The following is a 57671-nucleotide window of genomic DNA, read 5'->3' on the forward strand; positions in this document are numbered from 1 at the left end:
GTGCAGGTGCCGACGTCTTTGCTGGCTCATGTCGACAGTTCCGTAGGTGGCAAAGTGGGCGTCAATCATTCGCAGGCCAAAAACCTGATTGGTGCCTTCTACCAGCCTGTGGGAGTCTTTATCGATACGTCTACGCTCGAAACGCTGCCGGAACGTGATTATCGCAGCGGTCTGGCTGAGGTGGTCAAGTATGGTGTCATCCTGGATGCCAATTTCTTTCACTACCTGGAAGAGAATGTCGCCGGTCTGAATGAGCGCGATCCGGAAGTACTGAGAAATATTATTGCCCGCAGCTGCGAGCTCAAGGCCGAGGTCGTAGAGCAGGATGAGCATGAACGTACAGGTTTGAGAGCCATTTTGAACTACGGGCACACGTTTGCCCACGCCTTCGAAGCATTATGCGGGTATGGTGAGCTCATGCATGGCGAGGCAGTGGCAATCGGCATGATCTACGCCAGCACCCTTGCGGAAAAACTGGATCTGATTTCGAAGCATGATACGGAACGTCAGATTCACCTGCTCTCTGCTCTGGGATTGCCCGTGCAACTCCCTGAGGGAGTTTCCCTGAGTGCCGATGACATCATTGATCGAATGAAACTCGATAAAAAAACGGTCGGTGGCAAACTGCGATTTGTATTGCCCACCTGTCTGGGCCGCGTGGAAGTCTTCAAAGAGATCCAGGAAGCACTTGTGCGCGAAGTCCTCGCCGAACTGGAGCACTCTGCTACAGCGACCGATGATTTTCAGATTTAATCGAGAGAAGATTCTGTTAGAGAGAATCCACCTGCAGTGATTTACCTCACAGTGTAAAACACGGCTCTTCTCTATCCGTTTGTGAACTGATATTTTTTGATATATCTATCCGATTTATCAGTCAGCAACCTGCATAGCCGACAAAATCATCACAGAAACGCTCGGTGTTTCTACGCATTTCGAATAATCCACGCTGATCCTGAAAATCAAGAACTAGGTTTGAAATTAGACCAGTTTATTTTTCATTTCAACCGGTTCTCGGGCTTTTTACCTCTTCAGAAATCTTCTGCAGGGGCAATTAGGTCCTCTATCCCGGTAAGGATCTCTCCAAAATGACGAATTCAAGTTCAGCTGAATCTACAGGCACCTGGCGTTTGATCCAACCAGAACAGGTTCTGGATATGGCAATCAACGATGTTGAATTCCTGACCGAACTGATTGATCTGTTTGTGGCCCTGGCTCCGGAACAGATGCAGGACATCCGTCGGGCGATTGACAGTAATGATGCAGGTCTGCTCGCGGAAGTCGCCCACGCCTACAAGGGAACCGTCGGAAACTACACTCAGACCGGTCCTTATCCACTGCTGCAGTCGCTGGAAAATGACGGCAAATCGGCAGACCTCCAGGCGAGCCAGAGCAAGTTTCAAACACTAGAACAAGAGATCAATGCCCTGCTGACCGAATTAGAGACCTTAAAAACTGAGGTCAATCAGTCCCTGTAATAGAATTTCAGTTGAGACCAAACCCACCTAGAAGGGTGTACCGCCATGAAAGTTTTAGTCGTTGACGACGTTGGATACACGTGTCACTTCCATACCCGTTTGATTGAACAGTTCGGATACTCAGTCTGTTCAGCCACATCGGGCTTCGAAGCATTAAAAATGCTGAAAACGGATAACGATATTAATATCGTGATTACAGATCTAATGATGCGCGGCATGGACGGTGTCGATCTTTATATGGAGGCTCAGCATCTGGAACGGTTCACCGATGAAGGCCCCCTCGATCCCCCACAATTCATCCTGATGACCGCACTGCGTATGGAAAAAAATTCGCAGGATAAAGATGTCATGCGTCTTAAACTGGCTGACGAACTGGGGATTTCCAAAATCATGTTCAAACCACTTGATCAGGAAGAACTCAAACAGTCTTTACACGAAATGGCAATGGGCGTGCCACAGATTTCGTCCTCAGATAAAGCGATCGACCTCTATTCTCCCACCCAGAGCGTCAAAAACGTGGTACAGGGGATTATCAACTCCCGTAATTCCGGCGCTGCTGAGCAGTTCATGGAATGCCTGAGCGAAGAAGTCTCTTCATTAAAAGACTTTCTGTCCAAACTGCAAACCGTTGAATCATAAAGACTTACTAATCGTCACCTCACACAACACATCAAAAGTTATCGATTTGTATCAGGAGGGATTTGACTGTATTCGCATTGGACCTATAGTTTCAAGAGAGTGAAGGCGTATACAAACATTTTTCATCAAGCTGACTGAAATTCAGAACTTAATGAATGTCCCCTCAGTCGTAAGATTTTCTCAAGTGAGTCTAAGTGATGAGTCTGATAAGCCTGGAACAATATAGTGAAAAACAGAATCGCGCCATCAATCGCGTTCTGGACACCCTGGATCGCCTTGATGCGCGAACCAGCGCTCATTATTCAGAAAAGCGGGCACACGAACGCAAGGCTTTCCGTGGCCTGGTCTGGTTGTCGATTCCAGATGGCACCCAGGAATTCGACCAGGCAATGACCAAAGTCTGGTCCCGTTCGATCTCCCAGTCGGGACTCTCGTTTATCTACCCGATGCGCATCTATGAGACTCAGGTTCGCGTTGGTGTTCCCGTGGGCACTGATCAGGTCACCTGGTTCCGAGCTGAAATCGTTCGCCAGAAGGAAGTCGAAGAAGAGCACTTTTGGGAATACGGCGTCCGCTTCCTGGGCAAAGTCATTGCCTGAATGAATTCCCGGCAGATCTGGCACAGTTGAATTCGCATTCTCTACCGGTATGATAATCGTCTGAGCCCGAGAGCTTTCAGACACCGCTCTCGCCTACTGAGAACAGCATGAGGACAGGCCGGTAATGGACGACCTGAATGTGATCATTCACGATAATTACACCCGCATTCGAAACCGCATCGATGCGGCCTGCCAACGCGTACAGCGTGATCCGCAGTCTGTCAGACTGGTAGCTGTCACCAAATACGCCCGATTAGAGTGGGTTCAGGCACTGGTGGAACTGGGATGCCTGGATCTGGGTGAAAGCCGGACTCCCCAACTGGAAGAGCGGGCTACCCTGCTCTCTCCTGAACTACGCTGGCACTTCATTGGCCCGTTACAGCGGAATAAGGTCAGACGCACAATTGCGCACTGTAACCTGATTCATTCGGTTGATTCACTGAAGTTGCTGCAGGCCATTGATCGTATTGCTGGTGAGTCGGAGTTAAAGCCGGAAGTTCTGATCGAAGTCAATCTCGCAGGAGAAACCAGCAAAAAAGGGTTTTCCCGGGAATCTCTGACGGCAGAGTGGGATTCTCTCTGTCAGGTCTCGCATGTAAAGATTGCAGGGCTGATGACGATGGCTCCGCATGTCGAAGATCGGGTACTGGCTCGTCCGGTCTTTCGTGAGTTACGCGAACTCCGCGACGAGTTGCAGCAATGTTCACCGGAGCATGTTTCGCTCCAGGAACTTTCGATGGGTATGAGCGGCGATTTTGAAACGGGCATCGAAGAAGGTGCAACCCTGGTACGAGTTGGCAGCGCCCTGTATGAAGGGCTGGAGTCCTCTGATTAAAGAATGAGTGTTCATCGTGACAGCATCCCTGAACCTGGAATCTGACGGCTCTGCAGTACTGCTGCCGGTACGGGCGCAACCGAAAGCCAGCCGGAATCAAATCGAAGGCGTACACGACGGTCGACTTAAAGTCAGCGTCACCCAGGCCCCGGAAAAAGGAAAAGCGAATAAAGCTCTGCTTAAAGTGCTACAGAATGGACTCCAACTGAAACGATCTCAGATTGAGCTCATCAAAGGAGACACTGCCGGGTTGAAGGTCTTTCGTGTCTCTGACCTGACTCCCGCAGAGCTCCAGCACAGAATTAATACCGCTTTGGGAATCTCCGACTGAGATTGGAACTCTTTATTGTTCACCCTGCCCCCTCGTGAGAATTCTTCTCGCTCAGTCGGATTTGGAAACCATTGATTGCAGCCAAAGGAACCGGCACATATAATCAGCAGAAGCTTACGTGTCTTACCTGAATACCTGCGTCCCGCTTGCCCGAACCACCCACACCCGGAAAGCCGGGAGTGGCCCAGACTAATTTCCCCCCTTTGTCTCTAAGATCACACAAAAGGACTAATTGACTATGAGCTTCTCGATGCCCATTCGTCTGTTCCTGGGAGCTTTACTCGTTGGCGGACTGACCCTGTCTGCCCATGCTCTGGAACCGACCAAACTCTCTGACTCCTGGGAGCAATGGCGCGGTCCGAACCGCCAGAACCATTCTTCGGACACCGGTCTGCTGCAGGACTGGAATGCCACGCCCCCCAAACTCATCTGGACAGCGACAGGTCTGGGAAAAGGGTATGCCGGCGTTTCCATCAAAGACAACCGCCTGTTTACTACAGGAAATCTGCCCGAAGGTCAGGCCGTCATCGCCGTTAATATTGATGATGGTAAAATCCTCTGGAAAACCAATCTGCTTGAGTTGAATCCAGAACACGGTTATCCGGGAGCCCGTTGTACTCCTGCCATCGATGGCGACCGGCTGTATGCCATCACCTCCAATGGAGCCATTTCCTGCCTGAGCGTCGCTGACGGCGAAATCATCTGGACGAAAAACTTCGAGGACGAATGGGATGGCAAGATGATGTCTAAATGGGGGTTCTCTGAATCCCCCCTGGTCGACGGAGACTGGGTCCTCTGCACACCGGGCGGAAAAGACGCCATGATGGTCGCCCTGGACAAAACCACGGGACGGGAAATCTGGCGAACTTCTGTTTCTGATCTGGGCCAAAAAGGAAAAGATGGAGCCGGCTACTCTTCCATCGTGATCTCCAACGCCGGTGGCGTCAAACAGTATGTGCAGCTCACCGGTCGCGGTGTGATTGGCGTACGTGCCAGCGACGGCAAACTGCTCTGGAACTATAATCCGGTAGCCAATGGTGTCGCTAACATTCCGACCCCCATCGTTTCCGGCGATTATGTATTCTGCTCCACCGGTTATGGTACAGGCAGTGCTCTGCTCAAGCTCTCCAAAGAGGGAGATGGTATCAAAGCGGAAGAAGTTTACTTTCTGGATCCCAAGACTATGCAGAATCACCATGGTGGTATGGTCCTCTACAAGGACCATATTTATTGTGGCCACGGTCACAACAATGGCTTCCCTCTCTGCCTCGACCTGAAAACCGGCAAAGTTGCCTGGGGTGGCAAAATCCGGGGTGAAGGTTCCGGATCCGCTGCAGTGGTCTTCGCTGATGGCAATTTGATCTATCGCTACCAGAGTGGTGAAGTCGCCCTAATTGAAGCCAATCCCAAAGAATATATTCTCAAAGGGAGCTTCAAGGCGGATCAGGTGCTGGGCAAAGCCTGGGCACACCCGGTCGTCTGTGGCGGCAAACTCTATCTGCGGGATCAGGATGTGCTGATGTGCTACGACCTGAGAAAACAGAACTGAGTTTGTCAGTCAACTAAATAAGAAAAGCTCTGCCAGATCAGACTGGCAGAGCTTTTTTCATATCAAGACAGGTCATCCAGATCATCGCCCGAAAACCAGTTTCGAAGTAACAGCGGTCAACCTGAACTGTTTTTGAACTTACTCAGATCGATTTTACCGTTCCCTTCGACTGGCAGTTTCCCATTGGGACAATAGCGTGAACGAGCCACGCTGGAAGCAATATTGTAAGTGTAGACCGCATCCTGACGAATCAGGAAGATCACGGTCCCTTTCGGTTGGGCACCGATTTTATCGAGCATCTCCACGAACGGCAGGCTTTTGCGGAGGTCGTCACGACGGACATGTAGATCCTTGGAGGGACCGTCCAGGACAACAATTCCGTTTTTCGTACATTCGATAAAGGTCGGGTTCAGATCAACGCCACTTCCGCCCGGCTGAATCCGGACTTCGGCAGCGACCGGATTTTCCCGTTTATCCAGTTCCTTCTTGAGCTTATCAATTTCTTCCTGGAGTTTCTGGGGATCATCCTTAATTTCTTCGATCCGCTTTTCCAGACGATTGGCTTCGGCCAGCAGCTTTACTTTCTCTTCCGGCTTGATGTCAGAAGGCAGTTTCTGTTTTTCCTGTTTGAGCTTCTTCAACTCTTCCAGTGCCAGCATCAACTGACGGTTCAGTTTCGATAAATCTGCGACCTCAGTCTCGACCTCCTCCAGCTCCTGCTCTTTCTCTTTGATCTCCTTAATGTTCTCTTCGTATTCTTCTACGCGTTTCCAGGAGTCATCCTGCTGATCCATCTGGCTGAGCGCCATGGCGGTAATCATCAGCGTCAGCACACCAATCACGCAGGCAAGAATACTCAGAAACGGGAAGAGAGAGACCGTTTCTTCATCACTTTTCTTTCGTCTCGCCACGTTATCTTACTTTCCTTGAATTCCCAAACAGTCCCCAGCGCTTGCGGGGGGCTTCTACCTGCTGAATCAGAACCTGTTTCTCTCCCAGGTTGGTCAACACGGTATTCAGTCCATTCAGTCCCTGCTGAACACCATTGAAAGACTGGGTCAGCACACCGGCGGCTTCGGCCATTTCAGTTGCTTCACCATTCATCTGCTCCAGATGTGAGGTGTGTGCTGCCTGCAGCTCGGTCAGCTTCCCTTCAACCGTTTCCAGTTGCTTGACGACTTCCTGCACCTGCGAAAGCTGCTCTTCCTGCTGTGCACGGATTTTTTCGTCGATCTTGCCCCAGGATTTCATCACCGCTTGAGACAGGGTTTCGCCGATGCCCTCCAGCTTTTCGATCCACGTCTGTAACTCGGCATGGTGGTTGGCCATCGCTTTATCGATGGTTCGCTGTATGAGGCGACGATGATCTTTCTCGTCTCCTCCGCCGCCACCGTGCTCGCTTTCCTTGAGTCGCTTCAGCAGGTTTTCATTACAGTATTCATCTACCCAGTTCAGCAGGTCTTCTTCCGATTTCTGCATGGAACTGCTGGGGAACATCACCAGCATACTCATCACGAGTGCGACCAGCGTCGTATCGAACGCAGTCGACAAACCACCGGTCACACTTCCCAGTGACTCTTTCAGAGCGGAAATGTCCTGGGCTTTATCCATACCGCCTGAGAAGCCCCCCACCGCGGCACTAATCCCGATCACGGTTCCGATGAACCCGAGAATCGGAATAGCCCAGATGAAGACTTTAAGAATTGTATAACTGGAATCAACGGCGGTTGCATCGATTTCCGATTGTGACTGCAGTCGGTTGGAAACTTCAGAACTGCTTTTCAGAACCCGGAAATGCTCGAGACCTCGCAAAACCCGGTTCACCAGAAAGCTTTCACGGGGATCGACGGGGAGATTTCTCACGTGATCGATAAACTTAGGAACGGTTTTCTCAGAGATATCCTCCGAAATGTCCGTCGGCAGTGTGTCAAACAGCATCGATTCCTTCTGTTTAACCAGCTTGAAGTATTTCAGAACGAGGATGGTGCCGGACCAGCTCATCAGAAAGACCAGAGCATAAGGCACCATGCCGCGGTCCAGGAAGAGTTCCCCAAAGTAGTAATTCCGAATGGGAAACATCAGTGCGAGATAGGCGATGGAGATACCAACGGCAATCAGACCACTTTTGGAAAGACTGACTTCAGTCCCATCGGCCCAACCGCTGGATACGTGTTTTTTGGTTTCCCGATTACTGGCTGTCGATTTGCTCGCTGAAGAACTGCTGACATCAACCGACGTATCGATGATGGGGGTTTCCGGCTTTTTGACTGTCATCGTGTGATGACAGTAAGGACAACGGACTTTCTTACCAACGTTCTCATCGCGGACTTTGAGTTTTTTGGAACACTTTTCACAAGGAAACTGGAAATACATTACTCGGGAACCCCAGGGACATATAGACTTACGTACACAGCGTCTTTTCAGAGAAATTCGCTTCACTACATTTCGATTAGTTTATCCAAGTTGACGCAGACACTAAAGTCAACAGCGGACTGGTTTCATATCCGAGGCTGAATCTACGATAAATGGGGACTGTTCTCGCTCAAATCCCGCATCATCGACTCCATTTGCTAAAGAATCGTATAAATTTCTTGCTCCATCTTGCTTCTCGAGTTCTAAAACCGTCAGAATTCACGAGATAAGAACTTTTCGCTATAATAAAATGAGTTCAGTCTAGAAGTGGCGAGCCGCTTCAAACGCTGACACACCAGCAGAGCGAAATCCTAGAGATAGAAAACTGGAAGATGTCTACTGATTCAGTTCAACCAAAGAGCGGCTACTGGGCAGGTTTCGATCTGGGGGGCACGAAGATGCTCGCCAAGATCTTTGATTCACAATATAAAACCCTGGGAAAGAAACGCAGAAAAACCAAGGGGCACGCGGGGGTGGAACTCGGTCTGGAGCGGATGGCTCAGACAATTCATCAGGCACTGGAAGAAGCAGGTCTCACACCTGCCGAACTGGCGGGGATCGGCGTGGGTTGTCCGGGACCGCTGGATCTTGAGCAGGGCATCATTTTCGAGGCCCCTAATCTCGGCTGGTACAATGCCCCGGTTAAGCAGGTACTTGAGAAAGAGTTCGGTTGCCCGGTAGTCCTCTGTAATGATGTCGATGCGGGTGTCTATGGCGAGTATCGATTCGGCGCTGCCCGAGGGGCGAGTTCGACGCTGGGTATCTTCCCGGGAACGGGGATCGGCGGAGGCGCCGTCTATCGAGGTCAGTTGATTCAGGGCAGTAAAAGTTCCTGTATGGAAATCGGACACATCAAAGTCCTTCCGGAAGGTCCCGAGTGCGGATGTGGACAGTATGGCTGTCTGGAAGCGCTGGCCAGTCGACTGGCGATCTCCGCAGCGGCAGCTCAGGCTGCTTACCGGGGTGATGCTCCCAAGCTCCGCTCGCTGGCAGGCACAGACCTGTCCGATATTCGCAGCGGTATTCTCGCTTCCTCGATTAAAGGGGGCGATGAAAGTGTACGAAAAATTATTCTGCGGGCTGCTGAGTACATCGGAATTGCAGCAGGTAACATGGTCCACACCCTTTCCCCCGAAGTCATCGTACTTGGAGGGGGACTTGTGGAAGCGATGCCCGACCTGTTCGTCGAAGCGGTCTCGGAAGCCACGCGGCACAATGTCATGCCGACATTCAAAGATTCATTTAAAGTCGTCGCCGCCCAGCTGGGAGATGATTCCAGCGTCATGGGTGTAGCCGCCTGGGCTCAGAAAGTCGTTCAGGAACAGTCATCCTCGAGAATTAAAACACAGGTATGAACACAAAAGATTCCCCTCCAGCTGAGGCGAGTGGTGGATCCAGCAGACTGGAATCCATGCCCAATCGTTTAATTGCTGTGATCGATATCGGCACCGGCGCCATCCGGATGGCGATTGCCGAGATCAAGGAAGACGGTACGGTCTATGCTCTGGAGCGTCTCTCTCAGGCGGTCACGCTGGGGAAGGATACTTTTCAGACGAGGAACATTCAGAAGTCGACGATGGAAGAATGCGTTCGTATCCTTAAAAGCTATCGCCGCCGTCTGGATGAATATCAGATCACCCGTGACGACCAGATTCGCGTGGTCGCTACCAGCGCGGTCCGTGAAGCAGACAACCGCCTGGCATTCACCGACCGGATTTTTATCGCCACCGGGTTTGAAGTCTCACCACTGGATGAAGCGGAGGTCAACCGCATCACCTACCAGGGGATCCGTCCCTACCTGACAGCGAAGCCCAATCTGGATGAAGCACAGACGATCGTCACCGAAATCGGTGGGGGAACAACGGAACTGCTGCTGGTCCAGGAAGGGAACGTGCTGTTCTCCAGTAACTACCGGCTGGGAGCACTCCGTCTGCGGGAGATGCTCAAAGGATACCGGGTGCCTCTTTCCAAAGAGCGAACGATCATGGAGAACCAGATCGAACGCGTGATTCAGCAGATCACCCACGAAGTCCCCGGGGATAAATCGATCAAACTGGTGGTGCTGGGAGGCGACGTCCGATTTGCACTGGCACAACTGCGTCCCGACGATCAGATTCCCGATCCTGGTAATTCGCCTGATGAGTTGGATCGCCTCAAAGTCTCGGAGTTAAGCAAGTTCACCGACCGGATTCTTCAGCAGAGCGAGGATGAGCTGGCACAGACGTATCACCTCTCCTTTACCGATGCAGAGACTCTGGGGCCTGCGTTGCTGGCCTATACCAAGCTGGCCGAGGCTTACCAGCAGAAACACATCTACGTCACTAAAGCGAACTTTCGCGATGGTCTGCTGAAAGAAATGGCTGACCAGAACAACTGGACTGACGAGTTCAATCAGCAGGTGATCCGCTCCTCAATTGACTTTGGGAAACGGTTCGACTTCGACGAAGCCCATGCTCGGCATGTCGCGTTTCTGGCTGACACGCTGTTTCAGTCATTACACAACGAGCATAAGCTGGACGCAAAAAACCGACTGCTGCTTTATACTGCATCGCTGCTGCACGAGATCGGCATTTACGTCAACCAGCGCGGCTACCACAAACATTCCATGTACCTGATCAGCAACGGGAACCTGTTTGGTCTCGGTCAGGTCGATCTGCTGCTGGTGGCGCTGATTGCCCGTTACCACCGGAGAGCTTCTCCCAAAGCGACTCACCAGGGGTATTCCACTTTAGACCGTTTCAGTCGCATCGCGATCGCCAAGATGGCGGCCATTCTTCGCGTTGCCGACGCACTGGATTATTCCTACTCGCAACGCGTACAGGAAATTGAATGTGAAATTACTCAGGGACAGTTAATTATTTCCATTCCCCATGTGGAAGACGTTTCCCTGGAACAGATCGCGCTCGTGGAAAAAGGACCTTTGTTCGAAGAAGTCTTCGGAATGAAAGTCCATTTGAGAAAAAAACAATAAGGAACATCCGGCAGCGGACTCGATATCACTGCCGATTGAGTCATCATCCATATCCAACAGGACATCAGTTTGCCCATGGCTTCGAATACTGCGAATTACCTGAACCGTGAATTAAGCTGGCTGGAATTCAATCAACGCGTTCTGGATGAAGCCCACGACACGAGTATTCCATTGCTGGAACGTTTGAAATTTCTGGCCATCACCAGTTCCAACCTGGATGAGTTCTTTATGGTCCGCGTGGGTGGTTTGCACCTGCTGCAGGCCAGTGGTAATACGAGTACAGACCCCTCCGGAATGACCGCCAGAGAAACACTGGAAGCCATCAGTCTGCGCGCTCATCAGATGATGGTGGATCAGTATCAGTGTCTGTTGAAAGAGATTGAACCACCGCTGGCGGAGGCCGGCTTTCAACGCGTCAATCCCCTCGATCTTTCAGACTCACAACGGAGAATCGTAGAACACGTCTTTCGGGATGAGATCTATCCGGTCCTGACACCAATGGCCGTGACGCCGGATATGGATTTTCCTTACCTGGTCAACCACACCCTCAACATTGTGGTACGACTGAGCCCCGATGAAAAAAGTAAAAAGCCCCGGGACCGGTTTGCCATCATCCCCTTCGGTCGCACTGATTTTCGTTTCATCACGCTCCCTTCGGAAGGCGGATACCAGTATCTGCCGATGGAGGATGCCGTCTGTCTGTTTATCGAACATTTTTTCCGGGGCGAAGAAGTTCTGGAATGCATCCCTTTTCGTGTAACAAAAAACGCCGATGTCAGTCTGCAGGATGAGTTCGCTTCAGACCTGCTGCACCAGATGGAAGACATGCTCGATCAGCGAAAGCAGGGTGACTGTATTCGCCTGGAGATTGCCGAATCGGTATCCGTTGAAACCCTGGAATTTCTGGAACGGGGCCTGGGGGTACTGGATGAAAACGTCTATCGCATTCCCGGTCCCCTGGATCTGACTGCGTTCATGCGTCTGACTGATATTTCCGGCTTTGACAGCCAGAAGGATGCCAACTGGCCTCCTCAACCTTCTCCGGAAGTGAATCCGCGAATCAGTATGTTTGAAAACATTACCCGTCAGGACATTCTGCTCTGCCATCCTTACGAGAGCTTTGAGCCTGTGGTCCGGCTGGTAGAAGAAGCAGCCGTCGATCCCGATGTGCTCGCCATCAAACAGATTCTGTATCGTACGAGTAAACACAGCCCGATTGTGGCAGCCCTGATTCGCGCTGCCGAGCAGGGCAAGCATGTCACCGCGATCGTGGAACTGAAGGCCCGCTTTGACGAAGCCCGGAATATCGAATGGGCTAAAAACCTTGAGCATGCAGGGGTGCAGGTGATCTATGGAGTGAAAGGACTCAAGACACACGCCAAAATCTGCTGCATCATTCGTCGCGAGCCTCACGGGATTCAACGCTACATGCATTTTGGAACCGGTAACTATAACGATGCTACCGCCAAGATCTACAGCGACATCAGTTACTTCACGTCTGACGAAGTGCTCGCCTCCGATGCGATCAACTTCTTTAATTCGATCACCGGATATTCGATTCCCCAGAAATATCAGAAGCTGGAAGCGGCTCCGATCAGTCTACGCGACAAACTGCTGGATATGATCCACCACGAAACGGAGCGAAAGAAACAGGGACAGAAAGCGCGGATCGTGGCCAAAATTAATTCTCTGGTCGATCCGGATATTATTGATGCCCTGTACGAGGCTTCTGAAGCCGGCGTGAAAGTCAAATTGAATATTCGCGGTATCTGCTGCCTGCGCCCGGGAGTTGCCAAGCTCAGTAAAAATATCGAAGTCGTGAGTATCATTGATCGTTTCCTGGAACATGCCCGCATTCTGTATTTTTATCATGGAGGCGATGAGCGGGTATTCATCTCCAGTGCAGACTGGATGCCGCGCAATCTCGACCGCCGGGTGGAACTGCTGGTTCCCGTTGAAGAAGAAAACTGCCGGAACAAACTGATCAAAATTCTGAACTGTTATTTTGAAGACAACGCCAAGGCACGGGTTCTGAATGGTGATGGTGTCTATGAGCGGATCACCCCCAATAAGGAAAAGAATCTGGTGCGTTGTCAGGAAGTGCTGTACGACGAAGCCGTCACAGCCATCCGCCAGGCAGAGGTGGCCAGTCGGACCGTGTTCGAACCTCATATGGCGCCGGAAGAACAAAAATAAAACTCCGAACCCCTCCTGCTGGAGGAGTGTCAGTACACAGGAAAACAGTATTTTCAACGAGGGTCTGCAAATAAGATTCTACCCCCGTTTGAATTACTGTCGAGATACAAAATCCTTATCTCATTCAAGCTGAATAAGTTAGGTTTTGAGGTAATTCCTGTTCTTGAGAAATTCCGCGTGAGGACAAGAAATCGGTATTGCCAGATCTCGGGTATTTGCAAAAATACCATTGTAGACTGTGTCGCACCCACGCAGTGCGACAGGACTGAAGCCTGTATTCTAATTGGAGCTACAGACCGATGATGAAACAGGGAGTTTTACAAAGAAAAGGAGGTGATTGAGTGGACAGTTATTGTTGTAGCCAGAAAGGTGGTTGTTCTTAGCGACTACTGGCGGGTTGTCATCGGCAACCACCACTCGTGAGGATCACCTCGATCCAAACGAAATTTAACCGGAGGCTGATCTGCGGCAACGTGGATCAGCCTCTATTTTTTTGTCTGGTCAATGCGTTGCACGCCGCGCATAAAAAACAGCACTGAAGCCGGGCTCCAGTGCTGTTGATCGATTCAACAAAATTTGATTGTCATAGATTAGACTTCGTTGGGTACGACAAACGGTTTGCGGTACTGACGAGTCAGATACTTATCTGCTTCCGGGTCGTTTACAAACTGTTCGGTCTTCGGATCGAAGTTTAACTGCCGTCCCAGACGGTAAGCGATGTTACCGAGGTGAGCAATTCCGGAGCTCGTATGAGCGGTTTCAACCGGGCCGTTCAGCGTTTCTGCTTTCCGGGAACGGACGGCGTCCAGGAAGTTGGTAAAGTGCGCTACGACAGGATCGTCGCCGCTGTTCTTCGGACCGGGTTCCCGTTTCTGGCCGAGATAGGTCTCATAGGATTTATAACCTTTGATGACCATGTAGCCTTCTGAACCGTAGAAGATATTACCAACGGTGGCACCATCTTCCGTGTTTGTGCACCAGGGACGAACTTCGAACTGAATCATTTTATTCTCTTCCGGATAGAAGTAGTTCGTCGTCAGCAGTTCCGGGGTGACTTTATCATCGTCCCAGAGGAACTTGCCGCCCATGGCAGTGATCTGCGAAGGCAGTTTCACGTCCAGCCCCCAGAGACACATGTCGGTTTCGTGAACGCCCTGGTTTCCGACATCGCCGTTACCGTAATCCCAGGTCCAGTGCCAGTTGTAGTGCACGTAACGACGTGAGAAATCGGTTTCCTGAGCAGGTCCCTGCCAGAGATTCCAGTCGAGATAGGAAGGTGCTTTTTCATTCGGTTTTTTACCGATCGAAGGACGCCAGCGGAAGACCAGCCCACGCGCCATGTAGACATCTCCGATCGTACCTTTGCGGAGATGTTCGACCGCTTCCTGGATCGCAGGCTGGCTGCGTAACTGAACGCCGTGCTGGACGATGCGTTTATATTTGTCAGCCGCTTCAATCATCTTGCGACCTTCGAACAGGTTATGCGAACCCGGTTTTTCGACATAAACGTCTTTACCAGCCTGACAGGCCCAGATGGTGGCCAGGGAGTGCCAGTGGTTGGGGGTTGCTACTGTCACGACATCGATGTCATCACGATCAAACACCTTTCGCATATCGGTCTCTGTTTCCACCTTGCGACCGTATTTCTTTTCGAATTCGGCAGCCCGTTTTGCAAGAACCTGTTCATCGGGGTCGCAGAGCAGAACGACATCGGCTCCTTCGACATCGCCGACGGCTTTGATGTGTGTACGTCCGCGACCGTTAACTCCCAGTACGGCGACTCGGATTTTTCCATTCACATCGGCACGGGCGGTATTGCTCAGCAGCGAAGTTGCTGCCACTGCACCGGCGCTGGTTTGCAGAAAACTGCGACGTGTGACTTCACTCATTTGTATTCCCTTATCTGTTTGATGAAACGCATTTGAGACAGATTCAGATCCGCTTCAGAAGTAAAATTGTTCAACCTATAATCGTAAGCCCCCCCTCTGGCAAAGTCCAGACTGAGTACCGCTTTGGCGGGCAATCACCTCCCAGAATTTTCGGAAAAAAGTGGGGATTATTCTGCGGTCTGATGTTGTCCCAAAGCAACATTTCCGCAGCAGTAGAAAATCGCTGATTTCAGGCACATTTTGCCAGGTCTGGTAGACAGGCAGTGTGAATGTTGCATTAGGTCTTCAAACAGGAATGAAAATGAACAGGTAATGTAACATTTCCAGGCGATTCGGAAGCTGTAACGAGAACCGAAAACAGGCTTACGCAGAGAAATATGTGATATAGTTTTTACGGACACATCATGCAAAACACTTTTATTCACAACCTGTTCGAGTTCAAAAAACACCGCAAGCGGCCTGCTGGCTGGCTGCGAAGTTGTGATTTGCGAGTAAACACTCCCTCCCACCAGAGTCGAGTGTTTTTTCATGGAGTTTCCCACCCGGTTTTCGCAGAGTGCGAGCGAGTAGAAAGAATTCACTGCGAAAGGAAAGACAGTTTCAGTTTTTTAAAAGTGGATGAACCGAAAAAAAACGAATTCACCCCTGATCGAGAATTGCGCCTATGAAAGTATTAGTTGTTGATGATGTTGGATATACCTGCTACGTGCATACCAGGTTACTGGAAGAGCTGGGCTATGAAGTCATCTGTGCCTCTTCCGGTTTTGAAGCCCTTTCCATCCTGGAACAGGACAGCGAGATTAAAATCGTGTTCTCGGAACTGGTAATGCGTGAGCTGGACGGCCTGGATCTGTTCCTGAAGGTACAGAAACAGGAGCGTTATAACGACGATGGCCAACTTGAAGCCCCCATGTATTTCCTGATGACATCGATCCAGCCCGGTAACCAGACTCAGAATCGACAACAGGAACGACTGGAACTGGCAAAGAAACTCGGCATCACCGGGGTCATTTATAAAACCCGTGACCGGGAGGAGCTCAAACAGGCATTCGCTCATAATCTGAAAAGTGCCCTGGGTGAGTTGTCGGAAGCAACGCCGGTCGACATTTACACTCCCGCGCAAAACCTGTGTGAAGCAGTCAAAGATATTATTGAAACCAAAAACCTTGAGGCAGCTGAGGAACTATTTGACCTGATCATTGCCCAGTCCGAATACCTTGAGTTTTTCATTAACAGTTCCAGCAAACGCGCGGAACTGGCATAACCTCCCGCCCGCTTAAATAACGTCCTGCCTAAACTACTCGATCAGGCGCACTCTGATCAACCAGGCCCGGCCAGAACACTGTTTCTGGTCGGGCTCCTTCTTTTTCTATACCGCCCCTTATTCATAGCGACCACAGCCCTGCTCAGGTATGATCAGATACGACATTCAAACGGATGCTGTTCTGGTATTCAAACGATTCCTTCGAAGGGAGTATCTCGGACATGGCTGATCAGAAAACACTACTCGCCATCGGAGCCCACTTTGATGACTGCGCTTACGGCGTCCCCGGGATCATGCTGCAGGCGGTTGCCAAGAACTACCGGGTCGTACAACTGATTCTGATCGGCGACTACAGTAACTGGCCCCCGACCAAGGGACGGGAAGCGGAATTTAAAGAGGGGGTCGTCCGCATTGCCCGGGACTACGGCATTGAAACCCGTTATCTGGATTTTGCCTCACATCGATATGACACCAATCAGGAAACCAAAGAAAAAGTGGCTGCCGCGATACACGACATCAAACCGGACATCGCATTGCAGCTCTGGGAATTCGATCATCATCACGACCACACAGTGGCTTCCCAGCTGAGTAAAATCGCCTTGAATCATGGAGGACGGGTTCTGAACGAAGATCGGTTCAGAGGACCACGCAAGATTTATCATTATGATAACGGTCCGGGCCATACCATCGGGTTTGAACCCGATACGTTCGTGGATGTGACGGATTACTGGGAGAAATCCCAGGAATGGCTGGGACGTTATATGGCATTACAACGCAACGTCGAGTACGATCCCGCACAATCCAACGGAGCCCTGCAGGGAAAAGAGAACCTGGCCCGCTACCGCGGTCAGACCTGTCGTGTCAAGTTTGCCGAGGCACTCTGGGCGCCACGCAAACAACCCGTGGAAATTCTCTAACCTTCGCTTTTCAATAGTCGCATCTACTCGAATCTAAATACCCCCTGTTTGAGAGTGAGAACCATATTATGAGTCTGGCAGAACACATTACCGCAGCCCTGCAACTTCCGACCACTGTCGTCAACATGTACCTGGATGATCTGACCGACGCAGAACTGCTGGTGAGACCCGCAGAGAACATGAACCACATCGCCTGGCAGCTGGGGCACCTGATCCAGAGTGAGCACATGCATGTATCTGAAGTCGCCCCCGATGCGATGCCTGCGCTGCCCGCAGGATTTGCGGAACGACACACCAGAGAAACCGCTGCCAGTGATGAGCCGGCAGACTTCCTGAGTAAAGCCGAGTACATCCAGCTGATGCACGAACAGCGTGAAGCCAGTTCAAAGTTGCTCGCAACACTGAGTGATGAGCAGCTGTCGCAACCAGCGCCGGAAAAAGTGAACTATCTGGGACCAACAGTTGGTTGCATTTTTGCAGGAGAAGCGACGCACTGGATGATGCACGCCGGCCAGTGGGCGGTTATACGTCGCCAGTTGGGGAAAGCGCCACTGTTTTAATTGGCCTTCTCCACCACCGGCTCCTTGAAGGGTTCCGGTTGGATCCAGCGGACATACTGACGGGGTCCCTGCGGTAATTTGATCTGCTGGCCGGGTGGAGTATTTACCGTCATACCGTAAAGGTATCCGTTCATGTCGCCTACCAGTGCGGTATGCAGAATTCGATTCTGCGGATTAAGGTGCGTGATCAGAGTCAACCGGCCGTTGAGGGCAGACGCGATCTGTAAATCTCCCGAGTGAGTTTCCTGGAACTTCAACTCGCGGGCAAACCGATCGCGCATGCGGCCCGTCGCGCGGTAAGTCCCTCCCGTCGGGCCGATGACCTTCTTGCCCTGGAAGAGTACGTTGCGGTCATCATAACAAATCACAATCAGGCAGCGTTTCTCATCCCCCTGGAGCCAGTTCAGAAACTTCTGACCATGCCGATCCGCGACACTGAAAGAGTAGTTCGCATCCAGAAAGAGAAACCGATCGACCTGTTCTGAAATCTGGTCTGTCCCATTGAGAAATCCCCACATAAAACTGCCACCCCCACTGTGACAGGCCAGTGTGAGACGTGGTGTTTTCAGCGGAATCTCAGACAGGATGCTGCGAATGATGTTCTGAATCAATACAGGATTGTCCGGGTGACGCGCCCGCCAGCGTGGCCAGCTGAGACCTTCAGCCTCCAGGCAGACCAGGATCAGATTCTCCCCGGGATTCCAGGCCTGCCACTGGCGGTGCTGAGCGGCAATCTGCTGGATCTCAAAATGCCAGTCGCGTCCTTCCTGTTTTTGACAACCCAGTGTCTGTTCGATCGTATTTCCATTGGGAGTCGCGAAGAACACAACGCGAGTCGGCTTCTCGACTGCAATGCGACGGGGCAGCGGAGCGACGATGATGGCACGCACCTCAGGCTCAAGATGCTGATACGAGATCTGCTCTGCAAACCAGGGGCTGGCAGTGAAGTTCTTCCAGACTGGTTCTCCCGCTCCCAGTTCAGAGTGACACGTAAAAATAAAGAGAGTCAACAGACAACAGATTCGGGAGTACATCACTTCTCCACTGAAATGACTTTAAGAGTGCATCCAGCTCAGAACTACGGGAGGGTAGGAATCTGAACCCGTAAATCCTAAGATACACAAATTCGACGGCAGGCCCTACTACGTTCTGCCAAATTTTAAGTACAGAGAGAAATATACGGCACCATAGAGGAAACGCGAAACTCGATGAATCAGATCGCACTGGAAGAAATCTTTGATCACCTGGGAGAAGCCCATCTGGAGCAGTTGATCGCTGCCTTTTATCGTCGAGTGAAAACGGACGACATTCTGAACCCCATGTACCCGCAGGATGATCTGGATGGCGCAGAATATCGACTGAAAGAATTTCTGGTATATCGTCTCGGTGGCCCCCAGCGTTATCTAAAGGAGCGGGGACATCCTGCTCTCCGTATGCGTCACGCGCCGTTTGCGATCAACCAGAGTGCCCGAGATCGCTGGATGGAGCTGATGACTGCCGCCATGACTGAGACAGAAGTTCCCGCGGAAATTCGCCAGACTCTGGAAATGTTTTTCGACCAGATGGCAACCTTTCTGATCAACCGGGCCGGCTAAACGAGTAAAATATGGTTCATGAAAAAGGAATTCCCATGGAACTGGACGCACGCCTGCAGGCAGACTGCCACCCCATCTGTGAGCTGACGGAATCACGACTGCTGTTGATGAACAATGCGCTGGTCGACTGGTTCATTCTGGTTCCCCACTGCGAGGAAATTGAGCTGACGCGACTCCCTTTCGCACAGCAGACCGCAATTCTGAGCGAGGTGAATCTGGTTGCCCGTTACCTGCAACAACACTGTAAACCGGATAAATTAAATATCGCCACGCTGGGCAATGTTGTCAGCCAATTGCATATTCATGTGATTGGGCGGAAACATACCGACCCTTACTGGCCGGCTCCCGTCTGGGGACAGGCAGAACGACTCGACTATACGGAAACGCAAATCGAGCAGATTAGACAGAGTTTCACCGAATTCGTTCAGCAGGAAAATCAATAACTCAACCTTCTCTTTTAAATATTGAGCTACAGCATGTCACAATCACCAGTACGCATCGGAGTTCTCGGCTTAATTCATGACCACGTCTGGGATCATCTGCCCCAGCTGGTGCATTCTGAAAATGCGGAGCTCGTGGGAGCCTTCGATACCAATCTGGCCTTGCGGGAACGCATTCAGAGCGAATATGGATGCCCCGTTTATGAAACACCTGAAGAACTATTGAGCGAACAGGAACTGGATGGCGTCTTCATTTTCAGCAGTAACAAAGCCGGGGCGGAACTCACACTACTGGCCTTGGAACGGGGGCTGCACGTGATGATCGAAAAGCCGATGGCTGCGAGTCTCGCGCAGGCGGAGGCGATGCTGGCTGCCGCTCAAGCAAAAGATCTATGCCTGATGGTCAACTGGCCTTTCGCCTGGTGGCCCCAGATGCAACATGCGATTACCTTAGCCAAAGCGGGTGGCATCGGAGACCTCTGGCAGGTGAAATACCGGGCCGCCCATGCCGGCCCTAAAGAACTGGGCTGCAGTGATTATTTCTGTGATTGGCTGTTTAATCCAGAGCTGAATGGTGCCGGCGCCATGATGGATTACTGTTGTTACGGCTGTGTCCTGGCCAGTAATCTGCTGGGAGAACCGGATTCAGTCACCGGCCTGGGAGGACAGTACCGCCCTGCCCCGCTTGGTGTAGAAGACAATGCGCTGATCGTCATGCAGTACCCGCACGGGATTGCAACCGCGGAAGGATCGTGGTCACAAGTCGGTAAACTGACAGCTTACGCAACTGCGATCTATGGCACCGAGGGAACCTTGATTGTCGAACCGCATAAAAAAGGAAGACTGATGCTGGCAACCGAGGACGAACCTCTGGGAACAGAAGTCAAAGTCGAGTGTCCAGTGCTTACCCTGCAGACAGCGACCGAACATTTTGCACATTGTATCCGGACCGATCAAACTCCCTGGGAATTGTGTGATCCCAAAATCAGCCTGTCAGCGCAGCAGATTCTGGAGAGGGGCGTGCAGCAGATGCAGCAAAGTTAGGCGGCTTCTCGGCCCCTTTTGGGAATCGCCCCTTTTCTGTACGCGTCTGGAGCCTTACAATAAATACAGGCACCCGCCAGCTTTACAGTTCGCGTGCCTGATTTGGTAATCACTACTGGATTACTGAAGAAGCCATAGACTCTAACAGAAGGATAGCAGTCATGACACTTTCACATGCCAAAGCGGGTGAAGTGGTTGACATAAGCCCGCTGGGGGCAGATCTGGAGTCAGCTAAAACAACCACGCTGGTCAAAACGGAAGAGTTCCAGGTCATTCGCCTGGTTTTAAAGGCTGGTAAGACTTTGCCTGAGCACACAGCGCCCGGCATTATCACCATTCAATGCCTCGAAGGCCGTGTAAAATTCAACTGCCTGGGTGAATCACATGAGCTGACCGCAGGCAGGTTGTTGCATCTTCCTCACGCTGAACCACACGCGGTTGAATGTCTGGAATCCGCATCGCTGCTGTTGACGATCATTACCGACATGTCAGGCAAGCGTCCCCTGAATGCCATTGATGAGGCGGCAGACGAATCCTTTCCAGCGAGTGATCCTCCCGCCTGGAACGCAGGTAAAAGAATCTGACCCTCTGGTCTCGCTGCTTACATTGGTGCCTTAAGAAGTGGATTGTGAAAATTCACTGATTCACCTTTCCAGAATCTGAATGAATCTTTTAGAATTCAGTCAGGGCCTGTGATCTGGTTTGAAACACCGCAGGTACCTTTCTTTCCTGAGGCACCATTGGAGGAGCAGCTATGCGCAATATCCTGTTTATTCTCGTCTGTGGAGTTCTGGTCACCAGCAGTGGAGATCGCCACTCAACTCTTTCTCCCGCCAGCGCCACTGAGTTGGCTCCTGTAACAGCAAAGAACCAGAAGAAAAATCCTGCGCAGGAAAAAGTGTCTCAATTCATGCAGGCCAAACTGGATAGTTCCAAACAGGTTCTGGAAGGCATGATGACAGAGGACTTCCAACAGATCCAGAAAGGCGCGCAAAAGCTGATTGATATGAGTAACGCGACCCAGTGGCAAGTCGTGGAAGGTCCGGTTTTCGCTCAACAGAGTGCCGAGTTTCGCAATGCGGCTAAAGAGCTGCAGGATTATGCGAAAAAGAAAAATATTGATGGAGTGTCACTCAGCTATCTGCATCTGACGATGACCTGCATCGCCTGCCATAAACAGATTAAAAAGACGGCAGTTGTGATGCGCTAACTCGCGGCATCGACTCTTTTCACTCTACTATCACTTCAGACAACAGAGAGACGCAGATGCAGCGCGATCTACTGGAAAAACAGCTGCGGGAATACAACGTGGAACTGGTGCGGGCGATTTATGTCGGCCCCGATGGCATCGCGCGAGGCAAAGCGTTTCTGCCCGGTAGTATCGATGATGTACTCGCACACGGCCTGGGCCTGACGCAGGCCCAGGCTTCGGTGACGGTCTTCGATCACCTGCCTCCGGAAAGCCAGTTTCAACCCGTGGGTGAAGTGCGGATCTGCCCGGACATCAATACCTTTCAGGTGCTCCCTTACCTGCCAGGCCATGCGCGGATGATCTCTAACCTGAATACGATCCAGGGAGATCCCTGGGAACTCTGTCCGCGACATTTACTGCAGACGTTTCTCGACAGACTTTCTGAACGCGGACTGGTCCTCAGAGCGGCCTTTGAAAACGAGTTTACCATCTATCGCAATGTGAATGGCAACTGGGAGCCCCTCGATCAGACGAACTGCTTCAGTTCCGCAGCCATGGATATGGCCAGCCCCTACATACTGCCAATGCTCTCTGCACTGGAACAGCAGGGCGTGCAGGTTGAGAAGTATTACCCGGAAGCGGGCCATGGTCAGCATGAAATCCCCATTCGCCATCAGGCCGGAATGCTTTCCGCAGACCAGCAGGTCATTTTCAAAGAAACGGTGCGCGGCGTCGCCCTGGCGAATGATTTCCGGATTTCCTTCATGCCTAAAGCCTCACCTGATTCAGCCGGAAATGGCTGTCATATCCATTTCAGCCTCTGGGATAAAGAGAGCGAACAGAATCTGTTCTACGATCCCAATGCCGCTTTTGGACTTTCAGAACTGGCGCTGCAGTTCACAGCAGGAGTTCTGAATCACCTGCCGGCAGTCATGGCGTTTACCGCACCGACAACCAATTCCTACAGTCGATTTGTCGAACGTTGCTGGAGTTCCTGTTATGCCTCCTGGGGACCTGACAATCGCGAAGCAACGCTCCGTGCAGCCTCCGGATTTCTGGGACAGGAATCCGCCACTGTCAATGTAGAATTCAAACCCTCTGATCCGACATGCAATCCTTACCTGGCGCTCTCAGCACTGCTCTGTGCCGGCCTGGACGGAATCGATCAGGGTGCTTCTCCCGGCGAACCAGTCATGACCGATCCGGCATTATTGAGCGAAGCCGAACGAGAATCGCGCGGCATGAGGCGTTATCCCTCTGATCTGTCGGTATCATTGTCTGCCCTGGAAGCAGACTCCCTGTTTCAACGCCAATTCGGTGAATCACGGATTCAAGACTACCTCACAATGAAGCGCGCGGAGATTGAAATGATCAATTCTCTGGAACACGCCGCGGAACAGACAGCCTACCTATTCCGCTTTTAACCACTCACATGCCTGTATCGATAACCACTACCTCCGCAGACTTTTTTCGCGGTTGTGTTGATTTTCTATTAATTTCTCATCAGCATATGGTTACTCGATGACGCTCACTCAATTGTGCCCCACCAGAGCCTTTCACTCCCCGTTGAACCTTGAGAAGTGAAACATGCCAGATCCGACTGACCTATTGAACTCTGATAGCTGGGCAACCTCTTTTCCCAAAAGCTCAGAAATCGCAGAACAAATCTGCCTCCGCATCCAGAGAGAGAAGCTGGTCCCCGGCAGTTATCTGGGAACTGTCGAAAAGCTGACTGAAGAATTCGGCGTGTCTCGCTCAGTGATTCGTGAAGCTGTCGGAAACTTACGCGGACTGGGAGTCATCACCGGTCGCCCCAAGGTGGGCCTTTCCGTGGCAGAGGGAGATATTCAATCAGTCTTGCGCAAAGTTCTGGTTCCTCAGACAACGTGTGAAAAAGGCTGGCGGGAAGTGGCCCAGTTGCGCGTGGTGATCGAGCTCGGTTCCATTCCGATGGTAATTCAGAATATCACAGAATTGCAACTGGATCGACTGCAGGAGATTGTTGACGAGCAACATCTGCTGCTGGAGAACGATCAGCTGTCAGACGGACTGCTCCTGAAAAAGTTTGTCGAAAAAGATCTGCTGTTCCACGAAGCCCTCCTGCAGGCTGCTAACCAGGAACTGATCACACAGTTCCACCAGGTATTGATGAAGTATTTTCAACAGGGAATCGACTTCTTCCCGTTACCGACATTCCAGATGGTAGACGAACACCAGGCCGTCGTTGATGCGCTCCGAGATCGCGACTGCAATTTAACCATCCAGAGTCTGACAGCGCATCTGAAACCGATTCATTCGATGCTGAATACACTCGAAGTTTCAGATGCATCCCCGTCTGACGATTCCTTCGAATAAATTCATTCTGCCCAACCAGAGACGAGGTCCGCCACCATGAAGATCCTCTGCCTGTGTGCTGTTTTGCTGCTTCCTGCCTGGTCTGCTGTTTTCGCTCAAGAGCCGGTTCGCGAGATTGGTTCCCGCCGGGAACTGTTTGTCGATCGCTTTCTGGTCGGTGAGTTGATCGACACAGAACTCAAGCTGCATACACCACAGCTCAAGCCGGCAGTTGATCCGCCACGTCCGCACGGTCATTATGCAACGGTTCTCAAAGCAGATGATCAATTTCAGTTTTATTATCGGGGCGATACCCAACCGGGCAATCACTGGAAAAAAGGCTGGGAACAATATCATGACGGCGAAGTCACGCTGTATGCGGAAAGTAAGGATGGGATTCACTGGACCCTGCCAGACCTGGACATCTACCCGGATCATCCCACCTTCCCTGCAGGTAACGTGGTCCTGATGAATGAATTTCTGGTGAATCACAACTTCACTCCCTTCATCGATACCCGACCCGGCGTACCTGAGACCGAAAAATATAAGGCGCTGGGTGGGCTCGCTTATCAGCCGAATCAGCATCTCGAAGTCCGCAAACGCCGGGGACCGGGAGGCCTGAAAGCGTTTGTCTCTCCGGATGGAATTCACTGGAAACCGCTGCAGGCGGAACCGGTGATTCCCGAAGCGTGGGGCAAGTACTTCGATTCACAGAACTACGCTTTCTGGTCTGAGAGCGAGCAGGCGTACGTCTGTTATTTCAGACGGTTCATCAAAGGTTATCGTGGTATTGCCCGCACGACATCGCAGGATTTCATTCACTGGACTCCCTTCCAGGAAATGTACGCCAATCTTCCCAACGAACATCTCTATACCCCCTGCACGCAGCCCTACTTTCGTGCGCCGCACATTTACTTCGCGCTCCCCACCCGCTTCATGGCCAAACGGGGTTCTGCAACCGACATTCTCTTTATGAGTGCCCGTGGTTCCGCTCCCTTCGATCGGGAATTCACCCAGTCATTCATTCGTCCCGGGATTGGTCAGGATGGCTGGGCGAACCGTGCGAACTACGCCGCTATCGGCATTCATCAGACCGGCCCTGCAGAGATGTCACTGTTCCTGACAGGGGGCCGACGTTATACACTTAGACTGGACGGTGTCGCCTCCGTGAATGCCCCGCTGGAAGGTGGGACGCTGATCACCAAACCGCTGACCTTCACAGGTAACGAACTGGAGATCAATTATTCAACCAGTGCTGCCGGACAGATTCAGGTGGAAATCCAGGATGCTCAAGGAAATCCCCAGCCCGGCTTCACGCTGGCCGACTGCGAACCAATTTATGGCGACCATATTGCCCGTACCGTGCGTTGGAAGGAGGGGACTGATGTTTCCTCCCTCTCGGGAAAGCCGGTCCGTCTGCGCTTTGTGATGCACGATGCCGACCTCTATGCTTTGAAATTCAATCCCGCCCGGTAGTGTGAAGCCTCACCAGAGTCTTGTACCTGCTCCAGATTTGCACAAAAAACGGAAATGCTGTCTTGCCATCGGTTTTGAGTCTTCCTGAGAGTCGGTATGCTTAGGGTCAGAAGACTTTTTTTGCTACTTATGCTTGAAGGATCAAACCATGAAACCAATTCGAGAAGCGATGATTCTCGTTTGCTGCCTTACCCTGATTAACGGTTGTGCGAAACAGGGAGAAGTCGAGAAGCCGGCCTCCCAAGAAACAGCACAAACCGAACAGGCGACTCAAGAGACACCAGAAGCCAGCGTTCCCGAGAGTGAGCTCAAAGCGGCTGAATCCCTCAAAGCCGCTGGTGCGAAACTGAAACTGGATAAAGACGGCTATGTCATCGAGGTCAATCTGCGCGGCACTGTGATCGATGATGCCAAAACGCTTGAGGCGATCACCCAGTTGACGCGACTGCGATCGCTGCTGTTCAATGAAACACCGTTGAATGATGCGGTCCTCGAACTCGTGGGACAGGTCAAATCACTGGAAAATCTGGATGCACGTGACTGCTCATTAACCAATAAGTCGATCACTTACCTGACGGGGCTCTCCAAGCTCAAGGCACTGCGTCTGTCGGGTAATGAAGATATCGATGATGAAGCCATGCCGAACATTAACAAACTGACCAACCTCAAAGCGCTGATGCTCGACTTCCTCTGGGTCAGCGATGATGGGCTGACCCAGTTGAAAGATCTCCAGAAACTGGAAGAAATCTACCTCGCGAAAACACTGATTGATGATAAAGCGCTGCAGACACTCACCACGTTTCCCAAGCTGAAAAAAATCCGCCTGGCACAAAATCAGATCTCCAACGAAGGACTGGCGGCCCTCGCGAAAATTCCACAGCTGGTTGAACTGGACCTGAGCGAGAACAGCCTGCTCTCCGACCCCGGTATGCAGCACCTCTCGGGTCTGAAAGAAATGCAGAAACTGAATCTCTGGCGCGTCGCGCTGACCGACGAGGGCATCAAGCCGTTACAGGGGCTGACCAAAATGAAGTGGCTCAACCTGGACAACACACAGGTCACCGATGCCGGGCTGAAATACCTCAAAGACATGCATCAGCTCGAATTTCTGCACCTGGGTTCCACCCCCGTGTCTGATGCAGGATTACCGGCACTGGAAGGACTTACCAGCCTCAAAGAGCTGACGGTCACCCGGACGGCGGTCTCTGAAGCAGGCGTCCAAGAGCTGAAAAAGAAACTGCCGAATACCAAAATTCAGCTGAAATACATTCCCGGCGAGTAATTCAATCTGTAAAAAAAGCCCGGCTTCCCAATTGGGAAGCCGGGCCTGTCTTTGCGCTGACCGAGGGATTAAACGACTTCCCAGCCGTCGCGGTATTCTTTCGAGATGAACTTGTCGGCTGCAGGACAGTTCGTTGCTTTGAGGTTCGCTGCATCCCAATCCAGGGCACACTGAGAACGATAAGCCACATTGCCCAGCAGAACCGCTTCAGTCAGGGCACCAGAATAATCAAAGTTGCACGTGGTGGGAGAACCATCCTTGCAGGCCTTGATCCATTCGGCGTGATGACCGATTGAATTCGGAATAGACTCTTTCGGTGGTTTGAAGTCGCCGAACTTTTCTTTCGGGAACAGTTTATAGCTGCCATAGTTGGCAAACATGGATCCCTCAGTTCCAACAAACATCACACCGCTTCCCGGTACACGCTGACCGGCGACTTTCTTGGGAATCATGTTTCCGTCGTACCAGGTCAGGTTGACGGGTACCAGGCTACCCCGTTTGGGGAACTGGTAACGAACGGTCAAACCGTGTGGACAGGCTTCGGGATGGACTTCGGGGCCTTCGGCTTCACAGTGCGTCGGATGACGCAGGTCAAGTGCCCAGAAGGGGAGGTCCATGTAATGGCAGGCCATGTCACCCAGAGTCCCCTGGCCGAACTGCCACCAGCGACGCCACTGTGCGGGATGATAACGACCGGCGGCATAGGGACGCTCAGGTGCAGGACCGAGCCAGAGATCCCAGTTCAGATTCTTTGGTGGATCCTGAGTTTCAGTCGGTAGATCGCCGCCGCCCCAGCCTTTTCCAACCCAGACGTGAACTTCACCGATATCGCCCAGAACTCCGGATCGTACAATCTCAACAACGCGACGGTAATTATCGCCGGCGTGAATCTGAGTTCCCAGCTGTGTGGCAACGCCGTGCTTCTTCGCCTCTTCAGCGATGATACGTGCTTCCTGTACGGTGTGCGTCAGCGGTTTTTCACAGTAAACGTGAAGTCCTTTGCGAATAGCACGAATCGTGGCGGGGGCGTGATGATGGTCGGTGGTGCCGATGACGACGGCGTCAATCTTTCCATCTTCGCTTTCCAGCATCTCGCGGTAGTCTGCATAGCGACGGGCATCCGGTAAGCTGGATCCTGCTCGATCGAGGTAATTCTGGTCAACGTCTACCAGGGCGACGATGTTCTCACTTTTGACACCCGCGACATCGGCTGCAGCGCGGTTTGCAGTCCCGATACAGGCGATATTCAGTTTTTCATTCGCGGACTTCGAAGCAGCGGGAGCCAGCCCCGTCCAGAGTCCTGTAGAAATTGCAGCGGCGCCGGCAGTCGTGCTTTTCAGAAACTCACGACGGCTGAAGTTTGAATTCTTTTGCATTAATCAGTCCCATAAACAGAGGAAGGCCGCGGTTCGTCTCGGCCTGTGGAGTGATGATTAATTGACGTTCAAAAGTCAATTCTCCCGGTTCGCACCAGGTCTGCCCCAGACTTCATACGCTTCTGGCCTGAATCCGCTGGAGATTTCAGCCGTTTATTGTAATTCGATTCACTCTGGAGCAGTGCATCTATAATTTAAGATTCCTTATTTATAGTAAATGGTATCCTGACTCAAGACCATTCCAGTTGAGCAATCTTTTACAGTTTCCGCGAGAATCCAGGTGCCTGTACTGACGCTTCTGAAAGAGTATTCTGAGGCAGTTACTGTGCGGGATTTCCTGTCGATTTCTGGATGAGATAGACCATCATAGGACCGCGTTCGACATCGCCCTCGACGATTTTGACATCGACCGTCTGATCCCCTTTGTGCAGGGTGACATTTTTGAAAACATGTTCGGACTGGTCTGCGGGGACGACCGAATGAAAGAGGTCATTTCCGACCTTCATCGTTAACTCGGCCTGCATGGGTGGCTGCGACTTTGAGAACTGTACCTTGAGGTCATAGGTGCCATCTTCTTCCACTGTAATCAGCCAGACCCCGCGGGCGTCGCGCGTCCAGCCTTTTCCCTTGGGGCCGTTGTAGCGCCAGTCCTGACGTGTCAGAACCGTTGTCGTTTCTTTGGGATTCCCGACATGAATGCGCGGCGGAGCGTAATTATCGGGCCGGGTATGACTCACATCGGCAAACCACTGGTCATACTGTTTTGTCAGCCGTTTGGCGACCGCGGGTTTCGTCTGTGCCAGATCTTGACGCTCACCCGGATCGTCGCTCAGCTGAAACAGTTTGCCGGGCACATCCGGTTTGGAAAAAGTCATCTTGTAATTCTGTGTCACGACTGCGGCATTCGTCCGCGGCGTCGGTTCATCACCTCGATGCCACTGCAGGAACAACGCCCGCTCAGGCCAGTTTTCCGCTTCATTTTTGAGCAGCGGCAGAATGTTTTTTCCGTCCAGTTTCAATGCTTCCGGTTTGGAAACGCCAGTTGCTGCCAGGATCGTGGGGAAGATATCGTAGTGGGCTGCAATCCGACCATTGACGGTTCCCGGCGTGAGTTGAGCGGGCCAGTGTGCCAGCAGCGGAGAACGTATGCCCCCTTCATTGACACTTCCTTTCGCCCCCTGGTGCGGACCGACATACCGTGGACCATTGGGACCGTTATCGTTGAGGAACAACACCAGTGTATTGTCATAGGCGCCGATCTCCTTCAAACGGGCAAACAGGCGTCCGATATTCTGATCGATATTTTCGATCATCGAGAATACGCGTGACGTTTTATCGAACAGCTTTTCATTTTTCCGTTTGGGATTCAGGGTATAACCGTACGCGTCTTTGAGATCCATCGCTTTGTACTTCTCTCGCAGCCCTTCGGGAACGTCATCGAAAGGGCCGTGGGGCGCGTTCGTAGCCAGATAGATAAAAGTGGGCCTGTTATCCGCCTCGTTCTGCTCGATGAATTTCATGGCATGGTCGAAATAGATATCGGTGCAATAACCTTTCATCTGTTTTTTTTCGCCGTTATGAAACAAAACCGGATCGGTGTATTTGCCTGCTCCTTCAGGTGGATCGCTGGGCTGACCAATGCCGCCGCCACGATGGACGAGCACTTCCTGGAAGCCCTGGTCCTGGGGCCGCATGGGATAGCTGTCTCCCAGATGCCATTTACCGAAAATTCCGGTTCGGTAGCCTGCGGGTTTCAACACCTCGGCGATGGTGACCTCTTCCGGCTCCAGCATGGCTCGTCCAATGTAAGTATCGATAGCACGGGTGCGATAGTTATAGCGGCCCGTCATCAGGTTGGCCCGAGTCGGCGTACAGACGGGACTCACATAAAAACGGCTCATCCGCGCGCCGCCGGCTGCCATCTTATCGAGGTTAGGGGTATTGAGAATTTTATTTCCCAGAAATCCATAGTCCCAGCCCCCCTGATCATCGGTCATGATCAGAATCACATTGGTATGCTGAGCGGCAGACAGAGCAGCAGGGGAACCGAGGCAGAGTACCAGCAGCAGTCCTGCCAGACTGCGGTTGTAGAAAGTTCTCATGTTGTCAAATCCAGGGGCGAGGATAAAAAAAGGGGTGCAGAATCCGGACGCAGACCCCCTGAATTCGAGATACGGAATATCCCCGGGCAGAGGCGCCTGATATAATCTCAAGTCTATGCTTTTGGTCTACCCACTGCAAACAGTTTATGGGAATCCGCCTTAGATCAGGAGAGATCCGAAACCCCTTAACACCGCGAGAATGAACATGCACCAGCCGCGCTCTTACTGTCTGATGTTCTGCTGCGTCCTCAGTTGTCTGACGGTCCTGCCCCAGTTGCAGGGTGCCGAAGAACAACCCAACATCCTGTATATCATGTCCGACGATCATGCCGCCCATGCGATTGGCGCTTATGGCAGTCGACTGGCTGAGTTGAATCCCACGCCGACTCTGGACCGGATTGCGCAGGAAGGAATCCTGCTCAAAAATGTTTTCTGTACTAATTCAATCTGTACGCCCAGTCGGGCTACGATCATGACCGGTCAATATTCGCATGTGAATGGCGTCACGACGCTGAACGGTGCAATCCCACCAGAAAAGCAGCATCTGGCACGGCTCATGAAGCAGGCAGGATACGAAACGGCGATGGTCGGCAAATGGCATTTAAAGAAAGAGCCCGCGGCCTTTGATTTTTATACGGTACTGCCCGGACAGGGAAATTATTTCAATCCCCTGTTTCGTGTCCGCGGTCCTCAGCCCTGGCCGAAAAACGAATTTCGAGTGGCCGGATATGACTCGAAACATTCGTCGGATGCAATCACGGATATCTCGCTGAAATGGCTCAAAAACCGCGAACAGAAACAGAAGCCATTCTTTCTGATGCATCACTTCAAAGCCCCTCACGATAATTTTGAGAATGCAGAGCGTTATGACTGGCTGTACCAGGATGCCACGATCCCTGAACCGGCTTCCCTCTGGCAACGCGGCCAGCATGGCCCGTTAAACAAACCCCTTTATGGGACTTCCGTCGGCCCTCGCAATGAACGGCGGAATATGGGACATCACATGTTTGTGGATCCAAGCCTCTCAGAGGAAAAATACACACGTGAAGCCTACCAGCGTTATCTGAAAAAGTTTCTCCGTTGTGTCCGGGGAGTCGATGACAATATCAAGCGACTGCTCGATCACCTGGAACAGACGGGGGAGTTGGATAATACGATCATTGTTTACACGGCTGATCAGGGTTTCATGCTGGGCGAGCACGACTATATTGACAAGCGGTGGATGTATGAAGAGTCGCTGCGCATGCCGTTCATTGTCCGCTACCCGAAATGGATCAAAGCGGGATCGACCAGCGATGCGATCATCAATAACGTCGATTTTGCTCCCACACTGCTGGCGATGGCGAATGTGGAAAAACCGGATTTCATGCAGGGACGTTCCTTTCTGCGGATTCTCAAAGGTGAGCAGCCTCCCGCCGACTGGAAGCAGGCCTCTTACTATCGTTACTGGATGCACATGGCTCACCATGATAACCCGGCCCATTACGGAATTCGCACGCAGGACTTTAAGTTGATTTTCTTTTATGGATTACCGCTGGATGCCCCCGGTTCTGTGAAGCAGCCCACCGAAGCATACTGGGAACTCTACGATCTGCGAAACGACCCTCATGAAATGCAAAATGTGATCGCGGATCCTCAATATCAGTCAACGGTCAAACAGCTGAAACTACAGCTCGATCAGTTAAAAACTGAGGTGGGTGATACGGATGAAAACTATCCCGAGCTGAAAGCACGCCGCGATGCATCCTGAACGCTGACACACACCCTCTCGATTTAAATCGGATAGATGAACGGTGCCAGTCCGCTGCCGCTGATGAAGACCAGCAGTCCAATCAACAGCAGCGCGATGATGATCGGCGCGAGCCACCACTTTTTGTTGTGACAGAGAAAGTCCCAGAACTCGACGACAATCCCGGGCGCGGGCTGTTCGGACTGCGTTTGAAATTCCGCCTGCGTTTTCTCATCGGCTGCGGGTTCTGTTGAGTCTGAATCTGTCATCTGCTGACCTGAGTATTTGAGCGCGATTAAAACTGCCGAAAATAATCTTCGGGGGAACGTGTTTCTGTTTTGGGTTTCCAGTACGTGCTGGTTTCGGAATCGAAGCGTTTCTCGATGAGCTTTCGACCTGACAGTCTGATAATTAACCCCACGGGTGTGATCACGAGATAATATACCACAGCAATTAACAGGCAGGAAACCAGCCAGCGGAGTGGATAAAACAGGAGCATCCACAAAAGATACACGGGCCGCATCGAGTTCGGTGTCAGCCAGGCGACAGATAGCACAACCAGTGCAACGCCGAACAATGTACTCGAGAGAAGCCCTGGTGCCCCAGGCTGTAAGCAAAATGCGCCTCCCAGCATAAACAGACAGGCCAGCGCAACTGCAAACATACGCAGTTCGCGCCTGTGGGGATTCCAGTTGATTTCGATGAGCGTCATACGGTGTTTATTCATCCGATCATTATCTTCAGTCAATTGTCACGCCCACTGGCTGTTTCCGGGCTGCCTGCATCTGCTCTGCTGACTGTTCCGATTTCATCACCACAAAATGTTCGAGAACCAGCACGTCCAGGCCGGTCGACATAAAGCAGTGCCACGCGTCCTGGGGAGTGCACACGGGAGGTTCACCGCGTACGTTGAAACTGGTGTTGATCAGTAAGGGGACCCCGGTCAGTTTTTCAAACTCAGAGATCAACTGATAGAAGAGACCATGCCGCTCGGCATCAATGGTCTGCAGGCGAGACGAACCATCGACGTGAGTGACGGCGGGGATATTGACTTGTGGCTGGACCTGCGCCAGTTGCAGCATATACGGGCTCTCGCATCGCTCGGGAAAATCGAAGTAGTCGGTAACACGCTCTCGTAAGACTGCAGGAGCAAAGGGACGGAACGATTCGCGATATTTGATTTTTTGGTTCAACATCGACTGCATCTGCGCACTGCGTGGATCGGCGACAATGCTGCGTCCGCCCAGTGCCCGGGGACCGAATTCCATCCGCCCCTGGAACCAGCCGACGACTTTTTCTTCCGCCAGTAATCTGGCGACTTCACTACAAAGCTGCTGGTCGTCAGAGAGACAATGGTAAGTAATCTGCTGCTGATCCAGAAACTGTTGAATCGCTGCATCACCAAAGCGCGGCCCCAGGAAACTGCCGCGCTGCTGGTCCGTTGTGTGGGTTATTCGCGGCTGATTCAAGAGCTGGTGCCAGATCAATTGAGCCACTCCAAGTGCGCCTCCCGCATCGCCGGCCGCTGGTTGAATCCAGACTTCATCAAACGGCCCTTCCCGCAGGATCCTGCCATTCGCCACACAGTTCAATGCAACCCCACCAGCCATACAGAGCCGCGTCTGCTGCGTCTCCATATGCACGTGTTGAACCATCCTGAGCAGGATTTCTTCGAGTACAACCTGAATCGAAGCCGCCAGATCTTTGTGTTGTTGTGTAATCTCCGTTTCCGGTTGACGGGGAGGACCACCAACCAGTCTGTGAAACCGGGTGGAGGTCATTGTCAGGCCATGACAGAAGTTGAAGTAAGAGAGATCCAGGCGGATCGAGCCGTCGGCTTTGATGTCGACCAGTTTCTCCCGGATCAGATCAGCGAATCGCGGCTCTCCGTATGGAGCGAGCCCCATCAGCTTATATTCCCCTGAATTGACGCGAAAGCCACAGTAATAAGTGAATGCAGAATACAGTAAGCCAGGGGAGTGCGGATAATGCAGCTCGCTCTGTATCTTGATTCGATTTCCTTGACCGACTCCATAAGCGGCGGTAGCCCACTCTCCCACACCGTCGACTGTCAGGATCGCTGCTTCTTCAAAAGGAGAAGGGAAAAACGCACTGGCGGTGTGAGATTCGTGATGCTCACAGAAGACGATGCGTTTCTGATATTTGCCCTGCAGTTCCCGTTTGATGATGCGGGGTAGATGTAATTTGGTCTGCAGCCAGTTGGGAATCGTATTCAGAAACGCGCGAAAACCAAAAGGAGCGAAAGCCAGCGTGGTTTCGAGCAGCCGCTCAAATTTCAGAAACGGTTTTTCATAGAAGCCTGCATAGTCAATTTCGTCTGCGGAAAGACCGGCTTCGCGTAGGCAATATTCGATCGCCAGTGAGGGAAAAGAAGCGTCCTGCTTAACGCGAGTAAAGCGCTCTTCCTGGGCCGCGGCGATAATTTCACCATCGACAATCAGCGCTGCTGCCGAGTCGTGGTAGAATGCCGATATACCCAGAATAGCGGTCATAAAATACTGCCTGATTGGAGCCAGAACACACAGTCCCTGCGAAGAAAATAGTAAGCTCCAGTATTACATACCTCAAACGAGCTGCAAGACTGAATGCTCTGATCGGAGGGGAATTGAAGATGGAATGGCTCAACAACACGGATGAGACTAGCTCTACCAGCCTGTCATCAGGGCTGCACGTAATCTATAATTTAACCTCGACAGACATCCCCCAGCTTCTCACTGAGACAACAATCATTTGAGGTTTCGATATGCAACACTTGCGATTTTCTCTCCCTCTGCTGCTTCTACTCCTGGTTATCTGTGGCCCCCCCCCTGCACCAGCGCAGGAGAGCGAGCCGAAATATAAAACGATTGCTGATATTTCTTATCGGACTGAGGCAGACACCGCGCAGGATGAATACATGCGTGAACGCTGCAAACTTGACCTGTACTATCCCACGACGATCAAAAACTTTCCCACGGTCGTCTGGTTTCATGGGGGCGGTTTGAAAGGGGGCGGAAAGCAGATTCCCAAAGCGCTGCGGGATCAGGGTATTGCCGTTGTGGGTGTCAACTATCGATTATTCCCCAAAGCGAAGAAGCCGGCGTACCTGGAAGATGCGGCCGCAGCGGTTGCCTGGACCTTTGAGAACATCAAGAACTGTGGTGGTGATCCCAACCTGATTTTCGTGGCCGGACATTCTGCGGGCGGCTATCTGACCAGTATGCTCGGCCTCGATCGACGCTGGCTGGCGGCACATGAGATTGATGCCAATCAAATCGCAGGACTGATCCCTTACAGCGGACACTGCATCACCCATATGACAGTCCGGGAAGAAATGGGCATCGGCCGCGACCAGCCTGTCATTGATGACATGGCTCCTCTGTACCATGCCCGCAAAGATGCACCGCCGATCCTGTTGATCACAGGAGACCGGGAACTGGAATTTCCGACGCGCTATGAAGAAAACGCTTACCTCAACAGTCTGATGAAGGTCGTCGGCCACAAAGAGACGCAGCTGTTTGAACTGGATGGATTCACACATGGTACGATGGTGGACCCCGGGCATCTGCTGGCGTTGAAAGAGATCAGGCGAATCGTCAAGGCGCGCAAACAGGATGCAGCACAGAAATAAATCAGCGCCGGGCACGCAGTCGGAGTGCGTTACTGATCACGGAGATCGAACTGAAGCTCATCGCGGCAGCCGCAATCATCGGACTGAGCAGTGCATGGATGCCGAAGAAGGGAACCAGGATCCCTGCGGCAATCGGAATACCGAGCGCATTGTAGCCGAAGGCGAAGACCAGGTTCTGATGGATGTTCCGCATCACGAGCCGACTCAGGTCGATGGCATCAACGACGCCTCTTAGATCTCCTTTCACCAGGGTGACCTCGGCACTTTCGATGGCGACATCGGTACCGGTTCCCATCGCGATCCCCACATCGGCTTCCGCGAGCGCCGGTGCATCGTTGATGCCGTCCCCGGCCATCGCCACTTTGTGACCTTTTTTGCGCAGGGCTTTGATCTTTTCATACTTATCCTGCGGTTTGACGCCAGCTTCGACATCATCGATATTCAATTGTCGGGCGACTGCCCGGGCGGTCTTTTCGTTGTCACCGGTGACCATCACAATTGAGAGCCCGAGTTCATGCAGCTTGCGAATCGCCGGTTCGGTGGTTTCCTTTATCGGGTCTGAGACCGAAAGAAAGCCAGCAAAAGTACCATCAATGGCAACAAAGATAACCCCCTGCCCCTGCTCACGGAGCTCGTTCGCCTGCGACATCAACGCGTCATCAATGCTAATGGAATTGTCTTCCAGCATCGCGGCACTACCGATCAACACCAGCTTCCCCTGGACGTTGCCTTTCACGCCGGCTCCCGTTACGGAATCGAAATCCTGAACTTCATCGAGTTGAATCTCCCGCTCTTTCGCAGCCTGCACGACTGCCTGCGAAAGAGGATGTTCGCTATGCTGTTCCACGGCGGCGGACCACTTTAACAGCTCGTCTTCGTTCAGGTCTCCCGCAGGCACACATTGAGTCAAGCGGGGCTGGCCTTCGGTCAGTGTCCCTGTCTTATCGACCACGATGGTATCGACCTTCTGAAGTGTCTCCAGGACTTCTGCGTTTTTGATCAGAATCCCCTGCTTCGCCCCACGGCCGACGCCTACCATGATCGACATTGGAGTTGCCAGCCCCAGTGCACACGGACAGGCGATGATCAACACAGCCACGGCGTTGATGAGCGCATACGCCAGCCTGGGTTCAGGTCCCAGCCAGCTCCAGAGCAGAAAGGTAATTACGGCAGTGCCCAGCACCACCGGTACGAAGACCGCAGCGACGGAATCGACCACGCGTTGAATGGGAGCACGACTGCGCTGCGCAGTGGAGACCATCTGAATGATCTGTGAGAGCAGAGTCTCCCCGCCCACTTTTTCGGCTTTCATCAGAAAGGATCCAGTCTGGTTCACCGTTCCCCCGATGACATCGGCCCCCTGCTCCTTGGAGACGGGAACCGGTTCGCCGGTAATCATTGATTCATCGATCAGGCTCTTGCCTTCTTCGACGATGCCATCCACGGGCACCTTTTCGCCGGGACGCACGCGCAGCAGATTTCCCGCTTCGACTTCTTCCAGGGGAATATCGCGTTCTGCTCCATCGACGACCAGATGCGCGGTAGGAGGCGCGAGAGCCAGCAGTTCCCGGATCGCGGAATTTGTGCGTTTCCGCGCCCGCAGTTCCAGCATCTGCCCCAGCAGTACGAGTACCGTAATCACTACGGTCGCTTCGAAGTATAATTCGACCGAGCCATGTTGTCGAAACGACTCGGGAAAGATCCCCGGCGCCAGTAACGCGATCACACTGTAAATGTAAGCAGTGCCCGTTCCGATGCCGATGAGCGTGAACATATTCAGGTTCATGCTCACAATCGATTTATAAGCCCGCTTATAGAGAGGCCAGCCGGCCCAGAACACGACCGGTGTACTGAGCAGAAACTGGATCCAGCCTGAGGTTTTCGCGGATATCCAATCATGAACGGGAACGCCCAGCATGGGGAGCATGGCCAGCAGAAAGACGGGAAGCCCCAGGATCAGACCGCCCCAGAAGCGGCGGGACATCAGCTCGTATTCGGCGACCTCCTCAGCTGAGTCTTCCTGTTGCGGCATGATCGGTTCTAGATCCATGCCACAGATGGGGCAACTGCCTGGCCCTTCCTGTTCAATCTCCGGATGCATGGGACAGGAATAGATCGTACCGGCGGGAACCTCTGCAGGAGCTTTCTGATGCTGCCCGTGATGCTGATGTCCGCCGTCGCCGTGTTCTTCGTGATGACAACAGCCCGATTTCTGTTCAGATTCAGGCTGCTGTTCATGGTGGCACTCCTCTTTTGCGGGAGCATCTTCATGTTGGTGTTGCGCCAGAAATTTGTCACGGCAGCCCTGGCTGCAGAAGTACCAGGTCTTGTCGTCCACGGTCGCGTTGAGAGCGGTCGATTCGTCGACCTGCATGTGACAAATCGGATCTGTGGCCGTCATTTAATACCTGCTTTCTGTGACTGCTTACCTCATTGTTTGAGTCGGGCCTGTTCCTTCTGAATCATCTTCTCTTTTAGACTCGTTGAGCCGCCTGGTCCGAACACCTTGAAGGCATGAAATACCAGACCGATCCCCCAGCCTCCCAGAGGCCAGATAAACCAGTAGTTGTCGGGAGAGCGAGTCAGGTTCAAAGTAATCAGACCAGCATTCACGAGGACGTAGACTCCGGCGTGAATCGCGAACCCCATTTTCTTCTCAACCCGTTCTTTCGCCAGTTGGTAATTTTCATCTTGTTCAGACATGATTCTTCTCCTGTCAGTCTCTGAATTTATACCGCAGTCTGTCGTAAAAAAACAGCTCGAAACAGGGGCGGTAGCCCTGCACCTGTTTTGAAATGCAAGTCCCATGCCAACCCGAAGCTGTCCCGATTCCGTTGATTCAAAAGCCTTACTCGAACAGGGTTTTTCAAATACCACCTACCCTCAATAAAAAACGGTTGCTGATCCGCCAGAATGCAGGCTCAGCAACCGTTATCAGTCGTCATTTAAAATTGCAGATCTTTAATCCTGGGACAGGTCCAGTGAAAGACTGATCTGACTGTTTTTACCAGCCTGCTGTATCTGCAGCGGAAGCTTCCACTGCGTCGAATGCTGTTTGCATAAGCCCCCTACGCCATCGCGACAGTAGCCGAAGCGCAGATTCAATAGATAAGTTCCAGAGGCAGCATCCAGAGCCGGAAGTTCCAGAGTCAGTTGATCTCCTTTGACCGTCCCCTTCCCTGTAGCGATTGTTTTTCCGGAAGCATCTGCGGATTTCAAGGAAAACTTAATAGGTGCCAATGGCGAAAGCTTATAGTCTGTGGGGAGTTTGGGAGTGACAGTCACCTTGATGGGCTTTCCTGCCGCAACGGTTTGTGCAGAGGCGTTCAGCGCAGCTGCCGATGTCGCCGCAAAGCTGTCTCCAGAAGTCTTTGGTAATTCCGGAGGCGTCAGTCCCTGCACTTTGAATTCACTGACCTGATCATTATCAAGATTGACAACACAGATCCGGTGATTGTTAGTATCTGCAACAAACAGACGGTTTCCGACTTTGGCCAGGCCTGACGGTTCAGAAAATTCGGCAGGCTTCAGACTCTTGCCATCTTTGCCGGTTCCCAGAAACGTTTTGACTTCGTTCGTTTTAAGATCGATGGTCTTCAATTTGTGATTGTAAGTATCTGCGATAAACAAGCGACCGTTATCGAACAGAACCCCCAGGGGATGCTGCAGACGGGCCTTATCGCCGATACCATCCTTGTCTCCGAACTCAAACAGAGAACGACCACGTTCCAGATCGGAAGTTCCGGCGATGGTACTGACGGTCCCCTGCTTTGTGTCCACTTTGCGTACTGCAGAGCCTTCACTGTCGACGACATAGAAGATGTCTCCATCAACGGCGATGCCTGATGTCTGTGCAAAAGCGGAAGTATCAAGGGGGCCGTTGGTGATATCTTCTCGACCGGAGCCGGCGTAGACGCCGATTTCATCTGAGCCGAGTTTGTGCGACCAGATCTGATGTGGGCCCGCCATACAGATATAGAGCGTGCCATCAATCTCAGCCAGTGCCCAGGGACTGTTGAGCGCTGTCGTTCGCAGTTTACCACCAGGCTTACGGGTACGGGCCTGTTCCCCTGTGCCCGCCAGAGTCGATACCTGTTTCTGATCGAGATCAATTTTGCGAATCAGGTGATTTTCGGTATCGGCGACATAGAGAGTATTGCCGACCAGGGCCATGCCCTGGGGATGATCAAAAGCCGCGGTTTTATAATCACCGTCTTTATTGCCGATCTGACCGGAGCCGATCACATCCAGCAATTTCCCATCGAGAGAAGAGACAACAATGCGGTTGTGATTACTGTCTGAGATAAAGAGTCTGTTGTGCGCTTCGTCAGCCAGCAGTTTGCCTGGAAATTTGAGAGGCGTTGGTTTCAGCTTGGTCGATTCCAGTTCGAAGTGCACGGGAGTTTCATCGAGCGTTCCCTTGGCACGGTGGTAAGCTATGACCTGTTCCAGAACTTTGTCGAGCAGTTCGCGATTGCCTTCTCCTGAAATATGTCCGCAGTAATTACCTTCCGGATCGATGAGCACCATCGACGGCCAGGCACGTACGCCGTACTTGCGCCAGACGGTCATGTTGGAATCATTGATCACGGGATGCTTGATTTCATAACGCTGGATGGCCCGGCGGATGTTATCGGTCTCTTTTTCGTTATCGAATTTTGCAGAATGACAGCCGATAACGACCAGTTCGTTCGGATATTTCTTTTCCAGGTAAGCCAGATCAGGTAGCACGTGCATGCAGTTGATGCAGCAGTAGGTCCAGAAGTCGATGAGAACGACTTTTCCTCGCAGATCTTTGAGGGTTATCTCACCAGCAGAATTCAACCATTCCGTACCTCCGTCCAGGCTGGGTGCCGGCGGACGATTCGGGAACGGATTTTTCATTAACGGCCCGGACTCTGTATCTGTTTTTTCTTCTGTCTGTTTTTTGGCTGGTGCGGGCGACTTCTCATCTGCGTGGACTGTCGACAATCCTGATCCGCAGACAGTCATCCATGCTACAAGAAGTACGGTGAGGAGGTAGAATTGTTTCAGAAAAGCCTGCTTTCCCGGCATGCCTGATTCTCCTGTTTAGGTTGGCGTCTATGAGGTGGGTCTATCAATTCTGATATCAGCTTGCGCGAGGCGCACACTCTTATTGTAGAGACCCAGACAGGGAGGGGAACAGCCCAGCTCACAAATTTCACGGACCAATCCAGATTCGCTTATTGATCATAACCCACTGACACGGATTATGTTGCGACCAGGACGCTCGACTTACTCGTGACGGAGTGCTTCGATCGGATCGAGTTTGGCAGCGGAGATCGCAGGGTAAATTCCGGAGAGAATTCCGATGGTCACCGAGATACCAAAGGCAACCGGCAGACTCCAGAAGGCGATCTGTGGCTGCAGGTCGAAGAACATGCGGCCCACATCCGAACCTGCAGTGCCGCCTTCCATCACGAAGTTCTGCACGAACCACTGGATGCCCAGGAAGGTGACGGGGGTCAGCAGACCAAATGCGACGCCAATGAGACCACCTGATCCTGCAAGTACGATCGTCTCGGTAAGGAACTGTTCGATGATGTCCCGTTGACGGGCCCCCAAGGCGCGGCGGACACCAATTTCACGGGTGCGTTCGGTCACGGTGGCCAGCATGATATTCATAATACCGATGCCGCCCACCACCAGACTGATGGCGGCAATGGACCCGAGCACGACGTTAAAAATCATACGAATCTGTTCTGCCTGTTTGAGCAGTTCCAGCGGCACGACAACCGCGTAATCTTTATTACGGGGATGTGACTGTTCCAGCGTTTCCCGAATCGCCTGCGCGGTGGGGAGTACTGTGTCTTTGTCACTTACACGCAGGGTGATCTGATTCAATTCGATATGCTCGGCCGTCATACTGCCTGCCTGCCGTTTGATATCGAGGTCACCTTCACGCGCCTGCAGGGTTTTGATAGGGATGTAGACGTCTTTGTTATAGTCCTGCCCGGAGAGGCTGCCTCCGATGGCTGCAGAAGCGGTGCGGTCTTTCGTCACTCCCACAACGGTGTAGAACATGGGACCGATGCGAATCGATTGTCCGAGCGGGTTTTCATACTTGAAGAGTTTGTTGGCGACTTCGTTGGCAACCACTGCGACATTGAGCAGTTTATTCTGATCACTGGCAGTCAGAAAACGGCCTGCAGCCAGATCAAGGTGATTCATCCCCATGTACTCAGCGGTACAACCTACGACGCGGGCATTCATGGCTTCTTTGAGGAATCGCACTTCACGATCGACTTCCCGGATGGGAGCCGCGTTGACAATCGTGGGTAGAGTTTCTGTCAGAATTTTGTAATCAGAGCGCAACAGGCCATATTGCAGAACACGGGCGCTGCTGGATGTCTGTGCGACTTCGTCCGGTGGTTTGATACTGCGGACGATGACGTTGGTTGCCCCCAGTTCAAGTACCTGTTTCTGCGCCTGGGCGCTGGCACCTTCTCCAATGGCCAGCATGGCGATCACAGAGAAGACGCCGAACACAATCCCCAGCATGGTCAGGCCGGACCGCAGCTTATGCAGCAGCAGGCTTTTCATAGCAAGTCTGACAATGCGAATGATACGGGTCATGCGAGCGGCCTGAGGTAATTGGAAACGAGGTCGAAGGTAAGGGGTTTAATGCTTGGAGAATGAGGGTTCCTGAATGGTCTCACTCTCAATGAGACCATCCTTCATCATGATCTGCCGTTTGGCCTGTCTGGCGACTGTGGGCTCGTGAGTCACCATAATAATGGTACGTCCCTGGCCATTCAGATTATGGAGAATATCCATAATTTCCTCTTCAGTGGCGGAATCCAGGTTACCCGTGGGTTCGTCAGCGAGAATAATCTGCGGGTCATTCACGAGTGCCCGGGCAATTGAGACACGCTGCTGCTGCCCCCCGGAGAGCTGGAAGGGTCGGTGATCGAGGCGATCTCCCAACCCGACCATGCGAGCGAGTTCAGTGCACCACTCGCGTTCTTCACGTCCTATGGCGGGATAACCGGCCCGGTAGAGCAGGGGGACTTCAATATTTTCCAGCACCGTATACTGAGCAATCAGGTTGAACGACTGGAAGATGAAGCCGATCATGTCGTTACGCATCAGTGAGAGTTCATCGTCGTCCAGAGTGGAGACATCGCGTCCACCCAGGAAGTACTGTCCGCTGGTAGGGCGGTCGAGTGCACCAAGCAGGTTGAGCAGCGTACTTTTACCACTCCCCGAGGATCCCATGATGGCGACGAAGTCACCTTCGGGAAAATCGGTCGAGACTCCTCTCAACGCTTTCACCACCACGGAGCCCAGATCATAAAACTTGGTGAGGTCGACAACTTGAGCAGCCAGCCTCATGATCGCTGATCTCCGCCGGGTCGAGGTCCACCACCTCCGCCACCACCAGAGGGGGGACGCAGCTTGCTGATCTCGCCGGCATCAAGGAAACCATCCTTGTTGGTATCAAGTGAGTCAAAGCGTTCCTTGAGACGATCAGGGGCTTCCTCTTTAGAAACTTTTCCGTCTGAGTCTTTGTCGAAGCGTTGCAGGAAACCACCGCTGGCTGCCCCACCGCCGGCGGGTTTCTTGCCGGCGCCTGGAGATTTTCCAGCAGCAGAACCTTTACCGGCTCCGGCTGCTGCAGCGTCTGTGGCGGCACCTTCTTTCTGTGCTTTCTTCTTATCCATCGCCAGCTTTTCTTCGAGTTCGATCAACTCATCTGCGAAGTGGGTTCGCGGATTGAGAATGACTTCCTCTCCAGCTTCTACACCGTCCTTCACTTCAATCATGGTATCGCTGGCCTGGCCGATCAGAATCTCACGGCGGACAGGTTTGTCACCGGAGGTCAGGACGAAGATGTAACGCTGATCGCCAATCGTGATGACCGACTGGACGGGAACCTGCAGCACGTTATCCCGCTCTTCGATGCGGATTTCGATTTCTGCAGTGAGGCCCGGTTTGAGTTTGGAAATGTCGGCACCATTGGGAACGATTTTAATGGTGGCCTTGTATTCTTTGAGGTCGGGACGCATCCAGTTGGAGGAGATCGGCACGGAAGAGACCTGATCTACAGTGCCTGCATAACGTTGTTCTGGGAAGGCATCGACGCGGATATCGACATCCTGGCCCTCTTCGATCATGCTGATCTTCGATTCGTGAATCCGGGCATCGACTTTCATTTTGGAGAAGTCGGGCAGTTGAATGATTGCCTGACGCTCGCGGACTTCCGTCCCTTCTTCGATGACGTCTTCACCGCTACCGCGGCGGCCACTGTTCTGATTCGCATAAACAACCTGACCGTTCTGAGGAGCGATCATTTTGCAGGCCTCGATCTGTTCGCGAATGCGGTCCAGTTCACTGCGTTCGACTTCATAAGTCAGCTGACTGGCTTTGAGCCGGGCATCGAACTGGGCCAGTGTGGCGATTCCCTGGCGTTTCACACGTTCCAGGTTCAGTTTCTTTTCATCAACATCTGCAATCAGCTCTTTTTCTTTCCGCCGCTGAACATAATCTTTTTCCACTTTGAGATCTTCTTTGGCGATTTCCAGGTCGATCTCGGCTTTAACGACGGTGATGCGGTCGGCTTCGACATCGTTCTGATTTTTATAGCCTTTCTTGGCAATCCGTTTCGAGAACTCAAAGTTCTCCTCGGCCCGCTGCAGATCTTCACGGGCCTTGGTGACAGCACCTTCTTTGACATTCAGATCGCGTTGTGATTCGCCCTTCTGGAACTTCTCCAGATCGAGTTTGGCCAGATCGAGAGCCAGCTGGGCTGCAGAGGCATCACTTTCATTTTGAGTTTTCTGGATAGCGACATTTTCTTCAGCCTGTTTGAGTTCGGCCTCGGCCTGTGTCACCTGGATCTGCTGCTGCTTTTCCTTATCGACCAGCGCGGATGAATCGAGTTCGCAGACCAGTTCGCCAGCTTTGACCATGGTTCCTTCCGGAACAATACTGATGATGGTTGTGAAGCCTTTGACTTTGCTGGACAGGGTCACGTTATTCAGACTGTCGAGCTGACCGCGTTCCGTGACCGACACACGGAATGCGCCGCGTGTCGCCTGGTCAGTAATATATGTGGTGTTCTTTTTCTGTCCGCTGGAGAAGGCAGAGAACAGTGGCGTGCGGACTGCAGGTACCAGAAGTACTACAGCTCCCATGATCAGAATTGCCAGGAGGAAAAGCGTTCCCTTGTTAGGGAGCCTGCGCTGTCGTTTTGTTTTCTGTGGAGAGTGCATTGAGTTCTGCTGCTGGTCGGAAGACGACTGGTTGGATGTCTTCTGTTCCAGTGATTCCTGTTGAGTCTGTTGGTTCTGGGGGGAGTTGGCGGTGCTCATTGGTAGGTCTTATCGTTCCCGCGCGGTGTTGGTAGAAATCATCTTCCCAAATGCCATTGGCATCTATCTCCATAATACCCATATCTCGATAGATGTTAAGTCGGTTTTGTTCATAATTTACCCAGTTACTGATTAAACTGTTTTGTGCATCGAGTACCGATGATAACGCATTTAACAGGTTTAACCCCTGGTTTCGCCCTGCCTGAGCAGGATCGGAAGTAGCTTCCACCGCACTGTCATACTGTAACGCAGCCAGGCGGATCTGGACCCGAGATGTTTCGAAGTTCTGACGCAACACATTCAGCTGTCGCCAGCTGCGTCTGATGTCAAACTTGATGTTATCCTGGGCTTCCATGAAGGTACGACGTTGTCGCTGGTAATTGATTTGAGATTCCCGATAGGCATTTCTCTGCTGTACTAATGACAATGGAGCCGTAAATTCCACCCCCGCCCGCAAACTGGCCTGACTACCGCGGAAGTCCAGAGGCCGGTTTTTACCGAGCGGAGTACTTACGTCTCCATCGACTACAACATTTAACACCGCTTCGAGCTCATTAGACCGCACTTCCATCAATCTTCTGGTATCCATCACGAAAGCACGCTCATTCATCAGGTCGAGACGATTATCCAGACCGATGCGAACCGCTTCGGTGATATCCATGTTAAATGGTTCCAGGGTAATGAGTTCCACACGCAGTCCAATCTCAATCACCTGCAAGCCCTGTGAAATTCTGAGCATGTCTTCCCGCAGGTTGGCCATTTCCAGAATTATTTTCTTTTTCTGGTCATTTGAGAGATTATCTTCGCTCAGAAAGCCCCTCAGACCATCCAGGCGACTCTGCAATTCCTGAATCTCTTTTCGCACGCCTGAGTACAAACGTATATCATTAGCGGAACCCTGGCGGACCCGCTCCCGGTCCTCATCAGTCTCGAACCGACGTTTTCGCAGTGCCAGAATGTCTTCAGGAACACCCTCGGTATTTTGTCCGAGCAGCATGTCAATATTCGCGATATCCTGTTCGAGGGTTTCCAGGGCATCCGTCTGCAGTTTTTTGATCAGTATCTCCAGACCATCGACAACTTTCAGCATGTCTGCTGTTGTGGGAGGAACTAAGTTGGGATCTTCCCAGTCTTCGACATAGACACTCGCCCAGACCTCGACGTAATCGTAAATTTCCTGTTCAATTTCCGGCAGGAGAGGATCGATCAACTGGAAGGGTTTCAGCAGTGATTCGTCGATACTCATCGGCATATCGGGTGGCAGGCCCATGAAGATTTTGAAGCTGCCCAGTGAGTCCTGGTACTGACGTTCGATGGAACGCAGACGATTGACGGATTGTGCCAACCGCGTTTCCAGCTGAGCAACATCCAGCGTGACGACTTCGGTGCGAATTCGTGAGATGAGTTCATTGACGGTTGCCTGGTAAGCATCTGCATCACTGAGTGCCAGCAGCATTTTTTCTTCTTCAGCACTCATCTCTCCTTTCCAGGAAAGCATCCGACTTTCATCATCGTATTCCATCTTCTCAACGAGTGCTGGAGGAATGATCCAGTTCTCGGGTAGTTCTTCCAGGCGTTCCTGTTGCACTTTGGGTTTCTGTGATGAGAGGGCGCGAAGAATTTCCACCTGACGTTCGAGCCGCTTAATGTTCCCGCGTTCGTTATAGATTACCTGCAGCTGTTGCAGCAGTTGCAGGAAGCCATTGCCGCCCCCCACGGTATCGGTAAAGAATATTTTACGGAAGCGAGCCAGGGTACGTGTCTGATAGAGCACGTTTCGTTCATCCTGGGTCAGATTGTTGAGGACCACCTTTCTGCCTGCTCCAAGCAACAGCGGCTGAACGAGCGAGTAAGAAAGCACACTTACGGAAGTGGTCTGATTGGATCCGGAGAACAGCCAGAGTGTGTTATTCGCCAGTTCGACGGCCCACTGGGCACCACTGGGCAGCATCTGATTCACACCAATGCGACTGGAGAGGTCGAGTTCCTGCGTTCCGTTGGACAAACGTCGCCGGTTGAGATCGACCTGCGGATTCTGTCCGCCGACTCCCAGATACTTCACGTCAAACTGGAATCGTCCGAACGTCAGATCGAGAGCAGACAGGAAGAGGTTTTCAATCTGGAACTGATATTCGCGACTGTTAATGTTCGCGATGTCGATGGCTTCCTGCAGCGTGACTTCTTCAAGCGCAGGCAGTTCGGTACCGGGAAGCGAATTCCCGGCCGCTGCCATTTCTGCACTTAACTCGGGAGAGATACCATACTGCACGAGCCAGTCCGGGTTTTCGATACTGAGTGCGCGACCAAATTTGTGCCAGCTTTTGTAACCCTTTTTACACTGTAACCAGTGCATGTAGACATTGGCGGCAGGGTCATCGGGAGGCAGCGGTTCGTGATTGGGATCATAGGGATCATAGAAACGACTGCGCGGATCGGGCTCGACGTCGTAGCGGGGAAGTTCCCAGGCTGGGTCGTCGGCTTTTTCAGCCAGAATTTCATACGAATCCGCATTGGCCTGATCAGCCCAGAACGTGGGTGAGCAGCCGACCTGAATCAGGGACAGACCCGCCAGTAGCGCTACCGCCAGAGCTGACCTGAGTGATTCACATTGGGGATTGAATTTTGCGCGACTCATTTAAGAGCATCCATGACACTGAGTTTATCAAAAGCCGTGGTCCTGACAGGAAAGTTCCTCTTTCCCTTCAGGCGGCAGGAATATCACGTAAGGCATAAGGGGCAGGGGAGTCGGCAACGGTACGTACTGTTTCCCGTTGCGAACGTTGAACCTGGGCTGCTTTGAGTAATGTCTGCAGCATGCCGGTTAATTGACGGCGCTGATCCGGAGTGAGTGCGGCCAGCAGGCGTTGTGAAACGTTGCCGTGGTACTCTTTGACACGCTCCAGAATCAGGTAGCCTGCTTCTGTCACCTGCAGAACCCGTTTTCGACGATCCTGCTGAGACTGTCGGCGTACAACCAGTTGATCACTTTCCATCCGCTCGATCAGTGTGCAGATGTTGGATTCAGACTGACCCAGTTTGCGTGCCAGTTCCGACTGGGAGCAGCCGGATTCCCGAATGGCGTCAATCACCTTCAAGGCAGCATACCGAACTTCGTTAATCTCCAGGTGGGCAAAACTGTTATTCAATGCCGTGCGGATCATGTGAGCGGTGCGAATCAAAAGATCGACCTGTTCGACAAATTCCTGGTGCTGCAGTGATCTCCAGTCTTTCTCGCTTGCAGGAGAGATGGTCGCTGGTTGGTGATCCTGTTCCATATCGAGTCAGCCTCAATTCTGTATATGCGTCTGATGAGTGAGCCTGTAGCTATTTTCCACCGGGAGGCGCGAAGCCCCTTCTTCATATTTCGGACATGAAGTATTAGTATCTGAAGGAGTTATCGGCATAACCCGCAAAGTTTTACATAAGTAATGCCCGATTTCTGGTTGCACTTTCCCTCTCAGGAGTGAACAATCGAGTAAATCCGCCACAACACTTTGCATTCAAAACCCCTTCCGAGAGAGCCAGTTACATGACACGAAGCGCACTCAGTCGTCGAATGAACCTTAACTTTTTATTCCCCCTATTCACCCTGCTTGCCGCATTTATGCAAATCAATGCTGCTCATGCAGAATCAAAGCCGAATGTGGTTGTGATCTATGCGGATGACCTGGGATATGGGGATCTGGCCTGCTTCGGGCACCCCACGATCAAGACTCCCCATCTGGATCAGATGGCGGAGGAGGGAATGAAATTCACCCAGTTTTATTCTGCCGCTCCGGTATGTACGCCCAGTCGAGCCGCGTTATTAACGGGGCGCTATCCCATTCGATCTGGGATGTGCAGTGATAAACGCCGAGTGCTGTTTCCCGATTCAGGAGGCGGTATTCCAGCCAGCGAAGTCACACTGGCAGAAGCGATGAAATCAGCCGGCTATCGTACAGCGTGTGTCGGTAAATGGCACCTGGGTCATCTGCCTCAATTCCTGCCGACCAGCAATGGATTTGACAGCTATTTCGGCATCCCCTATTCCAACGATATGGACCGGGTCGCTGACCGTAAGATGGGTCGAAAGATCTTCCTCGATCCGAAGGTCAAATACTGGAACGTCCCCCTGATGCGGGACACGGATATCGTGGAACAACCTGCCGATCAGACCACAATCACCAAACGCTATACCGAAGAGGCGATCAAGTTTATCAAACAGGATCAGAAGCAGCCGTTCTTCCTGTACCTGGCCCACAATATGCCGCATGTGCCGCTGTTCCGCTCTCCGGCATTTGCAGACAAAAGTCTGCGGGGCCTGTATGGTGATGTCATTGAGGAGATTGACTGGAGCGTCGGTCAGGTACTGCAGACACTGCGCGATGAGGGACTGGACCAGAATACGATCGTCTGGTTTTCCAGCGACAACGGTCCGTGGCTCATCTTTGACGCCCAGGGAGGCTCAGCGGGCCTGTTACGTGATGGTAAAGGGAGCACCTGGGAAGGGGGCATGCGTGAGCCGACACTGGCCTGGTGGCCCGGTCATATTCCTGCGGGAACGGTCTCCCAGGAACAGGGGAGCACGATGGACATCTACACGACCTCCATCAAGCTGGCAGGTGGTGCTGTCCCCACAGATCGCGTTGTTGATGGTGTAGACCTCACTCCGGTTCTGACGCAGAGCGGTCCCGGCCCGCGCGATGAAATGGTTTATTATCGCGGCACAAAACTGATGGCGATCCGCAAAGGACCGTGGAAGGCACATTTCATCACCAAACCCGCATACGGCCGGGAACCATTTAAGGAACATGATCCGCCGGTACTATACCACCTGGAGCATGATCCTTCCGAAAAGTACGACGTCGCCAAGGATCATCCCGAGGTTATCAAAGAACTGAAAGCGGCTGCGGAGAAGCATCGCAAAACGGTAAAACCGGTGCCTTCACAGCTGGAAATTCCGCTCACTCAAAAGTGAGCGGCCCGGCTTACCAGTAGCAGATATACCGCGGTCCATCCTGGTCTTCGCCGACCCGGAAATGATGTTCTGCGCTGTGTTCTTCGCTGTGTGGCTGTGATCCCAGACGATCCCAGGCGGCACAGAACAGGGGCAGTTCGCCCGGCTCAAACCCCGCGCGGGGTGGTTCCAGTCGCTGATAGGAATCCTGAATCAGCGCCAGGGCTACATCGACCACATGTTTGTCGTAGTCTGGCTGAAACAGGAGAACTTCCAGCGCCTGCGCAGCCTGACGACAATGTTCCACTTCGGGATCGCGTAGACATTCAGAGGATTTGCGTTCGATAAACCGCAGGAGGCTGTCAAAACCGAACTGGTTCAGCAGCAGTTTCGTGCGGGGTTCACAGATTAATGCCAGTTTGATCTGTTCATGGAGTTCTTCGTCGACCTCACAGGGGATTGCCATCCGGCCGTAATCATCCGGGGCCAGTGATTCAATTGCTCTTACGACATCAGCACTCTGGGGTTTCTCAGTATTCATATGCGGAGTTGTTCACAATCTGGTGTTACCGGGATTCACATTTCCATGCAGCAGTCAGCCTGCGTCAGACAGATTATATCCCAAAACGTCAAACTGGTTCATTCCCAATTTCCCCTGAAATGCAAAAGAGCTGACCGGGTTTGCACTCGATCAGCTCTGATGATTCTGGTTTTCGTTCAGCCTGTTTTTATTTCAGGAAGAAGTCATCCGGTCCTTTGTGGGTGTAGTAAGGATACTGGACGATTCCCAGTGGCTGATTCTGCTGAGGATAGACAGCCGCGGGCGGAACGTACTTATAGGTCTGGTAATGTTTAGGGCGTTTGTTGTAATGGTATGAATTTTTGTGACCGGTTTTCCAGCCGCCATTACCATAGCCGGGAGGGCAGTATCCACCGTGCCGACGATGTCCCATCTGCTGAATTGGAGCCTGCTGGCCGGCGTACTGCTGGTGCATTGCCTGTTGATGCTGCATCATTTGAGCCTGCTGCTGCATCAGGAATTCTCCATCAGCCGACTGCCCCCGAATGACCTGACTATTCGAACATCCCACAAAAAGTGGCAGAATCAGACATGCGGCCATTTTACATAACATGTGAGGCTTCATTGGCATCCTTTCCCCCCTGGTTTCCTGTTTTGAGCGAAACTCAATTTTCACTCAGTCTATGATCAATTTGTTACCTGCTGCGAAAGCTGCTGCCGGCGACCTGAGAGAGAGATACAGGATATGCGCCAGCAAATGACTTACTTCTTTTATCGGCCAGCGTGCACCAAACAATAGTTAAAATCCCCAAGAATTGGAAAACCACTGTAATATTCAAATCTGATCGACCTTGCAGAATCGTCAAAACCGGGATAAATTATCACAGTTCCCTACTCTCTATCAGCCGCTATGGAAGATAGAGAGTCTGGGTCATTTACAAGTTTGAGTTTTCAGGCAAGACCATCGTCATTGACGGAGTGCTCATTTCGCTTTGTTCTTTGCCAACAAGGGAGTGTTCGGCGTGTTTGTAGCTGCATCATCACGTTGTTTTTCAGATGAATCGTTTGAAGTCAGTTGTGAACGACTGACGGATCTGGAATACGATAAAATCGAGATCTGGATGGATGAAGAGAGTGATCACCTGAAACCATCAGAGGTCTCTCGATCGCCAGAGGATTTTTATTCACGTTTCCGGGAAGCGACCCGCTTAACACCGATCGCCTTCTGTCTGGAAAACGACATCGAACCGACGGCCTTTCAGTCATTGTGTAAAGCCGCCAAACTGCTGCGGATCGCACAGATCACGATCCCTGCTTCTCCGCTGGGGACACCTTTCAACTCGGAAATCGATCGTCTGAAAGCGTTGTTAAAGATCGCCAGTCGTGACGGTATCAGACTGTCAATCAAAACCAAAACTGGTCAACTTACAGAAGACCCGCGCACGGCAACAGAACTCTGCCAGTCCGTCAAAGGTCTGGGGCTGACCCTGGACCCGAGCTATTATACCTGCGGTCCCTATAGCAATACATCCTACGATATGGTGTTCCCTTACGTCTGCCATGTGCACCTGCGGGATTCCACCAGCGATCAGGTACAGGTTCCGGTTGGTCTGGGAGAAATTGACTACAGCAGAATGATCAGTATGCTGGAACGTCAAAACTATCATCAGTTCCTGTCAGTAGAACTGCTGCCCTCACTCCTGAATGGCGTGGATCGTGCTCTGGAACTGCGCAAGCTGCGAATGCTGCTCGAATCAGTCGTGATCTGATCGACATCGACTCCACACTTCGAATTGAGTTGAAAGCACAAGAAACAAAAAACGCCGTCTGTTCTCTAATCGAACAGACGGCGTTTTCATTTGTTCTACGCTTGAGCGAATGACTTATTTATAGTCATCCGGATTTCCGAACAGGCCACCACCGCCTGAACCAGGGTTGGTATCATCGGCGTTGCCTCCCAGTAGCGGACCTTTGCGTTTCCGCTCATAAGCAGGTTGAGATGCTTCTTCCTGAGCTGCGACAGCGTCTTCCGGTTTCTCGGTCAGCGCTTTCAGTGAAAGGCTGATCCGCTTGCGGTTCGGATCAACTTCCAGAACTTTCGCGGACGTCTCCTGGCCTGTCGTCAGCACTTCGGTAACGCGTTTGACCCGACGATGGTCGAGCTCACTGATATGAACGAGCCCTTCGAGTCCCGGCTCCAGCTCAATGAAAGCACCAAAGTCTGCCGTACGTGTTACCTTACCGGTAACTGTAGAACCGGTGGCGTAGCGATCTTCGGCCAGTTGCCAGGGATCCTGCTGCAGCTGTTTCATGCCCAGACTGATGCGGTTCTTTTCCTTATCAATCTTGAGGATCTTGACATTGATCTTCTGCATTTCGCTGAGCGCATCTTTGGGATGCTTGATGCGGTTCCAGCTGATCTCGCCGATGTGCAGGAAGCCATCGATGCCCCCCAGATCAACGAAAGCGCCGTAGTCCTTGATATTCTTCACGGTTCCGGTCAGCTCCTGACCAATGGCCAGTTTTTCCCAGAGTTCCTTCTGAATTTCTTCGCGTTCTGATTCGAGATACTTGCGACGGCTGACTACCAGATTGCGTTTCTTGGGATTCACTTCAGTGATCTGCACGGTCAGCTTCTGACCTACAAACGGTTCGAGGTCACCCACGAAATACAGATCGGCCTGGCTGGCGGGCAAAAATCCTCGCAGGCTGCCGACGCTGACTTCCAAGCCACCTTTGTTCGATTTGTTGACAACGCATTCCACCACCTGTCCGACGGCGACAGCATCCCAGTCTCCGGCGGGTTTGTGATGTCCGCGGGGCAGGGAGAGTTGAATCAGGCCTTCAGCTTCTTTGACTGCGGTGACTTTGACTTCGACTTCCTGTCCGATTTCGGGGGTTTTATCGCCGAACTGTCGCAGGGGAACAATGCCGGGAGTTCCGAGTGCCCGGCTTCCCAGATCGATGAAGACATCGTCGTTGTTGATCGATTCCACGATTCCCTTAAGTCGATCGCCTTCAGCCAGTCCTTCTTCCGAACTGCCTGAAGTTGTGGCAGGTTTTTCAGCGGCGGCGTCTGCGGCAGCTTCTTCTTCGCTGTATGACTTGGGAAGTTCCTGTGCGCCCTGACCAGAGAGGGCTGCTGCCAGTTCCGCTTCCAGATCATCGCCGAGGTCATCGACGTCATCCGGGATATCAACCGGTTTAGCAGATTCTGCAATCTGCATCATGGCTGCTTCCTGGAGCTGTTCCTGAGTCACTTCGACTTCGGCGTCTCCTTCTGCATCCTCTTTCTTAGCGGGAGCAGCCGGTGTGGCGCCAGCTGAGGGAATGGCTTTGAACTGTGCGGGATCCACTTTTGGATTCAACTGAACTTTGCGTTCCGGCTTTGCGGCTTCGCTTTCCGCAGCAGCAGGTTCTGCTGGCGCGGGAGCCTGTTCTGCTGATGCAGACTCTGTTTCCTGCTGTTCAGCAGGCTGGCTTTCGGCTGGCTGCTGCTGTTCGGAAGAGGCCTGAATTTCTGCAGACGCTTCGCTGGTTTTGATTTCTTCAGTTGAAGGTTGTTCTGAACTCATGGGAGATCAACTTTCTCGCCTAATTACTTACTTCTAAAATTACAGAAACGAATGGATACGGACCGCCGGACCAGACCCGGGCAGGAATCTGCCCTGAAGCAAAACTTCGATTTTCTTCTTTGCCAGCTATCTGAATTAATTAAAAGGGTATCACCGCTGCAGTGCCCCTGCAATTCGCAGGGCCTAGTTTTCCAATTTTTTCACTTTTGCATTTCTGGCTTTGACACAGCGTAAACCGAGTGCAGGACTGATCGTTTCGGGTGTGATCTTCGCCCGATAAGCGGATCGCAGCCGGTCATAGCGATCTGTCCAGGCGCCGCCCCGGGCAATGCGGTGTGGATTCTCTTGCATCGTATCCCACACGCTGCCATCAGTGGGTGCGTCCTGATAATCATCGTGCCAGGGATCGGCAACGAACTCCCAGAGATAGCCGTGCATGTCGTACAGCCCCCAGGGATTAGGTTTGAGTGCCCCAACGGGAGGATCATTGCCGGCTGCATTTCCGGTATGCCAGGCATAGGGATCGAGTAGACTGGCTTCTTTTCCCATTTCACCCGGTTTTTGAGCCTGATCTCCGAAGCTGTAGGCAGTGTCGGTGCCGGCCCGACAGCAGTATTCCCACTCTGCTTCGGTGGGCAGGCGGATCAGTTGATCTTTCCTGATCAGTCTATGCTTACGGAGCTGAAGTGTCAGCTGATCGCAGAACATATTAGCGGTCTTCCAGTCGAACATCTCCGCGGAATTGCGGGGGCCTTTCCAGCGACTCGGATTACGGCCCATGATGGCTTCATACAGATTCTGAGGAACTTCGTATTTTGAAATCCAGAAACCTTCGGTGAAGGTCACATCATGTACAGGCTTTTCAGATGGTTCTCCCTTCTCAGAGCCCATCTTGAAAGATTTCGGAAACTTCCCCTTGCCTGGTGTGATCAACACGAGTTCATCCACGAACTGTTTCAACAAGCGTATGTGTGCTGCTTCTTCCGCTTGCTTTTCCTTCTCCTTTTGGGCCTGTTCGATTTCTGCCAGCCGATCCTGCATCCAAGTTGATTTCTTACCGGGAACAAAGCCCTGATGTACGCGATCCAGCATCGTTCCGGAAAGATTTGGCGGTAAGATCACCTTACTCCGCTCAAAGATCTGAACGTCCCCGAATTCCCCCAGGTCTGAACTGGCGACGACACCTGATGTTTTTTTCAATTTCCGCTGCTGTTGTTGCTGGGCGATGACCACGTGAGAACTGACACTTAACAGCAGCATCAATACAACTGACAGGCAGAGCTGCCTGGGGACAATCGACGTGAACGATTTCTGATGAGTCATATGCTTCACTACAGATCGGGATTTTGTTAGGGTACACTTTTCAACTCTGAATTTTACCAGCGCAGGACTTGATCCGAAAGTGGAGTCGGGATTTCTACCGGCTGGCTTTCCAATTTCTGCTCCGCCTGTTTAACGCCAGTCAGGTCCGTTCATGACAGAATCAGCCCGTTCGTTTCCCCGCAGTATCGATCTGCTATCGCATCAGGAATGCCGTCTGGTCGTCGTGGACGTTCAGGAAAAACTGCTGCCCGTCATTCCCCAGGGGGATCAACTGGTGGCACGCATTCAGCAACTGATCCAGGCAGCCCGACTGTTTGAGATACCATTAAGCTGCAGTGAGCAATATCCCAAGGGGCTGGGACCGACGGTTTCCGAGCTGGCAGAGATGCTGCCTGCTCCGCAGGAAAAACTCCATTTCAGTGCCAGTGAGTGTCTGGGCTGGGGCGCTGCTGCCAACATGTCTGACAGCAGAACCAAAGTCGTGCTGACCGGCATTGAGGCACATATCTGTGTGCAGCAGACGGCCCTCGATCTGCTTGCGCTGGGATATCGCGTGATAATTCCCGTCGATGCGGTTGCGAGCCGGAATCAGCTCGACTGGGAAATTGCCCTCAAGCGGATGGAGAATTCGGGAGCCAGCATTACTACTACTGAATCAATTCTGTTTGAATGGTGCGAGGTGGCAGGCACCGAAGAATTTAAACAGATCAGTCGCCTGGTGACTGGAAAAAAATGAGTCACCTGGAGTATCGTCGTTAAGAGTCCTGACCGCGTTCCATTTAACCTGAACGAGTACCAATCATGAGTATCGAACATCACCAGCATCCTCCCGTCCATCCTCCCCGTCGCACTCTGATGGGCCCTGGCCCCAGTGATGTTTCTGCCAGTGTGCTGGCCGCACTGGGCGCACCGACTGTGGGCCACCTGGATCCCTATTTCCTGAAAGTCATGGACGAAGTGCAGGACATGCTGCGGGAAATCTTCCAGACGCGGAACGAACTGACTCTTGCAGTCAGCGGGACCGGCAGCTCCGGGATGGAAGCCTGTGTGGTGAACCTGCTCGAAGCGGGCGACAAGATCGTGGTCTGCACCAACGGCGTCTTCGGCGGTCGTATGGCGGATGTGGCGGGTCGGATTGGAGCTGAAGTCGTTCAGATCGAACGCCCGTTCGGAGAAGTCTTTTCAGTCGAGGAGATCAAAGAAGTCCTGGAGAAAGAAAAGCCGAAGGTCCTGGGAATCGTACATGCGGAAACATCCACGGGAGCCGCTCAGCCACTGAAAGAGATTTCGGAAGCAGTCCACGAAGCCGATGCTCTGTTGCTGGTCGACTGTGTGACCTCACTGGGAGGGATGCCCGTCAAAGTGGATGAGTGGAACATCGACGCCGCCTACAGCGGTACCCAGAAATGTCTGAGCTGTCCTCCCGGACTGGCACCGGTGACCTTCAGCTCACGTGCCGTCGCCGCCATGGATGCCCGCAAGACCAAGGTCTCCAGCTGGTACCTGGATATGTCGATGGTCCGTTCTTACTGGGGAGATTCGCGAGCCTACCACCATACTGCACCGATTAACATGAATTACGGCCTCCATCAGGCGCTGCGGCTCGTCCTCGAAGAAGGGCTCGAAAACCGCTTTTCGCGGCATTACTCCAATCACTGTGCCCTCAAAGCAGGTCTGAAAGCGATCGGAGTTGAATTTGCCGTTGCGGAAGATCACCAGTTACCGATGTTGAACGCCGTCAAAATTCCGGATGGCATCGACGATGCGACCATCCGCGGTCAGTTGCTGAAATGGTTCGGAATTGAGATTGGCGGCGGCCTGGGCCCCATGAAGGGCAAAACGTGGCGGATTGGTCTGATGGGCGAAAGCAGCTGTAATACGAACGTGCTGCAGTTCCTCTCGGCTCTGGAACTCTGTCTGCTGCAGGCGGGTTACGAGCTGCCCCCCGGGGCCAGCGTTGCCGCTGCAAATGATTTTTACCGCACAACTATCACAGGCTGACCTTCCGGTCGGCTGGAACTTTCAGATTCTGGTTGATTCCCGGCAGGATTTTGTGATGCGTACGGGTAAGAATTCCGATTCCTAAGATACGACTCTCATGAGACTTGCCGACCACCAAAGGTCGCGTTATATTGAAATGAGAC

Annotated in this window: 49 protein-coding genes (1 of these 49 cut by a window edge); 28 read left to right on the plus strand and 21 right to left on the minus strand. The window is 52.3% G+C overall.

Annotated elements, in window-relative coordinates; translation table 11 throughout:
- From aroB to HG66A1_RS24155, 7 genes are all read left to right on the plus strand, one after another.
- Positions 1-753, plus strand: partial view of a 3-dehydroquinate synthase gene (gene aroB / locus HG66A1_RS24125; protein ID WP_145190171.1) — the 3' portion only. The gene continues 420 nt to the left of window position 1, outside the view; only the last 753 of its 1173 coding nucleotides appear in the window; its start codon lies off the left edge, out of view; its stop codon occupies positions 751-753.
- 332 nt (positions 754-1085) lie between these two features.
- Entirely contained in the window at positions 1086-1475 is a 390-nt protein-coding gene (locus HG66A1_RS24130) for an Hpt domain-containing protein (protein ID WP_145190175.1), read from the plus strand.
- Between the two features lie 45 nt (positions 1476-1520).
- Entirely contained in the window at positions 1521-2114 is a 594-nt protein-coding gene (locus HG66A1_RS24135) for a response regulator (protein ID WP_145190178.1), read from the plus strand.
- A gap of 197 nt (positions 2115-2311) precedes the next feature.
- On the plus strand, positions 2312-2713 hold the full coding sequence (locus tag HG66A1_RS24140; RefSeq protein WP_145190181.1) for a PilZ domain-containing protein: 402 nt from the start codon (positions 2312-2314) through the stop codon (positions 2711-2713).
- A 124-nt stretch (positions 2714-2837) separates the two neighbouring features.
- On the plus strand, positions 2838-3548 hold the full coding sequence (locus tag HG66A1_RS24145; RefSeq protein ID WP_145190183.1) for a YggS family pyridoxal phosphate-dependent enzyme: 711 nt from the start codon (positions 2838-2840) through the stop codon (positions 3546-3548).
- Positions 3549-3564: 16 nt separating this feature from the next.
- On the plus strand, positions 3565-3879 hold the full coding sequence (locus HG66A1_RS24150; RefSeq protein ID WP_197996773.1) for a DUF167 domain-containing protein: 315 nt from the start codon (positions 3565-3567) through the stop codon (positions 3877-3879).
- A gap of 238 nt (positions 3880-4117) precedes the next feature.
- A complete protein-coding gene (locus HG66A1_RS24155) occupies positions 4118-5428 on the plus strand; it encodes a PQQ-binding-like beta-propeller repeat protein (protein WP_232106661.1) in 1311 nt (436 codons plus the stop codon).
- A gap of 116 nt (positions 5429-5544) precedes the next feature.
- On the opposite strand, the gene HG66A1_RS24160 is transcribed toward HG66A1_RS24155, so the two are convergent.
- Positions 5545-6339: a hypothetical protein gene (locus HG66A1_RS24160; RefSeq protein ID WP_145190186.1), complete on the minus strand. Its 795-nt coding sequence runs from the start codon at positions 6337-6339 to the stop codon at positions 5545-5547.
- A gap of 1 nt (position 6340) precedes the next feature.
- Complete coding sequence (locus HG66A1_RS24165; protein WP_145190189.1) at positions 6341-7801, minus strand: MotA/TolQ/ExbB proton channel family protein; 1461 nt, start codon at positions 7799-7801, stop codon at positions 6341-6343.
- A 371-nt stretch (positions 7802-8172) separates the two neighbouring features.
- Here HG66A1_RS24165 and HG66A1_RS24170 point away from each other — a divergent pair, with 371 nt between their 5' ends.
- The 3 genes from HG66A1_RS24170 to ppk1 all read left to right on the plus strand — a co-directional run bounded on the left by HG66A1_RS24170 (position 8173) and on the right by ppk1 (position 13007).
- Positions 8173-9195 carry an ROK family protein gene (locus HG66A1_RS24170; RefSeq protein ID WP_145190192.1) on the plus strand — a complete coding sequence of 341 codons (1023 nt, stop codon included), beginning with the start codon at positions 8173-8175 and terminating at the stop codon, positions 9193-9195.
- Positions 9196-9251: 56 nt separating this feature from the next.
- On the plus strand, positions 9252-10811 hold the full coding sequence (locus HG66A1_RS24175) for an HD domain-containing protein (protein WP_232102033.1): 1560 nt from the start codon (positions 9252-9254) through the stop codon (positions 10809-10811).
- Between the two features lie 75 nt (positions 10812-10886).
- Positions 10887-13007 carry a polyphosphate kinase 1 gene (ppk1, locus tag HG66A1_RS24180; protein ID WP_145190198.1) on the plus strand — a complete coding sequence of 707 codons (2121 nt, stop codon included), beginning with the start codon at positions 10887-10889 and terminating at the stop codon, positions 13005-13007.
- A 590-nt stretch (positions 13008-13597) separates the two neighbouring features.
- Here ppk1 and HG66A1_RS24185 read toward each other — a convergent pair.
- Positions 13598-14896, minus strand: a complete 1299-nt coding sequence (locus tag HG66A1_RS24185; protein ID WP_145043194.1) for a Gfo/Idh/MocA family protein — start codon at positions 14894-14896, stop codon at positions 13598-13600.
- A gap of 664 nt (positions 14897-15560) precedes the next feature.
- Between HG66A1_RS24185 and HG66A1_RS24190 the strand changes: the two genes are divergently transcribed.
- The 3 genes from HG66A1_RS24190 (at position 15561) to HG66A1_RS24200 (ending at position 17637) form a co-directional block, all read left to right on the plus strand.
- On the plus strand, positions 15561-16160 hold the full coding sequence (locus HG66A1_RS24190; protein WP_145190201.1) for a response regulator: 600 nt from the start codon (positions 15561-15563) through the stop codon (positions 16158-16160).
- A gap of 221 nt (positions 16161-16381) precedes the next feature.
- Positions 16382-17077 (plus strand): PIG-L deacetylase family protein, encoded by a 696-nt coding sequence (locus HG66A1_RS24195; protein ID WP_197996774.1) that lies wholly within the window; start codon positions 16382-16384, stop codon positions 17075-17077.
- Positions 17078-17145: 68 nt separating this feature from the next.
- Positions 17146-17637, plus strand: coding sequence for a DinB family protein (locus HG66A1_RS24200; RefSeq protein WP_145190206.1), 492 nt, complete (start codon positions 17146-17148; stop codon positions 17635-17637).
- Here HG66A1_RS24200 and HG66A1_RS24205 read toward each other — a convergent pair.
- Positions 17634-18671 (minus strand): hypothetical protein, encoded by a 1038-nt coding sequence (locus HG66A1_RS24205; RefSeq protein WP_145190209.1) that lies wholly within the window; start codon positions 18669-18671, stop codon positions 17634-17636. The two genes, HG66A1_RS24200 and HG66A1_RS24205, sit on opposite strands and share 4 nt — an antisense overlap.
- Before the next feature lie 174 nt (positions 18672-18845).
- Here HG66A1_RS24205 and HG66A1_RS24210 point away from each other — a divergent pair, with 174 nt between their 5' ends.
- The 9 genes from HG66A1_RS24210 (at position 18846) to HG66A1_RS24250 (ending at position 27000) form a co-directional block, all read left to right on the plus strand.
- Positions 18846-19232, plus strand: coding sequence for a globin (locus HG66A1_RS24210; RefSeq protein ID WP_145190212.1), 387 nt, complete (start codon positions 18846-18848; stop codon positions 19230-19232).
- 35 nt (positions 19233-19267) lie between these two features.
- Positions 19268-19675 (plus strand): HIT domain-containing protein, encoded by a 408-nt coding sequence (locus HG66A1_RS24215; protein ID WP_145190215.1) that lies wholly within the window; start codon positions 19268-19270, stop codon positions 19673-19675.
- A 33-nt stretch (positions 19676-19708) separates the two neighbouring features.
- The gene (locus HG66A1_RS24220) at positions 19709-20716 is read left to right on the plus strand and encodes a Gfo/Idh/MocA family protein (RefSeq protein WP_145190218.1); all 1008 of its coding nucleotides are present in this window, start codon (positions 19709-19711) and stop codon (positions 20714-20716) included.
- A gap of 161 nt (positions 20717-20877) precedes the next feature.
- Positions 20878-21300 (plus strand): cupin domain-containing protein, encoded by a 423-nt coding sequence (locus HG66A1_RS24225; protein WP_145190221.1) that lies wholly within the window; start codon positions 20878-20880, stop codon positions 21298-21300.
- Positions 21301-21470: 170 nt separating this feature from the next.
- Positions 21471-21926: a hypothetical protein gene (locus tag HG66A1_RS24230; RefSeq protein WP_232106662.1), complete on the plus strand. Its 456-nt coding sequence runs from the start codon at positions 21471-21473 to the stop codon at positions 21924-21926.
- 56 nt (positions 21927-21982) lie between these two features.
- Complete coding sequence (locus tag HG66A1_RS24235) at positions 21983-23332, plus strand: glutamine synthetase family protein (protein ID WP_145190224.1); 1350 nt, start codon at positions 21983-21985, stop codon at positions 23330-23332.
- 163 nt (positions 23333-23495) lie between these two features.
- Positions 23496-24263 carry a FadR/GntR family transcriptional regulator gene (locus tag HG66A1_RS24240; RefSeq protein ID WP_145190227.1) on the plus strand — a complete coding sequence of 256 codons (768 nt, stop codon included), beginning with the start codon at positions 23496-23498 and terminating at the stop codon, positions 24261-24263.
- 36 nt (positions 24264-24299) lie between these two features.
- Entirely contained in the window at positions 24300-25718 is a 1419-nt protein-coding gene (locus HG66A1_RS24245; RefSeq protein WP_145190229.1) for a hypothetical protein, read from the plus strand.
- Between the two features lie 148 nt (positions 25719-25866).
- A complete protein-coding gene (locus tag HG66A1_RS24250) occupies positions 25867-27000 on the plus strand; it encodes a leucine-rich repeat domain-containing protein (RefSeq protein ID WP_145190232.1) in 1134 nt (377 codons plus the stop codon).
- Positions 27001-27068: 68 nt separating this feature from the next.
- Here HG66A1_RS24250 and HG66A1_RS24255 read toward each other — a convergent pair whose 3' ends face one another.
- Together HG66A1_RS24255 and HG66A1_RS24260 are read right to left on the minus strand one after the other, a co-directional pair.
- Complete coding sequence (locus tag HG66A1_RS24255; protein WP_145190235.1) at positions 27069-28376, minus strand: Gfo/Idh/MocA family oxidoreductase; 1308 nt, start codon at positions 28374-28376, stop codon at positions 27069-27071.
- A 320-nt stretch (positions 28377-28696) separates the two neighbouring features.
- Complete coding sequence (locus tag HG66A1_RS24260; RefSeq protein ID WP_145190238.1) at positions 28697-30478, minus strand: arylsulfatase; 1782 nt, start codon at positions 30476-30478, stop codon at positions 28697-28699.
- 205 nt (positions 30479-30683) lie between these two features.
- Between HG66A1_RS24260 and HG66A1_RS24265 the strand changes: the two genes are divergently transcribed.
- Complete coding sequence (locus tag HG66A1_RS24265; RefSeq protein ID WP_232106663.1) at positions 30684-32228, plus strand: sulfatase; 1545 nt, start codon at positions 30684-30686, stop codon at positions 32226-32228.
- A 23-nt stretch (positions 32229-32251) separates the two neighbouring features.
- Here HG66A1_RS24265 and HG66A1_RS24270 read toward each other — a convergent pair whose 3' ends face one another.
- The 3 genes from HG66A1_RS24270 to HG66A1_RS24280 are packed head-to-tail and all read right to left on the minus strand — an operon-like array spanning position 32252 to position 34720.
- On the minus strand, positions 32252-32476 hold the full coding sequence (locus tag HG66A1_RS24270) for a DUF5989 family protein (RefSeq protein ID WP_145190241.1): 225 nt from the start codon (positions 32474-32476) through the stop codon (positions 32252-32254).
- A 26-nt stretch (positions 32477-32502) separates the two neighbouring features.
- On the minus strand, positions 32503-32934 hold the full coding sequence (locus tag HG66A1_RS24275) for an SxtJ family membrane protein (RefSeq protein ID WP_145190245.1): 432 nt from the start codon (positions 32932-32934) through the stop codon (positions 32503-32505).
- A gap of 13 nt (positions 32935-32947) precedes the next feature.
- The gene (locus HG66A1_RS24280) at positions 32948-34720 is read right to left on the minus strand and encodes a carbamoyltransferase (RefSeq protein WP_145190247.1); all 1773 of its coding nucleotides are present in this window, start codon (positions 34718-34720) and stop codon (positions 32948-32950) included.
- 251 nt (positions 34721-34971) lie between these two features.
- Between HG66A1_RS24280 and HG66A1_RS24285 the strand changes: the two genes are divergently transcribed.
- Positions 34972-35838 (plus strand): alpha/beta hydrolase, encoded by an 867-nt coding sequence (locus HG66A1_RS24285; protein WP_145190249.1) that lies wholly within the window; start codon positions 34972-34974, stop codon positions 35836-35838.
- Between the two features lies 1 nt (position 35839).
- Here HG66A1_RS24285 and HG66A1_RS24290 read toward each other — a convergent pair whose 3' ends face one another.
- The 8 genes from HG66A1_RS24290 to HG66A1_RS24325 form a co-directional block, all read right to left on the minus strand.
- Positions 35840-38239 carry a heavy metal translocating P-type ATPase gene (locus HG66A1_RS24290; RefSeq protein WP_145190252.1) on the minus strand — a complete coding sequence of 800 codons (2400 nt, stop codon included), beginning with the start codon at positions 38237-38239 and terminating at the stop codon, positions 35840-35842.
- A gap of 29 nt (positions 38240-38268) precedes the next feature.
- A complete protein-coding gene (locus tag HG66A1_RS24295; RefSeq protein WP_145190255.1) occupies positions 38269-38541 on the minus strand; it encodes a 2TM domain-containing protein in 273 nt (90 codons plus the stop codon).
- A 258-nt stretch (positions 38542-38799) separates the two neighbouring features.
- Positions 38800-40722 (minus strand): thioredoxin-like domain-containing protein, encoded by a 1923-nt coding sequence (locus HG66A1_RS24300; protein WP_232106665.1) that lies wholly within the window; start codon positions 40720-40722, stop codon positions 38800-38802.
- Positions 40723-41094: 372 nt separating this feature from the next.
- A complete protein-coding gene (locus tag HG66A1_RS24305; RefSeq protein ID WP_145190258.1) occupies positions 41095-42435 on the minus strand; it encodes an ABC transporter permease in 1341 nt (446 codons plus the stop codon).
- Between the two features lie 45 nt (positions 42436-42480).
- Complete coding sequence (locus tag HG66A1_RS24310) at positions 42481-43194, minus strand: ABC transporter ATP-binding protein (protein WP_145190261.1); 714 nt, start codon at positions 43192-43194, stop codon at positions 42481-42483.
- Positions 43191-45074: an efflux RND transporter periplasmic adaptor subunit gene (locus HG66A1_RS24315; RefSeq protein ID WP_197993639.1), complete on the minus strand. Its 1884-nt coding sequence runs from the start codon at positions 45072-45074 to the stop codon at positions 43191-43193. Before HG66A1_RS24315 ends, HG66A1_RS24310 begins: the two co-directional genes overlap by 4 nt.
- On the minus strand, positions 45031-47808 hold the full coding sequence (locus HG66A1_RS24320; RefSeq protein WP_145190266.1) for a TolC family protein: 2778 nt from the start codon (positions 47806-47808) through the stop codon (positions 45031-45033). The genes HG66A1_RS24315 and HG66A1_RS24320 overlap by 44 nt, the downstream gene beginning before the upstream one ends.
- 67 nt (positions 47809-47875) lie before the next feature.
- Positions 47876-48448, minus strand: coding sequence for a MarR family winged helix-turn-helix transcriptional regulator (locus HG66A1_RS24325; RefSeq protein WP_145190269.1), 573 nt, complete (start codon positions 48446-48448; stop codon positions 47876-47878).
- A 329-nt stretch (positions 48449-48777) separates the two neighbouring features.
- Between HG66A1_RS24325 and HG66A1_RS24330 the strand changes: the two genes are divergently transcribed.
- On the plus strand, positions 48778-50130 hold the full coding sequence (locus tag HG66A1_RS24330; RefSeq protein WP_232106666.1) for a sulfatase: 1353 nt from the start codon (positions 48778-48780) through the stop codon (positions 50128-50130).
- Between the two features lie 10 nt (positions 50131-50140).
- Here the strand turns inward: HG66A1_RS24330 and HG66A1_RS24335 are convergent, their stop codons facing one another.
- Both HG66A1_RS24335 and HG66A1_RS24340 read right to left on the minus strand, forming a co-directional pair.
- On the minus strand, positions 50141-50650 hold the full coding sequence (locus HG66A1_RS24335) for a hypothetical protein (RefSeq protein ID WP_145190271.1): 510 nt from the start codon (positions 50648-50650) through the stop codon (positions 50141-50143).
- A gap of 187 nt (positions 50651-50837) precedes the next feature.
- Positions 50838-51242, minus strand: a complete 405-nt coding sequence (locus HG66A1_RS24340) for a hypothetical protein (protein WP_145190274.1) — start codon at positions 51240-51242, stop codon at positions 50838-50840.
- 409 nt (positions 51243-51651) lie between these two features.
- Between HG66A1_RS24340 and HG66A1_RS24345 the strand changes: the two genes are divergently transcribed.
- Complete coding sequence (locus HG66A1_RS24345) at positions 51652-52398, plus strand: sugar phosphate isomerase/epimerase family protein (protein ID WP_232102037.1); 747 nt, start codon at positions 51652-51654, stop codon at positions 52396-52398.
- Between the two features lie 114 nt (positions 52399-52512).
- Here the strand turns inward: HG66A1_RS24345 and HG66A1_RS24350 are convergent, their stop codons facing one another.
- Together HG66A1_RS24350 and HG66A1_RS24355 are read right to left on the minus strand one after the other, a co-directional pair.
- The gene (locus HG66A1_RS24350) at positions 52513-54204 is read right to left on the minus strand and encodes a 30S ribosomal protein S1 (protein WP_145190280.1); all 1692 of its coding nucleotides are present in this window, start codon (positions 54202-54204) and stop codon (positions 52513-52515) included.
- 183 nt (positions 54205-54387) lie between these two features.
- Positions 54388-55527 (minus strand): formylglycine-generating enzyme family protein, encoded by a 1140-nt coding sequence (locus tag HG66A1_RS24355; RefSeq protein WP_232106667.1) that lies wholly within the window; start codon positions 55525-55527, stop codon positions 54388-54390.
- Between the two features lie 151 nt (positions 55528-55678).
- Between HG66A1_RS24355 and HG66A1_RS24360 the strand changes: the two genes are divergently transcribed.
- A complete protein-coding gene (locus tag HG66A1_RS24360) occupies positions 55679-56263 on the plus strand; it encodes a hydrolase (RefSeq protein WP_145190283.1) in 585 nt (194 codons plus the stop codon).
- Between the two features lie 65 nt (positions 56264-56328).
- The gene (locus HG66A1_RS24365; RefSeq protein WP_145190285.1) at positions 56329-57528 is read left to right on the plus strand and encodes a pyridoxal-phosphate-dependent aminotransferase family protein; all 1200 of its coding nucleotides are present in this window, start codon (positions 56329-56331) and stop codon (positions 57526-57528) included.
- The last annotated feature ends 143 nt before the right edge of the window (positions 57529-57671 follow it).

Source organism: Gimesia chilikensis, from assembly GCF_007744075.1.
Taxonomy (GTDB): Bacteria; Planctomycetota; Planctomycetia; order Planctomycetales; family Planctomycetaceae; genus Gimesia; species Gimesia chilikensis_A.

Coding starts and splice junctions, on each gene's coding strand:
- HG66A1_RS24130 (WP_145190175.1), top strand. CDS start 1,086: ATGACGAATTCAAGTTCAGCTGAATCTACAGGCACCTGGCGTTTGATC.
- HG66A1_RS24135 (WP_145190178.1), top strand. CDS start 1,521: ATGAAAGTTTTAGTCGTTGACGACGTTGGATACACGTGTCACTTCCAT.
- HG66A1_RS24140 (WP_145190181.1), top strand. CDS start 2,312: ATGAGTCTGATAAGCCTGGAACAATATAGTGAAAAACAGAATCGCGCC.
- HG66A1_RS24145 (WP_145190183.1), top strand. CDS start 2,838: ATGGACGACCTGAATGTGATCATTCACGATAATTACACCCGCATTCGA.
- HG66A1_RS24155 (WP_232106661.1), top strand. CDS start 4,118: ATGAGCTTCTCGATGCCCATTCGTCTGTTCCTGGGAGCTTTACTCGTT.
- HG66A1_RS24165 (WP_145190189.1), bottom strand. CDS start 7,801: ATGTATTTCCAGTTTCCTTGTGAAAAGTGTTCCAAAAAACTCAAAGTC.
- HG66A1_RS24170 (WP_145190192.1), top strand. CDS start 8,173: ATGTCTACTGATTCAGTTCAACCAAAGAGCGGCTACTGGGCAGGTTTC.
- HG66A1_RS24175 (WP_232102033.1), top strand. CDS start 9,252: ATGCCCAATCGTTTAATTGCTGTGATCGATATCGGCACCGGCGCCATC.
- ppk1 (WP_145190198.1), top strand. CDS start 10,887: ATGGCTTCGAATACTGCGAATTACCTGAACCGTGAATTAAGCTGGCTG.
- HG66A1_RS24185 (WP_145043194.1), bottom strand. CDS start 14,896: ATGAGTGAAGTCACACGTCGCAGTTTTCTGCAAACCAGCGCCGGTGCA.
- HG66A1_RS24190 (WP_145190201.1), top strand. CDS start 15,561: ATGAAAGTATTAGTTGTTGATGATGTTGGATATACCTGCTACGTGCAT.
- HG66A1_RS24195 (WP_197996774.1), top strand. CDS start 16,382: ATGGCTGATCAGAAAACACTACTCGCCATCGGAGCCCACTTTGATGAC.
- HG66A1_RS24200 (WP_145190206.1), top strand. CDS start 17,146: ATGAGTCTGGCAGAACACATTACCGCAGCCCTGCAACTTCCGACCACT.
- HG66A1_RS24205 (WP_145190209.1), bottom strand. CDS start 18,671: ATGTACTCCCGAATCTGTTGTCTGTTGACTCTCTTTATTTTTACGTGT.
- HG66A1_RS24210 (WP_145190212.1), top strand. CDS start 18,846: ATGAATCAGATCGCACTGGAAGAAATCTTTGATCACCTGGGAGAAGCC.
- HG66A1_RS24215 (WP_145190215.1), top strand. CDS start 19,268: ATGGAACTGGACGCACGCCTGCAGGCAGACTGCCACCCCATCTGTGAG.
- HG66A1_RS24220 (WP_145190218.1), top strand. CDS start 19,709: ATGTCACAATCACCAGTACGCATCGGAGTTCTCGGCTTAATTCATGAC.
- HG66A1_RS24225 (WP_145190221.1), top strand. CDS start 20,878: ATGACACTTTCACATGCCAAAGCGGGTGAAGTGGTTGACATAAGCCCG.
- HG66A1_RS24230 (WP_232106662.1), top strand. CDS start 21,471: ATGCGCAATATCCTGTTTATTCTCGTCTGTGGAGTTCTGGTCACCAGC.
- HG66A1_RS24235 (WP_145190224.1), top strand. CDS start 21,983: ATGCAGCGCGATCTACTGGAAAAACAGCTGCGGGAATACAACGTGGAA.
- HG66A1_RS24240 (WP_145190227.1), top strand. CDS start 23,496: ATGCCAGATCCGACTGACCTATTGAACTCTGATAGCTGGGCAACCTCT.
- HG66A1_RS24245 (WP_145190229.1), top strand. CDS start 24,300: ATGAAGATCCTCTGCCTGTGTGCTGTTTTGCTGCTTCCTGCCTGGTCT.
- HG66A1_RS24250 (WP_145190232.1), top strand. CDS start 25,867: ATGAAACCAATTCGAGAAGCGATGATTCTCGTTTGCTGCCTTACCCTG.
- HG66A1_RS24255 (WP_145190235.1), bottom strand. CDS start 28,376: ATGCAAAAGAATTCAAACTTCAGCCGTCGTGAGTTTCTGAAAAGCACG.
- HG66A1_RS24260 (WP_145190238.1), bottom strand. CDS start 30,478: ATGAGAACTTTCTACAACCGCAGTCTGGCAGGACTGCTGCTGGTACTC.
- HG66A1_RS24265 (WP_232106663.1), top strand. CDS start 30,684: ATGCACCAGCCGCGCTCTTACTGTCTGATGTTCTGCTGCGTCCTCAGT.
- HG66A1_RS24270 (WP_145190241.1), bottom strand. CDS start 32,476: ATGACAGATTCAGACTCAACAGAACCCGCAGCCGATGAGAAAACGCAG.
- HG66A1_RS24275 (WP_145190245.1), bottom strand. CDS start 32,934: ATGAATAAACACCGTATGACGCTCATCGAAATCAACTGGAATCCCCAC.
- HG66A1_RS24280 (WP_145190247.1), bottom strand. CDS start 34,720: ATGACCGCTATTCTGGGTATATCGGCATTCTACCACGACTCGGCAGCA.
- HG66A1_RS24285 (WP_145190249.1), top strand. CDS start 34,972: ATGCAACACTTGCGATTTTCTCTCCCTCTGCTGCTTCTACTCCTGGTT.
- HG66A1_RS24290 (WP_145190252.1), bottom strand. CDS start 38,239: ATGACGGCCACAGATCCGATTTGTCACATGCAGGTCGACGAATCGACC.
- HG66A1_RS24295 (WP_145190255.1), bottom strand. CDS start 38,541: ATGTCTGAACAAGATGAAAATTACCAACTGGCGAAAGAACGGGTTGAG.
- HG66A1_RS24300 (WP_232106665.1), bottom strand. CDS start 40,722: ATGAAAAATCCGTTCCCGAATCGTCCGCCGGCACCCAGCCTGGACGGA.
- HG66A1_RS24305 (WP_145190258.1), bottom strand. CDS start 42,435: ATGACCCGTATCATTCGCATTGTCAGACTTGCTATGAAAAGCCTGCTG.
- HG66A1_RS24310 (WP_145190261.1), bottom strand. CDS start 43,194: ATGAGGCTGGCTGCTCAAGTTGTCGACCTCACCAAGTTTTATGATCTG.
- HG66A1_RS24315 (WP_197993639.1), bottom strand. CDS start 45,074: ATGCACTCTCCACAGAAAACAAAACGACAGCGCAGGCTCCCTAACAAG.
- HG66A1_RS24320 (WP_145190266.1), bottom strand. CDS start 47,808: ATGAGTCGCGCAAAATTCAATCCCCAATGTGAATCACTCAGGTCAGCT.
- HG66A1_RS24325 (WP_145190269.1), bottom strand. CDS start 48,448: ATGGAACAGGATCACCAACCAGCGACCATCTCTCCTGCAAGCGAGAAA.
- HG66A1_RS24330 (WP_232106666.1), top strand. CDS start 48,778: ATGCAAATCAATGCTGCTCATGCAGAATCAAAGCCGAATGTGGTTGTG.
- HG66A1_RS24335 (WP_145190271.1), bottom strand. CDS start 50,650: ATGAATACTGAGAAACCCCAGAGTGCTGATGTCGTAAGAGCAATTGAA.
- HG66A1_RS24340 (WP_145190274.1), bottom strand. CDS start 51,242: ATGTTATGTAAAATGGCCGCATGTCTGATTCTGCCACTTTTTGTGGGA.
- HG66A1_RS24350 (WP_145190280.1), bottom strand. CDS start 54,204: ATGAGTTCAGAACAACCTTCAACTGAAGAAATCAAAACCAGCGAAGCG.
- HG66A1_RS24355 (WP_232106667.1), bottom strand. CDS start 55,527: ATGACTCATCAGAAATCGTTCACGTCGATTGTCCCCAGGCAGCTCTGC.
- HG66A1_RS24360 (WP_145190283.1), top strand. CDS start 55,679: ATGACAGAATCAGCCCGTTCGTTTCCCCGCAGTATCGATCTGCTATCG.
- HG66A1_RS24365 (WP_145190285.1), top strand. CDS start 56,329: ATGAGTATCGAACATCACCAGCATCCTCCCGTCCATCCTCCCCGTCGC.